We start from the raw sequence: 57,671 nt of genomic DNA on the forward strand, positions 1-57,671 counted from the left end.
CTGGCCACCGCCGGTCCCGCCGGCCGGGCCGGTGGTCGAGGTCGGGGCGCCGGCGGTGCAGTCAGCCGGGTTGGCAGGCACCGTCGGGAGCGGAGCGTCACCTTCCTCGGCGTCGATCCGCCACGGGTAGTGGTTCTCCGGCGGGCCGTAAACGGAGATCTCCAGCGGGTTCTCGTACTTGATCTTCCAGCCCTTCGGCGGCAAGAGGAACAGGTGGTACTGCGGCCCGGGTGCGACGTCGCGGAACTCGAAGTGGCCCTTGGCATCGGTGGTCCGCTCGCCGGTGACCGGGCAGTGCTGGTCGGACACCAGCACGACCTTCACCCCGGCGAGGCCCTGCTTCACCTGGCCCTGGTCGTCGAAAACGCCGATGGAGCCCTCGACGACGGCTTTGGCGCCCGGGACAGCCGCCTGGGCGTAGCCTTCCACGTGGTTTTCGGAGTCGACCTCGCGGTAGCCGAAGTCGCAGGAGGCCACGACGATTCCGCGGTTGAAGGCGGCCTGCGGGACGGCCTCGGACACATCGATCACCCGGGTCTCACCGGCGGCTATCGTCACCCCGCCTCCGGCGAGGTCCCCCCAGCCCGGGGCCCGGCCACTCAGGATGTAGGGGTCGCCGATGCGGTTGCAGCCGGCCACGATGCCGGTGAGCGGGATCTTGCCGGAGTTCGACAACGTCACGGCCACGTGGGCGAGTTCGCCGACCTTGTAGCTGTCCTGGGTGAACTTCATCGACGCCTTGAGCGCGCCGTTCAGCGGCGGTGCGCCGCGGAGATCCAGCTTCGTTCCCTCGCCGATGTGGACGGTGCGGAACGGGAAGAGCCAGCCGTCGACCACCTCGCCGCCGAGGTAGTAGTCCGCGGCCGGGACCTTGAAGGTGAGATTGCCGTTCTCGTCGCTCGTCGCGGTGTACGTGACGTCGCCGTGGACGTACCGCAGGGTGAGCTTGATCCCGGCCAGCTCCTCGCCGCTGTCGCGGGCGCCATTACCGTTCTTGTCGCCGTACACGACACCCGTCGCCTCGCCGGGTGCCGGGGTGACCTTCGCCGAGTCTCCGAAATCGGAGCTGACGCTGGAGCCGGTCTTGTCGAACAAGATGCCCCGGATGGTCACGGTGTCCTGCCGGAGGTCCCGGACGTTCCCGACGCCCGTCTGCTCGAAGGACTGTCCCGGCTCGAGCCTGATTCCCTGCCCGGTACTCAGGTCGCCCCAGGTCCCGTAAAGCACCGCCAGGTCGGTCGGCTTGTCGGTGAACTGGTAGGCCTCGACGCCTTCCGCGGTGACTTCGCCGGTGTTCGTCAGCTTGATCGTGAAGTGGACGTCGTCGCTGGACGCGTAGGCGTCCTTGTCGAGGTCGATCGAGACGGTGATCCGGGCGCGCTCGGCCCGCGGCTGCGCCGCCGCGGGCTTGCTCTCCGGCTGGGTGGAGCTCGGCGCGGGCGGCGGTGCCTCCGAACTGGCCGGCGCCTCCGAAGTGGACGGCGCAGTCGACGTCGGTGCCGGGGACTCCGGCGTCGGGTCTTCCGCGGCCGCCGGGCCGGCGAACACGCTGGTCAGCACGGCCGCGGCCGTCAGCGCGACGAAACCGCGCGCGACGGATCTCGCGCTTCTGGATATGTTCACGAACAGTCACCCCTGATTACCCATTGGAAACGCGCAAAGCCCCCGAACCGCGTGAACCGGCTCACTCTAGCCGCATCCGGGGCGGGTGAATACCCGATCAGGTGACAAAAGGAGGAAGGCCCCCGCCGGAAACCCGGCGAGGGCCTTTCCCGTCAAAAACCTCGTCAGCGGAAGTCGCGGCCGAAGTCGTAGTCGTCCAGCGGAACCGCGGCACCGGTACCCGTACCGAACACGTCCGGGGTGTAGTAGCCGTCGTCGTAGGACGGGATCGCGTACGCCGCGACCCGGGCCTCCTCGGTCGGCTGCACCTGGATGTTGCGGTACCGGTTGATGCCCGTACCGGCCGGGATCAGCTTACCGATGATCACGTTCTCCTTGAGGCCCACGAGCTTGTCCGAGCGGCCGTTGATGGCCGCGTCGGTCAGGACTCGCGTGGTCTCCTGGAACGACGCCGCCGACAGCCACGAGTCCGTGGTGAGCGACGCCTTCGTGATGCCCATCAGCACCGGACGGCCCGAAGCCGGCTCGCCGCCTTCGGACACCGTCGAACGGTTCCGCGCCTCGAACTTCGTCCGCTCGGGCAGCTCGCCCGGCAGGAAGTCCGTGCCACCCGAATCGATGACCGTCACCCGGCGCAGCATCTGCCGGACGATGACCTCGATGTGCTTGTCGTGGATCGACACACCCTGCGCCCGGTACACCTTCTGGACCTCGTCCACCAGGTGGATCTGCGCCTCGCGCGGCCCCATCACCCGCAGCACCTCGTGCGGGTCCGGGGTGCCCTCGAGCAGCTGCTGACCGACGTGGACGTGGTCACCGTCGCCCAGCGGGCCGTTCGGGGTGTTCGCAAGCCGCTGACGCTTGGACAGCTTGTCGAAGACGATCTCTTCGCCGCCGTCGTCCGGGATCAGCGTGATCTTCCAGAACCGCTCGCTCTCCTCGATGCGCACGCGGCCATCGACGTCGGCGATCGGCGCCTTGCCCTTCGGCACCCGAGCCTCGAAGAGCTCCTGCACACGGGGCAGACCGGTCGTGATGTCGTCACCGGCGACACCACCCTGGTGGAACGTACGCATCGTCAGCTGCGTACCCGGCTCACCGATCGACTGGGCCGCGACGATACCCACGGCCTCGCCGACGTCGACGAGCAGACCGGTCGCCATCGAGCGGCCGTAGCAGGTCGCGCAGATGCCGACGACCGACTCGCAGGTCAGCACCGAGCGGACCTTGACCTTCGAGATGCCGCTGGAGATCAGCTTGTCGATGGCCGGGTCGCCGATGTCGTCGGCGGCGTTCAGCACGACGTTGCCCTTGGCGTCCACCGCGTCCGTCGCGAGGTTCCGCGCGTACACGCTGGTCTCGACGTGCTGGTCGCGCAGCACCTTGCCGTCGCCGATGTCCTCGCCGATCGGCATCATGATGCCGCGGGTGGTGCCGCAGTCGGTCTCGCGGACGATGACGTCCTGCGAGACGTCCACCAGACGCCGGGTCAGGTAACCCGAGTCGGCGGTACGGAGCGCCGTGTCCGCCAGGCCCTTCCGGGCACCGTGCGTCGCGATGAAGTACTCCGCCACCGACAGGCCTTCACGGAAGTTGGCCTTGATCGGACGCGGGATGTACTCACCCTTCGGGTTCGACACCAGGCCACGCATACCGGCCAGCGACCGGACCTGCGTCATGTTGCCCGCCGCGCCCGACTTCACGATCACCGCGATCGGGTTGTCGTCCGGCAGCGCCGTCTCCATGATCTTGTGGACCTCTTCGGTGGCCTGCGTCCACACCTTGACGAGCTCGTTGTTCCGCTCGGCGTGCGACAGCTGACCACGCTGGTAGCGCTTCTCCACCTGGGAGGCCTTGCCCTCGTACTCGTCGAGGATGGCCTTCTTGCCCACCGGGGTGAGCACGTCCGAGATGGCGACGGTGACGCCCGACCGGGTCGCCCAGTAGAAACCGGCGTCCTTCAGCCGGTCCAGGGTCTGCGCGACCTGGGTCATCGAGTACCGCTCGGCGAGGTCGTTCACGATCGCGGCCTGCCGCTTCTTCGGCATCGGCTCGTTGATGAACGGGTAGTCCGCCGGCAGCAGCTCGTTGAACAGCACGCGGCCCAGGGTCGTCTCGGCCAGCCACGCCTTGCCCGGCTCCCAGCCCTTTTCCGCGAGCCGAGCCTCGTCGGCCTTGGCCGGCTGACGGTCGGTGATGCGGATCTTGACCGGGGCGTGCAGGCTCAGCGCCTTGCGGTCGTAGGCCATGATCGCCTCGGCCGTCGACGAGTACGCGTTGCCCGCGCCCTCGGCCGTCTCGGTGAGGCGGGTCAGGTGGAACAGGCCCGTGACCATGTCCAGTCGCGGCATGGCGAGCGGACGGCCCGACGCCGGCGACAGGATGTTGTTCGCCGACAGCATCAGGATCCGGGCCTCGGCCTGCGCCTCGGCCGACAGCGGCAGGTGCACCGCCATCTGGTCACCGTCGAAGTCCGCGTTGAACGCTTCGCAGACCAGCGGGTGCAGCTGGATGGCCTTGCCCTCGACCAGCTGCGGCTCGAAGGCCTGGATGCCGAGGCGGTGCAGCGTCGGCGCGCGGTTCAGCATCACCGGGTGGCCGGTGATGACCTCTTCCAGCACGTCCCACACCTGCGGCCGCGAGCGCTCCACCATCCGCTTGGCGGACTTGATGTTCTGCGCGTGGTTCAGGTCGACCAGCCGCTTCATGACGAACGGCTTGAACAGCTCGAGCGCCATGTCCTTCGGCAGGCCGCACTGGTGCAGCTTCAGCTGCGGACCGACGATGATGACCGAACGGCCCGAGTAGTCGACGCGCTTGCCGAGCAGGTTCTGGCGGAACCGGCCCTGCTTGCCCTTGAGCAGGTCGGACAGCGACTTCAGCGGCCGGTTGCCCGGGCCGGTGACCGGACGCCCGCGACGGCCGTTGTCGAACAGCGCGTCGACGGCCTCCTGCAGCATCCGCTTCTCGTTGTTGACGATGATCTCGGGCGCACCGAGGTCGATGAGGCGCTTCAACCGGTTGTTGCGGTTGATGACCCGGCGGTACAGGTCGTTCAGGTCGGAGGTCGCGAAGCGGCCACCGTCCAGCTGCACCATCGGGCGCAGGTCCGGCGGGATCACCGGGACGGCGTCGAGCACCATGCCGCGCGGGTCGTTGCCGGTGGACTGGAAGGCCGCGACGACCTTGAGCCGCTTCAGCGCGCGGAGCTTCTTCTGCCCCTTGCCGTTGCGGATGGTGTCGCGCAGGTTGTCGGCCTCCGCGGCGACGTCGAACTCCGCGGCCAGCTTCTGGATGGCCTCCGCGCCCATGCCACCGGTGAAGTACTCGCCGTAGCGGTCGACGAGCTCGCGGTAGAGCAGCTCGTCGGCGATCAGCTGGCGGGTGTCGAGCTTCGTGAAGGTCGTCCAGACCTCCTCGAGGCGGTCCAGCTCGCGGCCGGCGCGGTCGCGCAGCTGGCGCATCTCGCGCTCGCCGCCCTCCTTGACCTTGCGGCGGACGTCGGACTTGGCGCCCTCCGCCTCCAGCGCGGCCAGGTCGGCTTCGAGCTTCTGCGCGCGGGCCTCGATGTCGGCGTCACGCTTGGTCTCGAGGTTCTTGCGCTCGACGCCGATCTCGTTCTCGAGGGTCGGCAGGTCGTTGTGGCGCAGCTCCGTGTTCACGCCGGTGATGACGTAAGCAGCGAAGTAGATGATCTTCTCGAGGTCCTTCGGCGCCAGGTCCAGCAGGTAGCCCAGGCGGGACGGAACACCCTTGAAGTACCAGATGTGGGTGACCGGGGCGGCCAGCTCGATGTGGCCCATCCGCTCACGGCGCACCTTGGCGCGGGTCACCTCGACGCCGCAGCGCTCACAGATGATGCCCTTGAAGCGGACGCGCTTGTACTTGCCGCAGTAGCACTCCCAGTCCCGGGTCGGACCGAAGATCTTCTCGCAGAAGAGGCCGTCCTTCTCGGGCTTGAGCGTCCGGTAGTTGATGGTCTCCGGCTTCTTGACCTCGCCGAAGGACCACTGACGGATGTCGTCAGCAGTGGCGAGACCAATGCGGAGCTCATCGAAAAAGTTGACGTCCAGCACGTCTAGATCCCCTTGGGGTTGTTTCGGCTAGAGAGGGGGTGGCGGGCGAGGCGGGGCCCACGGGAGGAAGGCCCCGCCTCAGCTCGCGATCAGTGCACGACGTCGTCCACCGAGGGCGACTCGTTGCGGGACAGGTTGATGCCGAGGTTCGCCGCGGCGCGCTCGAGGTCCTCGTCGTCGGAGTCGCGCATCTCGATCGCCGCACCGTCGCTGGAGAGCACCTCGACGTTGAGGCACAGCGACTGGAGCTCCTTGAGGAGCACCTTGAACGACTCCGGGATGCCCGGCTCGGGGATGTTCTCGCCCTTGACGATGGCCTCGTACACCTTGACGCGGCCGACCACGTCGTCCGACTTGATCGTCAGCAGCTCCTGCAGCGTGTAGGCGGCGCCGTACGCCTGCATCGCCCAGCACTCCATCTCACCGAAGCGCTGGCCACCGAACTGCGCCTTACCACCCAGCGGCTGCTGCGTGATCATCGAGTACGGGCCGGTGGAGCGGGCGTGGATCTTGTCGTCGACCAGGTGGTGCAGCTTCAGGATGTACATGTAGCCGACGGCGACCGGGTACGGGTACGGCTCGCCGGAGCGGCCGTCCAGCAGCGTGGCCTTGCCGTTCTCCTTGACCATGCGCTCACCGTCGCGGTTCGGCTTGGTCGCGCTGAGCAGCCCGGTGAGCTCCTCTTCCTTCGCGCCGTCGAACACCGGGGTGGCGGTGTTCGTGCCGGGCTCGACGTCGCGGAGCTCGGCCGACAGGTTCTTCGCCCAGTCGGGGTCGCCCTCGATCGTCCAGCCCTGCGAAGCCAGCCAGCCCAGGTGCAGCTCGAGGATCTGGCCGATGTTCATCCGTCGCGGGACACCGTGCGTGTTCAGGATGATGTCGACCGGGGTGCCGTCCTCCATGAACGGCATGTCCTCGACCGGCAGGATCTTGCCGATGACACCCTTGTTCCCGTGCCGGCCGGCGAGCTTGTCGCCCGGCTGGATCTTGCGCTTCTGGGCCACGTAGACGCGGACCAGCTCGTTGACGCCCGGGGGCAGCTCGTCGTCGTCCTCGCGCGAGAACACGCGGATGCCGATGACCTTGCCGGTCTCGCCGTGCGGCACCTTCAGCGAGGTGTCGCGGACTTCGCGGGCCTTCTCGCCGAAGATCGCGCGGAGCAGGCGCTCCTCCGGGGTCAGCTCGGTCTCGCCCTTCGGCGTGACCTTGCCGACCAGGATGTCGCCGTCGCGGACCTCGGCACCGATCCGGATGATGCCGCGCTCGTCGAGGTCAGCGAGGACCTCTTCGGAGACGTTCGGGATGTCCCGGGTGATCTCCTCGGCGCCCAGCTTCGTGTCGCGGGCGTCGATCTCGTGCTCCTCGATGTGGATCGACGTCAAGACGTCGTCCTGCACCAGGCGCTCGGAGAGGATGATCGCGTCCTCGTAGTTGTGGCCCTCCCACGGCATGACCGCGACCAGCAGGTTCTTGCCGAGCGCCACCTCACCGTTTTCGGTGGACGGGCCGTCGGCGATGACCTGGCCGGCTTCGACCCGGTCGCCCTCGTTGACGATCGGGCGGTGGTTGAAGCAGGTGCCGTGGTTCGAGCGGCGGAACTTGTAGAGGCTGTAGGCCTTCCGCGTCCCGTCGTCGTGCATGACCGTGATCAGGTCGGCGGACAGCTCCTCCACCACGCCCGACTGCTCGGCGACCAGCATGTCGCCGGAGTCGATCGCGGCGCGCAACTCCACGCCGGTGCCGACGTACGGCGCCTGGCTGCGCAGCAGCGGCACGGCCTGACGCTGCATGTTCGCGCCCATCAGCGCGCGGTTCGCGTCGTCGTGCTCGAGGAACGGGATCATCGCCGTCGCGATCGAGACCATCTGCCGCGGCGAGACGTCCATGTAGTCGACGTCGAGCGGGTCGATCAGCTCGACCTCGCCGCCCTTCCGGCGGACCAGGACGCGGTCCTCGACGAAGGTGCCGTCGTCGGAGATCGGCGCGTTGGCCTGGGCCTTGACGAACCGGTCTTCTTCGTCCGCGGTCAGGTAGTCGACCTGGTCGGTGACCCGGCCCTCGACGACCTTGCGGTACGGCGTCTCGATGAAGCCGAACGGGTTGACCCGCGCGTAGGAGCAGAGCGAGCCGATCAGGCCGATGTTCGGGCCTTCCGGCGTCTCGATCGGGCACATCCGGCCGTAGTGCGACGGGTGGACGTCCCGGACCTCCATGCCGGCGCGCTCACGCGACAGACCACCCGGGCCCAGCGCGTTGAGGCGGCGCTTGTGGGTCAGGCCGTCGATCGGGTTCGTCTGCTGCATGAACTGCGACAGCTGCGAGGTGCCGAAGAACTCCTTGATCGCCGCACCGATCGGGCGGATGTTGATCAGGGTCTGCGGGGTGATCGCCTCGACGTCCTGCGTGGTCATGCGCTCGCGGACGACGCGCTCGGTGCGCGACAGGCCGACCCGGATCTGGTTCTGGATCAGCTCGCCGACTGTCCGGATGCGACGGTTGCCGAAGTGGTCGATGTCGTCGGTCTCGACCGGGATCTCGGTGTTGTTCGCGGCCGTCATCTTGTCCTCGCCGGCGTGCAGCCGGACCAGGTACTCGATGATCGTGACGATGTCCTCTTCGGTCAGCGTCCCGTTGTCGATCGGCGTCGACAGGCCCAGCTTCTTGTTGACCTTGTACCGGCCGACCTTGGCCAGGTCGTAGCGCTTCGCCTTGAAGAACAGGTTCTCCAGCAGGGTCTGCGCGCTCTCCTTCGTGGGCGGTTCGCCCGGGCGCAGCTTGCGGTAGATGTCGAGCAGCGCCTCGTCGGTGCCGGCCGTGTGGTCCTTCTCGAGGGTGGCGAGCAGCGTCTCCGAGAAGGAGAAGCGCTCGCGGATCGCTTCGGTGGTCCAGCCGAGCGCCTTCAGCAGCACGGTGACGGGCTGGCGGCGCTTGCGGTCGATGCGGACGCCGACGGTGTCGCGCTTGTCGACGTCGAACTCCAGCCAGGCACCGCGGCTCGGGATGACGCGGACGCTGAAGACGTCCTTGTCACTCGTCTTGTCGATGTCCTTGGAGTAGTAGACGCCCGGCGAGCGGACCAGCTGGGACACCACGACACGCTCGGTGCCGTTGATGACGAAGGTGCCCTTGTCGGTCATCACCGGGAAGTCGCCGAGGAAGACCGTCTGGCTCTTGATCTCGCCCGTGTTGTTGTTGACGAACTCCGCCGTGACGAACAGCGGGGCCGCGTACGTCATGTCCTTGTCCTTGCACTCTTCGATCGAGGCCTTGACCTCGTCGAAGCGCGGGGCGGAGAAGGACAGGGACATCGAACCGGAGAAGTCTTCGATCGGGGAGATCTCGTTGAGAACCTCTTCGAGGCCGCCGACCGGGTTCTCGTCACCTTCCTCGACACGGCGCTGGAACCACGCTTCGTCCCCGGTGAACCACTGGAACGACTGGATCTGGACGTCGAGCAGGTTGGGGGTGTTGAGGGGTTCGCGAATCTTTGCGAAGGAAACCCGCTTGGGCGCGCCGGGGATTCCCGTGGCCTCCGAGCGAGATTCAGCCGAGTTGGTCGCAGCAGTGGCCTGGTTCGCGGGAGAGACTGCCAAGATGCGTCCTTCCGGGGACAATGAGCGGTGACGGCCGCCGATAGCAACAGCTACGAGCGACTGTCAAGGGTGCCGTGTGCCCACTATCCTAACTACCGGCTCCGGGCAGCCTGAAAGAGGGCAGCGCAAAGAAGCAGTCTAGCCCGAACGTCACGGCTTGTCCAGGGGGCACTCCCGATGGGGCCCAGCCTGCTTCGCAACGTCTTCAGGTATGCCTCCGGGCGACCCGGTGGGTCCCTCCCGCAAGGGCCCCGGTTTCGCCGTCGGGAGTAAGCGTGACCCCACCGGCGCTTCCAGTCAAGATGCCACACGGGGGTCCCGCCGGTTGGCGCAGCGTGGAAGTAGTTCAGCGGAGCGTGAGCGGCCGAATATCATTCCAGCTACCGACCGGTAACGCCACCTTGAGGGTCTCTACCTGGGGTTTCCCGGCTGACGCGAGGGTAGGGCAAGGGCAGCCGATCGGGATCGGGGCCGGGCGCGCCGGGAGTGGAATTCGGACTTCGGGGGCGACGGAGAGCGCTTGCGGACGGCGGTCGGCGGCCTCGGGCGGCCTGGGGATACAGCGGTGACCGGGGTGCCGGGCGGCGCACGGCCGGGGGTGCCGGGCGGCGCACGGCCGGGGGTGCCGGGTGGCGCACGGCCGGGGGTGCCGGGTGCCGGGTGGCGCATGGCGGGGCGGAGCACGGCCGGGCGGCGCACGGCGGGGGTGCCGGGGTGGCGCATGGCGGAGCACGGCCGGTCGGCGCATGGCGGGGGTGCCGGGGTGGCGCATGGCGGAGCACGGCCGGGCGGCACATGGCGGGGGGCGCCGGCGGCGCACGGCCGGGGGGGCGCACGGCGGGAGTGCCGGGCGGCGCACGGCGGGGGCGCCGGCCCGCAGGGCGCGGCGGGGGCGGCTCGCGCACGGCGAAGGCCGGGGTCACGGAAGTCGGGGCCCGCCGTGCTGCAGCGTCTTGAATGACTCATTCAAGACCTCCGGCGCCAGGAATGAGTCATTCAAGACCTTTGCCGCACCGGGGCAGGCCGCACCGGGGCAGGCCGCACCGCCGCACCGCCGCACCGCCGCACCGCCGCACCGCCGCACCGCCGCACCGCCGCACCGCCGCACCGCCGCACCGAGACAGCGGGCACCGCCGCGCAGGGGGCGGGCCGCGCCGCCACCCGGCCGCACCGCGTACCGCCGCAAGCCGCAGCCCGCAGCGGACCCTCGGGGCCGCGCCGCCCTCCACTGCGGCGTGACCACGCTTCGCGTCCGCCCGGCTACTCGCAATCCCGGCACGGCACCCAACCGCCCGGGATCACCAGTTCCGGCGACCCGTCCCTACGAAAACACCTTCCAGGCCGCCGCCAGCTCGACCCGGGAGGTGATGTGCATCTTCTGGAACACCTTCTTCAGGTGGAACGCCACCGTGTGCCGGGAGATGAACAGCTGCCGGCCCACCTCGTTGTTGGTGTGGCCCTGGCTCACCAGCTCGGCGACCGCGAACTCGGTGTTCGTCAGCCCGTGCACGGTCGCGCCCTCACGCTCGACGACGCGGGTCGTGCCGCGGCGGACCCCGTGCTCGCGGAGCTTGTTCACCACCCGGGCCGAGTCGCGGGTGGCACCCACCGCCGTGTACGCGTCCAGCGCGGACTCGAGGAAGCGGACCGTGCACTCGCGCTCGGAGTACCGCTTCGCCAGCAGGTCGCCCAGGTCCTCCAGGGCCGACGCCCGGCACCACCGGTCGGGGTGGATGTCGGCCGCCTCGTGGAGCTTGGCCGAGTCCTGCGTCGACAGCCCCGCCGCGTGCAGGGCCGATCCGCGGATCACGCTGAACTCCGGCTGCTCGGCACCCGCCGCCGCAGCCGCCGTCACCACGATCTCCGCCAGTTCGTGCGCGCCCAGCTTGCCGCAGACGCGGACCAGCCACGGCGCCGCCGCCGGCTCCGACACCAGCAGCTGCCGGAGCACCAGCGGGTTCGTCACGATGCCGGCGATGAGGCTCGCCGCGCTCTCCACGCCGCTGCGGGCCTCGACGGCCTGCGCGGCCACCCACGCCCCCGGCGCCTGCCCGAAGTAGCCCAGCAGGGCTTCGTCGGCCAGCTTGTCCACGAAGTGCCGGCACGCCCGCATGTCCGCCCGGCGCAACGCGCCGAGCGCCAGCACGACGTAGCTGGGAGGCCGCAGGGACCGGTCGCCGCACCCTTCGGCGATCCGCAACCCCGCGCTCACCTCGTCCATGGCTTCGTCGACGCTGCCCATCGCGAACAGCAGGTTTCCGCGGACGTTGTGCGACACGGCGGTCATGCGCTCGGAAGCGGAGCCCTCCCGGCTGTTTTCGACCGCGTCCAGCACCCGGCGGCCCACTTCGAGTTCCCGGGCCTTGACGAGGAGACCGACGTACCAGAATTGAGCCATTTCGTAGAGCTCACGGGATTCCCGGCGGTTGCCCGCCGCAGCCGCCTTTGCGCACTGCAACCCGGTGTCGAGCCGCCCGTTGAACCACGAGTACGCCGAACGGCGAAGGAACCCGGCAGTGTCACACGCCTCCTGCATGAAATCGTCACCAAATCCGGTGAATGGATTTTCCGGTAGTCGCAATGTAGGTACGTCGAGCATCTTTCGGCTATCCCCCAGGTATAGACGAAACGAATTCTATTTACGGTACGCCACTATTCGGCGGATTCACGCAACACCGAGCCCGGCCATTGTTGATCACAACGCCCTGAACAGGGGCGTCCGACAGAACCCGGTGACCCGGTCAGGACATGGCACCACACCGCCCGCGCAAAAAAGCGCACGTCACAAGAACCTCCCCAGGCAGGCTTGTGAAAGATTAACAGCTTGCGGCACTCACGATAGCTTCGGCAGAAGGCTGCGTCATCGCCCCTGTGACTCAGGTCACACCCCTACAAAATGTGAGGGGAAGACACTTTTTCCCTGGTAGGGCAATGATTTAACACGGTTCTGACGCGCAAATCAGCCAGCTAGCCTAACGAGCATTCTGTTAGCGCTCAACTAACTACCCTGAGCCCACGATGCGGACACGACAATGACGGCGAGTCGAACCGGCCGGCAGGCACGGGCGTCCATCACCCGGTTGGCTGCGACCCGATCGGGTGCGCCCCGACCGGACGTACCAGTGACGCAGACTATTCGGACAATACGGATTTAACTCACTCGGCCGATAAATGCAGCAGCGCCTGCGCCGCCAGCCGGTACCCGAAGGCGCCCAAGCCGACGACCACCCCGCTGGCCAGGGGGGCGATGACCGATTCGTGCCGGAACTGCTCGCGCGCCCACACGTTGCTGAGGTGCACTTCGATCCAGGGCGGCGCGTAGCTGGCCAGCGCGTCGCGCAGGCTCCAGCCGGCGATCATCAGGGCGCCGGGGTTGACGATGGCGCCGACCGTGGTCTCGCGGTGCTCGTGGACCGCGCCGACCAGCTCGCCCTCGCCGTCACGCTGGACCGACACCACTTCCCAGCCCCGGCCGGCCACCTCGCCGGCGACCGCCTTCTCGATGTCGGCGAGGGTGTCGGTGCCGTAGACCTCCGGCTCGCGATAGCCCAACGCACCCAGGTTGGGACCGTTCAACAGGAGGACAACACCCATCGGGACACACCTCGCTCACCCGGCAACCATTTCGGCCTGCCCATGGTCTGCACCACACGCGGCCGGCACCACCCCTACGTTGATAGTCGGACGCAGTGCTATCAGACCGAGGGATGCCCGGCCCGGCGCGGCGCTCCTACGCTCCGAAGCGACCAGTCAAGCCGCGGGATCGGCACCAGTCCCCCACCGATCGCCGTCCGGCCCGCGCGATTCGAATGGAGCCGGCGCCGAAGTGACGACCAACGCGACCGAGAACCCGCCCAGCAACGCAGCGTTGCGGTCACCCCTCCCCCAGGAGTTCGTCCAGCGTGACGACCCGTTCACCGTGCCCCCCGCCTTGCTGGCGGTGTCCGCGCGCGGCCCGATCGCCAAGGCGGAGCTGGCCTCGGGCGATCCGTTCTGGCTGGTGTCCGGGTACGAGGAGGCCCGCGCGGTGCTGACGGACCCGCGGTTCTCCTCCGACCGGTTCCAGTACCACCCCAGGTTCAAGGAGCTGCCCGCCGAGTTCCGGGAGCGGCTGCGGGACGACAAGGCGCGCGCCGGGTCGTTCATCAACATGGACCCCCCGGAGCACACCCGGTACCGCAAGCTGCTCACCGGGCAGTTCACCGTCCGCCGCATCCGCGACCTCGGCGCCCAGATCGAAAAGATCATCGGCGGGCTGCTGGACGCCATGCTGGCCAACGGCACCAGCGCCGACCTGATGACCGAGTTCGCGTTCCCGGCCCCCTCGCTGGTGATCTGCGAGCTGCTCGGCGTGCCCTACGACGACCGGGCGGAGTTCCAGGAGCGCGCGGCGGCCCTGCTGCAGCTGGACGCCCCGGTCCAGCAGGCGGTGGAGAACGCGGACGCCCTCCGGGTGTTCATGCAGCGGCTGATCACGGACAAGCGCGCGCACCCCGCCGACGACCTCATCTCCGGCCTGATCCACCACGCCGGGGCCGACCCGGCGCTCACCGACGACGAGCTCATCAACATCGCCAACCTGTTGCTCATCGCCGGCTACGACACCACCGCGAGCATGTTCGGGCTGGGCATGTTCGTGCTGCTGCAGCGCCCCGAGCAGCTCGCCGCGGTGCGCGACGACCCGGCCCGGATCGGCGACGTCGTCGAGGAGCTGCTGCGCTTCCTGTCCGTCATCAACCCGGGACTCTTCCGGTTCGCCAAGGAGGACCTGGAGCTCGGCGGCGAGCACATCCCGGCCGGCTCGACCGTGGTGGTCTCCGTGGTGGCCACCAACCGGGACGAGCGGCAGTGGGCCGCCCCGGAGACGCTGGACGTGACGCGCGCCCGCGGCCCGCACCTGGCCTTCGGCCACGGCGTCCACCAGTGCCTCGGGCAGCAGCTGGCCCGGGTGGAGATGCAGGTCGGCTACGCCGAGCTGCTGCGCCGCCTGCCCAACGTCCGCCTCGCGGTGCCGCCCGCGGAAGTCCCGCTGCGCAACGACATGCTCACCTACGGCGTGCACTCGCTGCCGATCACCTGGGACGCCCCCTAGTCACCCCTATCCCGCGCTGAACCCGCCCCGCAAGCGCCCCAAGGCGGCCTTGGTTGCGTCTGACGCACCGAAGGCCGCCTTGGTTGCGTCTGACGCACCGAAGGCCACATTGGGGCGCTTGGGGCATGACGGAAACCGGCTCCACGCCGGACCGCCTGGGGGTGCGGTACGGCGTGGAGCCGGTCGGTTCCGCTCTCGTCAGCCGACGAAGCGGGCGATCGAATCCGCCAGCGATTCGGCGTCCACGCCGAACAGCCGGTCGTGTTCCTCGGCCGTGCCGTAGACCCGGGCCTCGCGGTCGCGCCACGTTCCGAACGAGCGCAGGCGGTGCGGCACGTCCGCCAGCGCTTCGGTCACCTCGAACGCCGACGTCCCGCGCAGGTACGGCTCGACCAGCACCACGTTCGGGGCCGCCGCGTCGACCGCCGCGCGCAGGCCCGCGTGGTCGAACGGGCGGATCGTCGACGCGTACAGCACCGTCACGTCCGCCGTGGCCGTCGCGGCCAGGACCTGGTCCAGCACCGGGCCGACCGCGACCACCACACCCTTGCGGCCCCGGCGCAGCACCGTGAACTCGTCCGACACCGGTACCGATTCGCTGTTCGCGCGTTCGGACAGCCGGACGTAGACCCGGTTGTCGCCCGCGATGGCCTTGCTCAGCAGCGGCGCGACCTCGTCCTCGTGGCCCGGGACGTGGATCGTCCAGCCGGGCAGGGTGTCCAGCAGGGCCACGTCGCCCGGCGCCTGGTGGGTGCGGCCCCACGACGGGTCGTCGTAGGACGCGCCCACGCTGACCAGCACCGCGCCGACGTCCTGGTGGCCGAGGCCGATCTTGAGCTGCTCGAACGGCCGCTCGACCAGGAACGGCGCGTACGTGTGCACCACCGGCCGCTGACCGGCCAGCGCGAAGCCGCCGGCGATGTCGATCATCGCCTGCTCGCGGATGCCGAAGTTGAGGACGCGGTCCGGGTACTCCTTCTTCACGTCCCAGAAGAACCACGACGAGATGTCCGCGGTCAGCATGACCACCCGCGGGTCCGTGGCGAGGGACTCGATCACCGTCTCGGCGAAGACCGTCCGCATCTGCTTCCTGGTCACCTGGGCGGTCATGCGCCTGCCCCTTCCTCGATCGGGAGGATCTCCGCGACGACGGCGCGCGGCCGCCCGTCGGTCTCCCCGGTCAGCGCCTTCTCCAGCGCGTCGTGGTCGCGGCCGTCGACCGTGGTCGCGGCCCAGCCCTCCAGCTCGAAGCGCGCGGCGATGCCGCCCGGCCAGCCGAGGCTGGCCGTCTTGTTGTCGATGACGATCGCGGTGAGGCGGTCGAGCCCGAGCCGGCCGGCGATCGACATCGTCTCGTGGTTGCTGCCCTCGTCGAACTCGCCGTCGCCCATCAGGACGAACACGCGCGCGTCGCGGCCCTGGGCACGCAGCCCGAGCGCGGTGCCGACGCCGAGCGGGAGCCCGTGGCCGAGGGAACCGCTGCTGATCTCCACGCCGGGCGCCAGGTTGCGGTCCGGGTGCATGCCCAGCGGCGAATCCCACTGCCGCCAGGTGTCCAGCGTTTCCGGCTCGATGAAGCCCTTCGCGGCGAGCACCGCGTAGTAGGCCATCGGGCCGTGGCCCTTGGAGAGGTAGAACCGGTCGCGGTCGGGGTCGTCGATGTTCGACGGCGACACGTTGAGCACGCGTTCGTAGAGCACCCAGATCGCGTGCAACGTCGACGCCGCGGCCCAGCCGTGCTTCTCGTCCCCCGTCATCCGGCCGAACAGGCCGCGGAGGTTCTCTTCGGTCATCTGCATGGTTTCGGGCTTCCTCACTCGGGCTTGCGCGCGGTCAAGAGGACGTAGCCCAGCGACGGCTCGGCGCTGAAGGCGCGGAACCGGCCGAGCGTCACCTCGAACTGCGCGGCCTCGATGTGCTGCAACGCCTGCTCCCGCAGCGCCTCGAACCGCTCCGCCGCCTTGGCCCACGACGGCCGGGTGTACTCGCTGACGTCCTCGGCGGATTCGGGCTCGAGGCCGGCTTCGCGCAGGTGGGCCTGGTACTCGTCGAGCGAGACCACCGACACCACGCCCTTGCCGACCTCGGCGACGCGCTCGCGGTCGGCTTCCAGCCCGGCAGGGCCGGGGACGAGCAGGAAGTCGCCGAGCGCCAGGCGCCCGCCCGGCCGCAGCACGCGGGCCGCCTGGCGGATCACGTGCCAGCGGTCCGGCATGTGGTGCAGCGATTCCAGCGCCCAGACGAGGTCGAACGACCCGTCCTCGTACGGCAGCTCCATCGCGTCGGCGTACTCGAAGACGACCCGGTCGTCCACGTCGGCCTTGTACGCGCGGTCGTTCGCGCGTTCCACCTGCTTCTCGCTGATCGAGATGCCGGTGACCATGACGTCGTTCGCCACGGCCATCCGGATCGCCGGCTCGCCGTTGCCGCAGCCGATGTCGAGCAGCCGGTCGCCCGCCCGCAGGGGCAGCATCCCGGCCAGCCGGTCGGTCAGCCGCGTGGTGGCCTCTTCGAGCGTCACGGATGGGTCGTCCCAGTACCCGTGGTGCAGATTTTCGCCCCAGAGCTGGTCGAGCAGGTCCGCGAAAGCGTCGTAGCCCTGGCCAATCTCGTTCGGAGTCGGCTTCGTCACCAGTACCCCTAAGCATCGTTTCGCGTGACCGCGTGTCGATCAACGCCTGGCCTGCAAGGTCTTTCGGAGAGTAGGTCAGGCCGGCCCGGCCGGGCATCCCTCGTTCTGATAGCGCCGGGGCCGCACCAAACCGTCCACAAGGGACACTCGGCCCAGCACTGTCAGGTTGGGGGATGCTCAACCGGGCGTCCTTCCCTACCGTCCGAATCCGGGCCCGCCGCACGCGAGCGGGACCACCCGCGTCGGCACCAGGAAGGGATGGCCATGACCGCCACCGCCAAGCCTTCGGCCAAGCCGGTCGACCTCTTCTCACCGGAAGTGGTCGCCGACCCGTTCGGCTGGTACGCGCGGTTGCGCGAAGAGCCGTTGCCCCACACCGGGACGCTGAACCTCGGCACCATGATGGGCGGCCCGGACATGTGGCTGGCCACCCGCTACGAGGACGTCCTCACGGTCCTCACCGACCCGCGCTTCCTCACCAACCCGCCGGAAGACTCGCCGCTGGCCGACATCCGCGACGGCGTCTTCAAGGCGATGAACTTCCCCGAAGACCTCATCCCCTGGATGGCGAACAAGCTAAACACCGCCGACGGCGAAGACCACACGCGACTGCGCAAGCTGGTCTCCTACGCGCTGACCGGGCGCCGCGTCAACGCGCTGCGGCCCCGCGTCGAGAAGATCACCGAGGACCTGCTCGACCGGATGGCGGAGCTGGGTGCGGACGGGTCGCCGGTCGACCTCGTCGAGGAGTTCTGCTTCCCGCTGCCGGTCACGGTCATCTGCGAGCTGGTCGGCATCGACGAGCCGGACCGCGCGGCCTGGCACGCCTGGGGCAACGCGATGGCGACCATGGACGCGCCGAACATCCCGCCCGCCCTGCGCAACTGCATCGCCCTCTCGCGCGAGCTGATGGCGCGCCGGCGCGTCGAGCCGAAGGACGACCTGGTCACCGCGCTCGTGCAGGCCCAGGCGGAGGACCCGAGCCGGGTGTCCGACGACGAAATCGTCGGCATCCTGTTCAGCCTCGTCACCGCCGGGCACCAGACGACGACCTACCTGATCGGGAACTCGGTGCTCTTCCTGCTCGAGCAGGCCGACCAGCTGGCCCGGCTGAAGGCCGAGCCGGCGCTGTGGGCGCAGGCCGTGCGCGAGCTGCAGCGCCTGGGCCCGCTCCAGTTCACGCAGGCGCGCTTCCCGTCGGAGGACGTCGAACTGGGCGGCGTCACGATCCCGCGGGGGACGCCGGTCGCGCCGCTGCTGCTGGCCGCCAACACCGACCCGCGCAAGTTCCCCGAGCCGGACAAGCTGATCGTCGACCGGCTGTCCGTCGCCAACGAGCTGCACCTGTCCTTCGGCAAGGGCATCCACCGCTGCCTGGGCCAGCACCTCGCCTACCAGGAGGCCGAGGTGGCGCTGCACGGGCTGTTCACCCGGTTCCCGGACCTGGCCCTCGCCGTGCCGCGCGAGGAGATCCCGTGGATCCTGCGGCCGGCGTTCACCCGGACCAAGACGCTCCCCCTGAAGCTCGTTTAGGCCACCGCGAAAGGCAGTCCCCGTGCACCGACCAGACGCCGAGAAGTGGTTGCGCCGTTTCGTGCGGGCCCCGGACGCGCGAGCGCGGCTCGTGTGCCTGCCCCACGCCGGCGGCTCGGCCAGCTTCTTCTTCCCGCTCGCCAGGGCCCTCGCGCCCGCGGTCGAGGTACTGGCGGTCCAGTACCCGGGCCGCCAGGACCGGCGCCACGAGCCGCCCGTCGACAGCATCGGCGGGCTGACCAACCGGCTCCTCGAAGTGCTGCGCTCGGTCGACGACCGGCCGCTGGCCCTGTTCGGGCACAGCATGGGCGCGATCATCGGTTACGAGGTGGCGTTGCGGATGCCCGACGCCGGGCTGTCCGCGCCGGTCCACCTGTTCGCGTCCGGGCGGCGGGCGCCGTCGCGCTACCGCGACGACGACTTCCGCGGGGTGTCGGACGACCGGCTCGTCGCCGAGCTCCGGAAGCTCGGCGGTTCCGACGCGGCCATGCTCGCCGACCCCGAACTGCTGGCCATGGTCCTGCCCGCGATCCGCAGCGACTACCGCGCGGTCGAGACCTACCGGCACGAACCCGGACGGCGGCTGGACTGCCCGGTCACGGCGTTCACCGGCGACCGCGATCCGCGGGTGTCGGTCGAGGAGGCCCGCGCCTGGGCCGAGCACACCACCGGGCCGGCCGATCTGCAGGTGCTGCCAGGTGGGCACTTCTTCCTGGTCGAGCAGGCCGCCCCGATGATCGCGACCATGACGGAAAAGCTGGCCGGCGCCGCGCTGACCGGCTCCACGGGAGGGAACTCGTGACGCGAGCCGCTGTCCGGCGGGCGCTGGCGCCCAGCGAAAGCATCCACGCCGCCCGGGAGGCCTACATCGGGTACACCGTGCGCGCCGAGGGCCGGCTCGATCCCGAGGCGCTGACCACGGCGTTCGAGGCGATCTGCCTCGCCTATCCGCAGCTCTCCGCCCGGGTGGAGTTCACCGGCAAGGGCGCGGTGCTCACCGAGTCGGACGCCCGGCCGGAAATCCGGTTCGCCGAAGGTGACCCGTCCCGCCCCCTATCCGGCCTGGACCTCGACCAGAGCCGCTCATTGAGCGCGCTCAACGTCATCCGCGACGGCGACGAAGCCAGTGTCTGCCTCGCGATCCAGCACAGCGTCGCCGACGCCCACCACGCCACCGCAATCCTCTCGGCGCTGTGGTCCCGCTACACCGACGTCGTCGAGGGCGTGCCGCTCGAACCGGTCCGGCACCCGTACCCGCGGTCGCTGGAGGACCTGCTGGCCGAACGCGGCATCCACGCGAGCGGCCCGGCGACACCACTGGCCCCGCCGCCACCGGCGAACCGGCCGGATCCGGTCGTCCGCCACGTCGTCCAGCACCGGCTGACCGAGGCCGAGACGACGGCGCTGGCGAACCTCGGCCACCGCGAGAAGGTGACGATCAACGGCCTGGTGTCGGGCGCGGTCCTGCTCGCCGAAGCCGAGATCCGCGACCTGCCGCTGACCGACCTCGTCTACCGGTATTCGGTGAACCTGCGCAGCAGGCTGACGCCCCCGGTCGGCGCGACCGAGGGCACGAACGTGCTCGGCGGGGTCGGCTTCAAAGTGACGGACGGGATCGCGCACGACGCCGTCGCGATCGGCCGGGCGATCGGCGAGCAACTGCGGGCCGGCCTGGCCGACGGTTCCGTACAGCGCAGCATCCTGGACATGTTCAGCAAGCCTGCCGCCGCGAAGCCGTGGGACCCGAAGCTCGCGCTGGCCGTGGTCAGCATCATGAACTGGGGCGTGGCCCCGCCGATGCGCACCCCGGACGGCCTGCGGCTGACCAACCTGCACTCGGCGTCCCGGATGCGGGAGACCATCGCGCTCGGCGGCTACGTGCTCAGCACGTTCGGCGGCCGGGTCGGCATCGACCTGGGCTGGCCCGAGGGTGATCCGTCGCTGCCACAGCGCGTCGGCTGCCTGCGCGAACAGCTGGCCCGCCTGACTCGTGAGCGGTGAGGTTCCCGTGACGGACACGGACGTCGTCATCGTCGGAAACGGCCCGATCGGCGCCACCCTGTCGGTGCTGCTGGCCCAGCGCGGCTGGCGGGTGACGGTGCTCGAACGCCGGCCCCGGCCGTACCGGCTGCCGCGGGCGACCAGCTTCGACGGCGAGACCGCCCGGCTGCTGGCCGCCACCGGCATCGGCCCGGAGCTGGGGCGGATCACCGCACCGGCCAACGGCTACCAGTGGCAGACCGCCGACGGGCAGCCGCTGCTGGACATCGCCTTCACCACGGACGGCCGGTACGGCTGGCCGGACGCCAACACCATGCACCAGCCGTCCCTCGAAGAGCTGATCGCGGCCCGGGCCGGGGAACTTCCGGGCATCACGGTGCTGCGCGGGCACGAAGTCGTGGCCATCGCCGACGACTCCCTCGTCCAGGTGACCGCCGTCGACTCCGACGAGGTGACACGGACGCTTTCCGCGCGGTGGGTGGTGGGCTGCGACGGCGCCAACAGCTTCGTGCGCGAGCACCTCGACGTGCCGGTGACCGACCTCGGCTTCTCCTACGAGTGGCTGCTCTGCGACGTCCAGCTGCACGAGCCGCGCGAGTTCGTGCCGACCAACGTGCAGATCTGCGACCCCGCGCGGCCCACGACGCTGGTGGGCAGCGGGCCCGGCCGCCGTCGCTGGGAGTTCATGCGCCTGCCGGGCGAAAACGCGGCCGAGCTGAACAAGGACGAGACGGCGTGGCGGCTGATGGCGCCCTACGGCGTCACCCCCGAGACCGCCACCCTGCTGCGCAGCACCACCTACATCTTCCAGGCCCGGTGGGCCGACCGGTGGCGGGTGGGGCACGTCCTGCTCGCCGGTGACGCGGCGCACCTGATGCCGCCGTTCGCCGGGCAGGGCATGTGCTCCGGCATCCGCGACGTCACCAACCTGGCGTGGAAGCTGGACCTCACCCTCCGCAACCTGGCTTCGGAGTCCCTTGTGGACAGTTATGGGGACGAGCGCCGCGAGCAGGCCCGGGAGGCGATCCTGGCGTCGGTCCAGCTGGGCCGGGTGATCTGCGTGACGGACCCGGCGGCCGCCGCCGAGCGGGACGCCACCGTGCTGGCCAACCGGCGCGGCAAACCGTTGGGCCGGCCGGAACCGGCGAAACCGCTCACCGGTGGGCTGCTCCACGAAAGCCCGGGCGCGGGCGTGGTCGTGCCGCAGGGCCGGGTGCGGGTGGGCGGCACCACCGGGCTGTTCGACGGCGTCGTCGGCCGCGGTTTCGTGCTGCTGACCACCGAGCCGGGCGGCTCGGCCTTCCTCGCTTCGCTGGGGACGCACGTCGTCCGGCTGTCCGAGGGCGTGGACGTCGACGACGTCTACCGCCCGTTCCTGGCGCGCTATGGCGCGACTTCGGTGCTCGTCCGCCCGGACTACCACGTCTTCGGCACCGCCGGCCCCGGCGGCCTCGACGCCCTCGCGGGCGCCCTCCGCAACCGCCTGCGCGCCGCCGTGGTCACCGGGATGTCGTGAGTGGTAATTCGGGTTAGAACCCGAATTACCACTCACGACCAGCCGCGGCAGACTTCAGAAGCTGCGGAGGCCGGCCATCAGGCTGCGCAGTTCGACCGTCAGGTAGTTGCTGTGCGACAGCAGGGACATCAGCTGGCTCAGCGTCGTCCAGAGGAAGCGGTCGTCGGGCTCGGGAGCGAAGTCGTCCTCGACCTCGATCACCAGGTAGCGGTTCTGCGCGTGGTAGAACCGGCCGCCTTCCTCCGAATGCACGACGTCCAGGCGCACGCGGCCGGGGGAGGCGGCGAGCGCGTAGTCGAGGTAGGGCGGGCGGTACTCCGCCGGCGCGTCGGCGTAGTTGCCGGGCTGGCAGTGCACGGTGGCGGTCAGCTCGGCGATGTTGAGCGTGCCCGCGTCGCTGCGGGCCTGCACCAGCGCGTGCAGCGTGCCGCCGATCCGCTTGACCAGCAACGCCAGCAGGCCGGACTGCCGGGGCGCCACCAGTGGCTGGGTCCAGGAGCTGACCTCGCGGTTGCTGGCCTCCACGGAGACCGCGACGACGTCGAAGTACTTGCCGTCGCGGTGATCGATGACGTCGTGGCCGAGCCGCCAGCCGTCCTCGGCGATCTCCTTGAGCGGCACCCGGCGCTGCACCAGCTCCTGGCGGGCGCGCACCTCGGTGAGCCAGCTGAGGACGCGCCCCGGTTCGTGCACGGGCCGGCCGCGGCCGGACAGCGAGCGGTGGACCGCCTCGACGAACGAGCCGTCGCCGTCGGTCCGGTCGTCCGGCCGCGCCAGTGCGTGCGGGACGCACGAGAGGACCGTCCGGGAGTCCATGTTGACCATGTGGTCCAGCCGCAGCAGCCGCCGGATCTGGTCGAGGGTGAGCCAGCAGAAGTCCTCGTCCAGCGGGACGTCGTCGTCGGTCTCGACGACGATGTTGCGGTTGCGCTTGTGCAGGAACCACGAACCCTGCTCGGACTGCAGCCCGTCGAACAGGACGCGGCCGCGGGAGCCGGCCCGGAAGTACTCCATGTACTTGGTGGCCGCGCCGCCGTGGACCTTCATGTAGTTGCTGCGGGTGGCCTGCACGGTCGGCGACATCTGCAGGCCGTTGATGTTGCCCGGCTCCATCTTCGCCTGCAGCAGGCAGTGCGGGACGCCGTCGAACCGCTTGACGAGGATGCCCAGCACGCCGATCTCCGGCTGCACGATGATCGGCTGGGCCCACTCGCTCACCCAGGGCCGGTCGGTCCGCACGCGCAGGCCCTCGACCGAGAAGAACCGCCCGCTGGCGTGCACCAGGTTGCCGGTGTCCGGCTCGAAATCCCAGCCGGACAGGTCCGCGAACGGGATCCGGTCCACCCGGAAGCTGTTCGCGCGGGCCCGCGCGTTGAACCAGGAGTGGAAATCCGCCATGGACATGACCGCGTCGTCGGACCGGCCGTCCCGGGCCGTGTCCTCGTGTATCGCGCTGTGGACCACGTCACTCCCATCCTCGGCGTCCGGCGAGCGTAGGACGGCCATCCCCCGGCGGGCATCCCCCGACCTGATAGGACGGTCGATCGCTATCAGGACGAGGGATGCCCGGATCCGCGCGGCCGTCCTAGCGTGAAGACTCCGACGATGCCCGAACCGCGCGAAGGAGATCCGGTGGCCCCACTGCGCATCGGGATCATGGGCTGCGCGAGCATCGCCCTCCGGAAGCTCCTCCCGGCCATGGCCGCCTTGCCCCGCACGGAGATCGCCGCCATCGCCAGCCGCGACGCCGGCAAGGCCGCTGACGCCGCGCGCGGCTACGGTTGCCGGGCGGTCGAGGGCTATTCCGCGCTGCTGGACCTCGACGACGTCGAAGCCGTCTACCTCCCGCTGCCGAACGCCGCGCACGCCGGGTGGATCGAGCGGGCGCTCGCCGCCGGCAAGCACGTGCTCGCCGAGAAACCCTTGACCACCAGCGTGGTGCAGACCCGTGCGCTGATCGAAGCCGCGCGGACGGCCGGGCTCGTGCTGATGGAGAACGTCATGTTCCTCCAGCACAGCCAGCACGTGGCGGTCCGGAAACTGCTGGCCGACGGCGCGATCGGCGAGCTGCGCGCGTTCCACGCCGCGTTCGCCGTGCCGGCCCGCCCGCCCGGCGACATCCGCCACCGCGCCGACCTCGGCGGCGGCGCCCTGCTGGACACCGGTGTCTACCCGCTGCGCGCGGCGATGTCCTTCCTGGGCAGCGAAATCGACGTCATCGCGGCGGTGCTCACCCGGCGCCACGGCCAGCCGGTCGAGTCGGCCGGGCACGCGCTGCTGTGCACCCGCGACGGCGTCAGCGCGTCCGCGTCCTTCGGGATCGACCACGGCTACCGGTCCGGCTACGAGCTCTGGGGCAGCGAGGGGCGGATCGTCCTCGAGCACGCCTTCACCCCGCCCGCCGACCACGTCCCGGTGCTCCGGGTGGAACAGCGCTCGGAGATCGACGAGCTCCGGCTGCCGCCCGACGACCAGGTGGCGAACACCCTGGCCGCGTTCGCGGCCGCCGTCCGTTCGGGACGGCTCCCCGACAACGACGACGTGCTACGGCAAGCCGTGCTCGTCGACGACATCCGCACCAAGGCGAGGCTTTACGTCGAGCACGCCACCGAGCCGGTGGGCTGAGGCCAGGAGGAACAGATCGTGACGATGACCGTGCAGAAAGCGCCGTCCCAGCTGCTGGCGGCCCGGCTGCAGATCCCCCCGATCCCCTACAGCCACGCCGCCGGGTCGTGGGTGTACGCCTCCGACGGCACGCGCTACCTCGACGGCGCCAGCGGGATCGTCAACGTGAACATCGGCCACGCCCACCCCACGGTGGTCGAGGCCCTGCGGGACCAGGTCGGGATCTGCACCTACGCCAGCCCCGGCACGTTCGCGCCCGACCTGATGGAGCAGCTGGCCGCGGCCACCGCGCGGGCGGTGCACCGGCCGGACGACCGGGTCATGTTCACCCCCACCGGCACGCACGCGACGGAGTCCGCCATCGCGCTGGCCAGGCTGGTGCAGCGCGCCCGCGGCGAAGAGGGCCGGCACAAGATCCTGACCTCGACGCTGGGCTACCACGGCAACAGCGCGTTCGTGCTCGCGTTGTCCGGCCACCGGTCGCGGCGGCCGCACGAGGACGACAGCTTCGGCCTCGCCCCCGCGTTCAACCCGCCCTACCCCGGCCAGCACCTCGACTGCCCGTTCCCCGCCTGCCGCGTCGAGTGCGTGCGGGCGGTGCGTGACGCGATCGTCGCGGCCGGCCCGGAAACCGTCGCCGCGGTGCTGATGGAACCGGTCAACGGCACCACCGGCGGCGGGTACGTGCCACCGGCCGGGTACCTGAAGGCGCTGCGCGAGGTCTGCGACGAGTTCGGCGTCCTGGTCATCCACGACGAGGTCCTCACCGGGCTGGGCCGCACCGGCCTCCCCCTGGCCTCGCACCACACGCCGGGCTCGGCGGCGGACATCGTCACGCTGTCGAAGGGCCTCGGCGCCGGGTACGTGCCACTGGCGGCCACGATGCTCTCGCCGAACCTGGCCGAGGACATCCTGACGAGCGGCAAGTGGCTGCCGCTGATGGGCACGATGTCGGCGACGCCCCTGCAGGGCCGGGCCGGGCTGGCGGTGCTGTCGGTCCTGGAGGACCTCGGCGCCCTCGACCGCGACGAGGTCCGCGGCGCGGCCCTCGGCAAGCTCGTGGCCGACGCGGTCCGCGGCCGGTCGGTGGTGACCGACGTCCGCGGGCTCGGCTACTTCTACGGCATCGAGCTGGCCGCCGGGACCCTCGGCGACGTCATGCGGATCACCCGCGGCAAGGGGCTGCTGCTGTACCCGTACGTCGGATTCCGCCCGGACCGCACGGGTGAAGGTTTGCTGGTGGCCCCGCCGCTGAACGCGACCGACGGCGATCTGGACTTCCTCGGCGAAACCCTCCGCACGGCCCTCACCCAGCTCAGCTGACACCAAGGTTCGTGAAGGCCACCTTGAGGAAGTTGAACTTCCTCAAGGTGGCCTTCACGAACTTGCGGCGGATCAGGAAGCAGCGGCCGCCTCGGTCAGCCGGACGCGGGCGTCGCGGAGGGCGAGGCACTCGTCGTAGCGGGGCAGCAGGCCCAGCTCGCCGGCCTCCCGCAGCGTCGGCGCGGCCGCGTCACGCTCGGACAGGATCGGCTCGCCCGGCAGGTTCAGCGGGAGGCCGATCTCGGGGTCGAGGGGCTGCACGGTGAGCACCTCGGCCGGCCGGTAGAGGTCGGACAGCAGGTACTGGACGCACGTGTCGTCCTCGAGGGACACGAAGGCGTGGCCGAGACCCTCCTCCACGTACACCGCGGTGCCGCCGTGGGAGTTGAGCACGATCATGTCCCACTGGCCGAACGTCGGGGAGCCCGTCCGCACGTCGACGACGAAGTCCAGCAGCGAACCGCGCAGGCACGTCACGAACTTCGCCAGGCCGGGCGGCGTCAGCGCACCGTGCACGCCGCGGACGACGTTGCGGCACGACGTCGAGACGTTGGTCTGCAGGAACCGCGGCCGGTAGCCGAGTGCCTCGGTCAGCACGTCTTCGCGGTAGACCTCGAAGAAGTCGCCGCGCCCGTCACCGAAGGACTTGGACGAAACGAGGTGCGCGCCGTCGATGCCGAGCGGCCGTACGGTCATGCTCCGGGTCGTGACGCTGCCCATGTCCTCTTAGGACGCTTCCCGGACGAGCTGCTCGATGCGCAGCGCGACCTCGTTCGGCGACGGCAGGGCGGCGATCTCGCCGGCGAGCCCGCGCGCGGCCGCGGCGTAGGACGGGTCGGCGACCAGCTCGCCACAGGTCTTCGCGATGACCTCGCTCGTGGCCTCCTCCGGCGAAAGCACCGCCGCGGCGCCGGTTTCGGCGAGCCGGCGGGCCATGTCGCAGGCGCGGTACTGGTTGGGGTCGGGGATGAGCACCTGGGGCACGCCGTGGGCCAGCCCCGTCATCATGGTGCTGCCGCCGGTCTGGTGCACCAGGACGTCACACGTCGGCGCGACGACATCCAGCGGGATCCAGCCCACCCGGACGTTCTTCAGCCGCTCGCGCAGTTCCGGCAGGGCGTCCTCGGTGACGGCGACGACGACTTCGGCGTCCAGCGTGGCGATCTGCTCGACGATGCCCTGCAGGAAGTCGTACTGGTGGTAGCTCGCGACCCCGGTGCCGACGGTGACGCCGATCCGGGTGCCGGCGCCCTTCGTGTACATCCACGGTTCCACGACGGCCTGCGAGTTGCCCGGGATCCACCGCATCAGCTGCGCCGAAGCGGCTTCCGCCGGCAGCAGGCTCGGCGGCGCGATCTCGATCGTCATGGCGGGCTCGGGCAGGCCGTCCAGGCCCAGCTCCGTCAGCTGGTCGCGCAGCTGTTCCACGGCGCCGGAGTCCATCAGCTCCGGGCTGTGGATGTCCCAGGCGTGGCGCACGTACGGCACGCCCAGGTGGGCGGCCAGCAGCGGGCCGGCATACGAGGTGACGCCGCTGATGATGACGTCCGGGCGCCAGTCCTCGCTGAACGCCAGCAGGGCGTCGAGGGTCACGTACTCCATGTGCGCGTACCAGCGACCCGCCATGATTTCGCGTTCCCGGGGGTCCGCCGGCACGTGCGTCAGGCCGCTTTCGGCGATGATCTGCCGCGGGGACACCCCTTCGGCGGTGGTGCGCACGGCGGACAGCCCGACGCCGGCGATCGTGTCGAGCATTTCGTCGACCGACGCGGTCGTCATGACCTGGTGCCCGGCGTTGCGCAGCGCGTTCGCGAGCGGGACGTGGCTGAACACGGTCGACGGGGCGACCCCGGCAAGATTGAGAACCTTCACAAGATCTTCCTCCCAGGGCCGGCACGTGGTCGGCTCCAGCTTGCCGATGACACCGCGGCAGGCCATCACCAACGCGGGTAGTCTCCGCCGCCCGCCGGGCACGGCCCTACCACGTTGGGGGATGTCGCTCGATCCCGGCGCTTCTAGCGTGACTTGAGCGTTAGGTCCGCGACAACCCGCACTCGTCCGTAGGGAATCGATACGACATGGTCGACTCAGCCCGATCGGACCTGCTGGCGCAGGTCCGCGACTACCACGACGCCCAGTCCTCCGGGCCGGCGCCGTTCATCCCGGGGCAGACGCCGATCCTGTCGTCCGGAGCGGTGCTGGACGCCGCCGACCGCGAAGCCCTGGTGGCCGCCGCGCTCGACCTGCGCATCGCCTCCGGCACCATCGCGACGAAGTTCGAGTCGTCGTTCGCCCGCAAGCTCAAGCGGCGCAAGGCGGTGCTGACGAACTCCGGCTCGTCGGCGAACCTGCTGGCGCTGAGCACCCTGACGTCGCCGACGCTGGGCGACGAGCAGCTCAAGCCGGGCGACGAGGTCGTCACGGTCGCGGCCGGCTTCCCGACCACGGTGAACCCCATCCTGCAGAACGGCATGATCCCGGTGTTCGTCGACATCGAGCTCGGCACCTACAACACGACGGCCGAGCGGGTCGAGGCGGCGATCTCCCCGCGCACCCGCGCCATCATGATCGCGCACACGCTGGGAAATCCTTTCCCCGTCGCGGAAATCGCCGAGATCGCGAAGCGCCACGACTGCCACCTCATCGAGGACAACTGCGACGCCGTCGGCTCCACCTACAACGGGCAGCTCACCGGCACGTTCGGCCGGTTCTCGACGGTGTCCTTCTACCCCGCCCACCACCTGACCATGGGTGAGGGCGGCATGCTGCTGTCGTCGGACATCAAGCTGGCCAAGCTGGCGAAGTCGTTCCGCGACTGGGGCCGCGACTGCTGGTGCGAGCCCGGCGAGGACGACCGTTGCCTGAAGCGGTTCGAACTGCACCTCGGCACGCTGCCGGAGGCCTACGACCACAAGTACGTCTTCTCCGAGGTCGGCTACAACCTCAAGAGCACCGACATCCACGCCGCGCTCGGGCTGAGCCAGCTGGCGAAGCTGCCGGACTTCATCGACGCCCGCAAGCGCAACTGGCGCCAGCTGCGCGAAGGCCTCGACGGCCTGCCCGGGCTGATCCTGCCGGAGGCGACGCCGGGCAGTGACCCGAGCTGGTTCGGGTTCATCATCACGGTCAAGCCCGACGCGGGCTTCGACGTCCCGGAGGCCGTCGAGTACCTCGAGGCGCGCAACATCCGCACCCGCCGGCTGTTCGCGGGCAACCTGACCCGCCACCCCGCCTACATCGGCAAGCCGCAGCGCATCGCCGGCCCGCTGACCAACAGCGACATCGTCACCGAGCGGACGTTCTGGATCGGCGTCTACCCGGGGATCACCACGGAGATGATCGAGTACGTGATCGGCACGCTCAAGGAGTTCGTCGCCACGCACTGACCCGGATCCAACAGGAAAGGAAGAACCCATGACCACCACTGCCGAGACTTCGGCCGAACCGGTCGACCTGTTCTCCCCGGAAGTGGTCGCCGACCCGTGGGGAGCGCACGCCGCGGTCCGCGAGGCACCGACGCTGCAGATCGGCGGCTTCATGGGCGGGCCGCCGATGTACCTGGCCGCCCGCTACGAAGACGTGCGCCAGGTCCTGATGGACCAGCGGTTCCAGTGCAACCCGCTGGCCGACTCCCCCGCCGAGGACATCCGCAACGGCGTCTTCCGGCACCTGGACATGCCGGAGGAGCTGATCCCCTGGCTGAAGAACCTCATCAACGCCTCCGACGGCGAGGAGCACGCCCGGCTGCGCAAGCTGGTCTCCTACGCGCTCACCGCGCACCGCGTCGGCAAGTTCCGCCCGCGCGTCGAGGCACTCACCGCGGAGCTGCTCGACAAGCTGGAAGCGGCCGGCGGCGACGGCACGCCGGTCGACCTCGTCGACGCGTACTGCTACCCGCTGCCGGTCACGGTGATCTGCGAGCTGGTCGGCGTCGACGCGGAGGACCGCCCGCAGTGGCGCGCGTGGAGTGACGCGATGGCCACCCTGGACGGCAAGCGGCTGCCCGAGGAGGTCCGAAAGACGCTCATCGCCGCGCGCGCGATGATCGAGCGTCGGCGTGCCGAGCCGAAGGACGACATGGTCACCGCGCTCGTCGAGGCGCAGGCGAAGAACCCCGGCATCGCCACCGACGACGAACTGGTCGGCATCCTGTTCAGCCTGGTCACCGCCGGGCACCAGACGACGACCTACCTGATCGGGAACTCGGTGCTGGCGCTGCACGAGCACCCGGACGAGCTCGCGCGGCTGAAGGCGGACCCGACGCTGTGGCCGCAGGCGGTGCGCGAGCTGCAGCGCCTGGGCCCGATCCAGTTCGGGCAGCCGCGGTTCGCGACGGAGGACATCGAGGTCGGCGGCACGGTGATCCCGCGCGGGATGCCGATCGTGCCGCTGATCATGGCCGCCAACAGCGACCCGCGAAAGTTCCCGGAGCCGGAGAAGCTGCAGATCGACCGGCTCGCCGTCGGCAGCGAGAGCCACCTCGGCTTCGGCAAGGGCATCCACCGCTGTCTCGGCCAGCACGTCGCCTACCTGGAGGCGGAAGTGGCGCTGCGCGGGCTGTACACCCGGTTCCCGGACATGACGCTGGCGGTGCCGCGCAAGGAGATCCCGTGGATCCTGCGGCCCGGCTTCACCCGCACCAAGGACCTCCCGGTGCGGCTCGTCGCGCCGAAGTCCTGAACGGGGAAGCCATGCGTTCGCCGAATGTGACCAAAGTGTGCACGTTGTCCGACCTCGACGACCGGAAGCCGTTCGCCGTCAAGGTGGGTGACGTCCCCGTCGTGCTGGTGCGCGACGGCGACGAGGTGCACGCGCTGCGGGACGAGTGCTCGCACGCTTTCCAGCGCCTGTCGGAGGGCGAGGTGACCGACAAGGGCATCGAGTGCTGGATGCACGGTGCGTGCTTCGACCTGCGGACCGGCCAACCGTCCGTCCCGCCCGGCACCGAACCGGTGGACGTCTACCGGGTCCACGTCGAGGGTGACGACGTCTTCGTGGACGCCGGCACCGCCGTCAACTGAGCCAACCCTGAAGGGCCGGCGAGCTTTGCTCGCCGGCCCTTCAGACTGGGTTTTCGGCCATCTCCGGCGTTCGTCCCGAGCGCCCCAATGTGGCCTTCGGTGCGTCAGACGCAACCAAGGCGGCCTTCGGTGCGTCAGACGCAACCAAGGCCGCCTTGGGGCGCTCGGGGCTAGTTCGCGGTGCCCTTCAGGCGGACCGGCAGGCGCTTGAGCCGCCACGAGCCGGGCATGTTGCCGCGGTCCAGTTCCTCCGGCGGGCCGGTCAGCTCCATGTCGGGGAAGCGGTTGATCAGGCCGGTGAACGCCACCTCGAACTCCTGCTTGGCCAGGTGCGCGCCCAGGCAGTAGTGCAGGCCGGCGCCGAAGCCGACGTGCAGTTCGCGCTGCCCGTCGGTCTGGCGGCGGATGTCCAGCCGCATGGGGTCCTCGAAGTGCCGCGGGTCGTAGTTGGCCGCGACCAGCATGCCCATCGTCTTCTCGCCCTGCTTGATCTTCGCGCCGGCGATCTCGACGTCCTCGACCGCGTGCCGGAACTGCGTGCTGTGCAGCGCACCGCACCAGCGCAGCAGCTCGTGGACCGCCCCCGGCATCAGCCCGGGTTCGGCGCGCAGCGCGGCCAGCTGGTCGGGGTGGGTGAGCAGGGCGATCATGCCGTTGCCGATCGTCTGCGCGGTGTTCTCGGTGCCGGCCAGCACCAGCGTCAGCACCATCGTGATCAGCTCGGTCTCGGTGAGCCCGCCGCCGTCGTCGTCGTGCGCGTTGATCAGCCCGGTCAGCAGGTCGTCGGCGGGCTCGGCGCGGCGCAGCGCGACCAGTTCGGTGATCTGGTCGACCATGCCGCGCATCGGCTCGTTCTGGGCGCCCGGGACGAGCGAGAACGCGTCCTTGCCCCACTGCCGCCACTGGGGCCAGTAGCGCTCGGGAATGCCGATCAGCTGGCAGATGACGTTGATCGGCAGCTTGTAGGTGAAGTACTCGAGGAGGTCGACGACGCCGATGCCGTCCTCGTCGTCCACCGCCGCCTGGCGTTCCAGGTCGTCCAGCAGCCGGGCGGTGATCTCCTCCACCCGGGGCCGCAGGTCGATGACGCGCCGCGCGGTGAAGGCCCGCGAGACCAGCCGGCGCAACCGGACGTGGTCCTCGCCGTCGGCGTCGAGCAGGCTGCTGGTGAAGATCTTGATGTACTTCTCTTCGAGCCCGAGCGCCTCGACCAGCTCCTGGTGGACCTTCTCGACGTCCGCGCCGGGCACGCTGCCCGGGTTGTTCGCGAACCGCTTGTCCGCCAGCATTTCCTTGACGTCGTCGTAGCGGGTGAACAGCCACAGCGGAGTGGTCGAGCCGGGCCACAGGGCACGGACGACGCGGCCCTCCTCGCGCAGCCGCGAGTACCCCCCGAACGGATCTCGGAGCAGCTCCGGATCATTCATGTCGAGGGGGCAGGTCCCGCTGCCGGTGTCCACGGGGCAGGTCTCGCTGCTGGTATCCATGTTTCCCCTCCCGAGGGGCGATCATGAGAAGAAGTCCAGCCAAGATTTGCCCAGACGGGGCTGCGGAACCATTACCCACGTGAGTAGTTCGACGGTCCTTTCGCCTGGTAGAGCCCCTAAATCGCGATCACCGGCGAGGTTTTGCGTGAGATGTCCGGAGTGTCCTTTTTGGAAAGGAGTCGGCCGCGGACCCTGCCTCTTGCGAGACACGATCCGCGGCCGATTCGAAGTCGGGCCCCCAGTCGGTGGTTCAGGCCACCGGCTGTTCTCAGAACCTCTTGGTCACTGCCCGGCCGGAGCCTGCGCGGCCCACAGGACGTCGCCCTCGATGTGGGACAGGCGCCAGCCGTCCGCCGTTTTGGCGGCTTCGTAGCGCATGAGCGAGTTGACCGTCGTCGTGGGCTGGGGGCCCAGCTTGCCCTGCGGCGTCTTGCTGCTGCCGATGAGCTGGTCCACGAACGCCCGCACGGTGGCCTTGTCACCGTTCACGTCGACGAGGACGTTGGTCACGACGTGCTGGGCGCGGTCCTCCTGCTTGGCCGCTTCCGCCGTCTGGGCGATCACCTTGTCGCGCCCGGTGGTGGTACCGAAGGGGGTCTTGACGACGACACCCTCGGCGAGCACCGTGTTCAGCTTGTCGAACTGCCGGTCCTCCATCGTGGCGTAGAACCGGTAGATCTGCTGGGTGATCTCACCGCGGTCGTCGACCTTGGGGGCGTCCGCGCCGGACGCGCTGCCGGCACCGCAACCCGCGGTGACGAGGGCGGCGAAGAGCACCGCCAGCAGCCCGCCCACGCGGAGGGACCCGTTCCTGGTCCGACCGACTCTGCCTGCATTCATTGTCTTGCTGTCTCCTGCCTTGGTGCGGTTTTCTTGTGTGGTGGGAAAAATTCGCGGTTCACTCACGCTTTGCAGGCGGTCAGCAGGACGTACCCCACCGCCGGCTCGTCGTCGAACTGGCGGAACCGCGAAAGCGTGGTTTCGAACTGCTGCAACCCGATGTGCCGCAGAGCCTCCTCCCGCAACGCCTCGAACCGCTCCGCCGCCTTGCCCCACGACGGCCGGGTGCGGTCGCTGACGTCCTCGACCACCTCCGGCTCCAGCCCGGCCTCCCGGAGCCGGGACCGGTACTCGTCGAGTTCGACCAGCTTCAGCGCACCCATCTCGACCAGGTCCACACTGGAGGCGTCGGCCGTTTTCCCGACGGCGCTCCGGAGGATGAAGTCGCCGATGGCGATCCGGCCGCCCGGCCGCAGCACCCGGGCCGCCTGCCGCACCACGTGCCACCGGTCCGGCATGTGGTGCAACGATTCCAGCGCCCAGACGACGTCGAAGGACTCGTCCGGGAACGGCAGCTCCATCGCGTCGGCGAGCTCGAAGGACAGCCGCCCGGCCAGCCCGGCGGCGGCTGCGCGGGTGTTCGCGCGCTCGATCTGCCCGGCGGCGATCGAGATCCCGACGCCGGTGATGTCGTGGGCCGCGGCCAGGCGGATGGCGGGTTCGCCGATGCCGCAACCGATGTCGAGCAGCCGGTCGCCCGGCTCGACGGTCAGCAGCCCGGCCAGCTTGTCGGTCAGCCGGGTGGTGGCGTCTTCCAGGGTCATGTCGCCGGCGGGGTCGTCCCAGTACCCGTGGTGCAGGTTGTCGCCCCACAGCTGGTCGAGCAGATCCGCGAAACTGTCGTAGGCCTCGCCGACCTTGAACGGCGTCGGGTTCGTCGTCACCGGTTGCTCCTCGGCAGAAGTTCGTTCGGGCAGGGCGCGCTCAACCGGGGAACCCGGTCAGCAGCGGGAGTTTGTCGATCCCGGTCATGATCGGGATGGTCTTGAACACCGGCCGGTCCTGCGGATCGGTGCGCAGCCGCGGGAACCGGTCCAGCAGGGTGTTCAACGCGATGCGGCCTTCGAGCCGTGCCAGCGGCGCGCCCATGCAGAAGTGGACCCCACGCCCGAAGGAGAGGTGGCTGGGATCGCGGGCCGGGTCGAAGGTGTCCGGGTCGGGGAACGCGGTCTCGTCCCGGTTGGCCGCCGCCAGCCAGACCATCAGCAGCTCGTCGGCGGGAATCCGCTGCCCGCTCAGTTCGACTTCTTCGTTGGTGAGCCGGGAAACGGCGGCGAACGGCGGGAGCAGCCGCAGGGACTCCTCGATCACCGGCGGCACGAGCGTCCGGTCGGCGCGCACCCGGTCCTGCCACTCCGGGTAGGTGTCCAGGCAGAGCACCGCGTTGCCCAGCAGCATGGTCGTGGTGATGTGCCCGGTGAGCAGCAGCACGAAGCCGAAGTTCACCACTTCGGCGTCGCTGAGGCGCTCCCCGTCGACCTCGGCTTCGACGAGCTTGGAGAGCAGGTCGGTGCCGGGGTTCGAGCGGCGCCGCGCGACGTGCTCGGCGATGTAGCGGAGGACTTCCTCGGCGCCGTCCATGACGACCTTCTCGTCCCCGTCCGCCTGGATGAAAATCTCTTCGCGGCCGCGGAACATCATGTCCACCCACTGCTTGAACAGCGGATGGTCCTCGGCGGGCACCCCGAGCAGCTCGGCGATGACGATCACCGGCAGCGGGTAGGCCAGCTGCTCGACCAGTTCGAACCGGTCGCGCTCGCCGACGTCGGCGAGCAGTTCCTTCGTCAGCTCGGTGATCCTCGGTTCGAGCCCCGCCACCACCTTCGGGGTGAAGACCCGGCTCACGATCTTGCGCAGCTTGGCGTGCGGCACGCCGTCCATGCGCAGCAGGTTGCCCTCGTTGACCCGGTCGTCGATCGGGATCTTGCGCTGGACCGCGGAGGAGAAGGTCGCCGGCTCGTTGAGGATCCGCAGCGCGTCGGCGTGGCCGTAGACGTTCCACACCTTGGTGGCCGGGTCGAAGGTGACCGGCGCGGCCGGCGTTCCCCCGTGCAGCCAGAACAGCGACTGCGGGGCTCCCCAGGTGTCGGCAACAGCGACCATGACGTTCCCTTCGGTGGTGGCCGCGGGACGCGACCGGCCGGTGACGGCACCCCAGCCTGCCTGCCCGTCCGGGGCCGGGACATCCTCAGTCCTGGTGGAATCGGTGCGCCGCACGACGCCCGTCAGCCCGCGCCGGCCGGGCGGAGCAGCGGCAGGACGATCGTGTCGAGGATTTCCTCGAGGGCCGCGACGGGCACGGTCTTGAGCGTGGTGAGCAGTTCCAGCTGCAGCAAGGTGAACGGCAGCGCCCGGACCCGGGCGGAGAGCGTGGACAGGTCGACCTCGCCCCGGGCCGCGGCGCGCTCGTACACGACGTCGAGCGCGTGCGGCCGGTCGTGCCCGATGACCTCGCGCAGGGCGGCCGGGTCGGTGCCGGTCTCCTCGAAGTACCCGGCGAGGTGGACGCTCATCATGGTGACGAACTCGGCCCGGGTCCGGCTGATCTCCGACATCAGGGCCAGCAGGTCGCCGCGCAGGGAGCCGGTGTCCTCGGGTGCGCGGACGCGGTTGCGCTGCAGGGCGTGGACGATCGTCGCGCGCAGCAGCTCGGACCGGTCGCTCCAGCGGCGGTACAGCACCGGACGGCTGGTCCCGGCGCGCGCGGCGACGGCGTCCATCGTGAACCGGGCGTAGCCGCCCTCTTCCAGCTCTCGCCAGGACGCGTCCAGCAGCGCCTGCTCCAGGACCGCGCCCCGCCGCCGCTCAGCCGCCATCCCGTCCTCCCTCAAGAAACACTTGCGCATCTTATTCATGCGACCCTACGATGAGGCAAATAAGAAACACAGACGTATCTTAGGAGGTGTCCGTGTCCTCGTCCAGCGAGTCCGTTCCTCCCGCGCCCGCCGGCCCCGACCGCGTCGATCCCGCGGTGTGGCGGCTGGCGTTCACGATCATCGTCGGCGCGCTGGCGGCGATGTTCGACACCACGATCGTCAGCGTTGCCATCAACGACCTGGCCCGCGAGCTGCACACCCCGATCGCCACGATCCAGTGGGTGAGCACCGGCTACCTGCTGGCCATGTTCGCCACCATCCCGATCGTCCGGTGGGCGCAGTCCGCGCTCGGCGGGAAGCGGCTGTGGCTCGGCTCGCTCGGGCTCTTCCTGGCCGGCTCGCTGCTCTGCGCGGTGGCGTGGGACGCCACCAGCCTCATCGTGTTCCGGGCCGTCCAGGGCGTCAGCGGCGGCCTGATGATGCCGCTGATGATGACCCTGATCATGCAGGCCGCCAAGGGCCGCCACACCGGCCGCGTGATGGCGACCATCTCCCTGCCCATCGCGCTCGGCCCCATCCTCGGGCCGGTGCTGGGCGGCCTCCTGCTGGCCGCCGGCGACTGGCGGCTGCTGTTCCTGGTCAACATCCCGTTCTGCGTCGTCGGCCTCTGGCTCGCGTGGCGGAACCTGCCCGACGACCGGTCCGGCGGCGACCGGGGCCGGCTCGACGTCGTCGGCCTGCTCCTGCTGTCACCGGGTGCCGCGGCCGTCGTCTTCGGCCTGTCCCGGACCGGTGCCGCCGGCTTCGGCAGCGCCGAGGTGCTGGTCCCGCTCCTGACCGGGCTCGTACTGGTCGCCGGCTTCGTCGCCTGGGCCCTGCCGCGGGGCACCGGGGCGCTGGTGAACGTCCGGCTGTTCGGCCACCGTTCGGTCGCCTCGTCGTCGGTGCTGTACTTCCTGAGCGGCGCGACGCTGTACGGCGCGATGCTGCTGCTCCCGCTGTTCTGGCAGCAGGCCCGGGGCGTGGACGCGCTCGGCGCGGGGCTGCTGCTCATCCCGCAGGGCGTCGGCACCCTGCTGTCCCGGTGGGTCGCCGGCCGCTACACCGACAAGATCGGTCCCCGGACGGTCGCGCTCGTCGGGTTCAGCGCCGTGGTCCTGACCACCGTGCCGTTCGCGTTCGTCACCGCCGGCACCCCCGACCTGCTGCTGATGGCCTTCCTGCTGGTGCGCGGCCTCGGCATGGGTGTCGCCACCATCCCGCTCGGCAGCTCCGCCTACGTCGGGCTCGACCACGCCCAGATCCCCAACGCGACCATCCTCGTCCTCATCGTCCAGCAGATCGGCGGCTCGCTGGGGATCGCGGTCCTCGCCATGATCCTCCAGCACGCCACGGCCGGCGCGAAGACCCCGGACGCGCTCATCCACGCCTACGGCACCACCTTCTGGTGGTCGATCGGCTTCACCGCGCTGGCGGTGCCGCTGTGCCTGTTCCTCCCGGGCCGCCCCAAGCCCGTGCCCGCCCCCGGCAAAACGGAAGCCGGGGTGGCCGCCGAAGCCTGAGCTGTCAGCCTCCCCCCTCGTTGACGGCTCAGTCGAGAGGCCTCTTCAGTCCGGCCGGCCGGACTGAAGAGGCCCTCGCCTTTTGCGGGAAAGTCCTATCAGGATGGGGGATCCTCGGCCGGGCGCGAATTTCTATCGTTCTCCGGCGGAGTCGTTCCGGTGACGCGGCTCCTTCCCCGAGGAGAAGCCCCTGATGACCGAACCCGTTGCCTTCCCGCAAAACCGGACCTGCCCCTACCGGCCGGCGCCCGGCTACCAGGCGCTGGCCGAACGGCGGCCGCTGTCGCGGATCACCCTCTACGACGGCCGGGAAGCCTGGGCCGTCACCGGCTATGCGCTAACCCGGCGGCTTCTTGCCGATCCGCGGATTTCCAGCGACCACAGCGATCCCTCGTGGCCAGTGGCCAACGCGGCCGCCGCGGCGGCGCGGAACTTCGGCGCGGACCAGAAGAAGGTCATCGGCCGGCTCACCGCGCTCGTCGGCGTCGACGACCCCGAGCACCGCGCCCGGCGGGCGGTCGCCGAGGCGGGCTTCACGCCGGGGCTGATCGACGCCCTGCGGCCGAAGCTCCAAGCAGTCGTCGACCGGCAGGTGGCCGAGATGGTCGCCCACGGTGCGCCCGCGGACCTGGTCACGGCGTTCGCGTCGCCCGCGGCGCTGTTCTCGCTGTACGAGGCGCTGGGCATTCCGCGCGAAGACCAGGAGTACTTCAAGCAGCAGACCGGGCAGCTGTTCGGCCCGGCCGCGGTGACGGCCTACGACGAACTCGTGGCGTACCTGACCAAGCTGGCCGGACAGCACCCGACCGACAGCCTGCTCGACGCCTACCTCGCCGTCGTCGGGGACCGCGGTACCGCGGAGGTCCTCCAGCTGGTGCTGATCATGCTGGTGAGCGGCCACCACACGACGTCGAGCTCGATCGCGATCGGCGCGAGCGCGCTGCTCCAGCACCCCGAGCGGCTCGCCGAGCTGCGCGCCGACCCGTCGCTGCTGCCCGCGGCGGTCGACGAGCTGAGCCGGCTCGTGGCGGTCACCGACGGCATCCAGCGGGTCGCCGCGGCCGACATCGAGGTCGACGGAACGACGATCGCCGAGGGCGACGGCGTGTTCTTCGTGCTGTCCCTGATCAACCGGGACGAGAAGCACTACCGGCAGCCGGAAGTCCTGGACTGGCACCGCCCCGACCCCGGCGACCACCTGGGCTACGGGGCCGGTCCCCATGAGTGCGTGGGCATGGACCTGGCGCGCGCCATCATGGAGATCGCCTTCGGCACGCTGCTCGAGCGGCTGCCCGGCCTGCGCCTCGCCGACCCGGCGGGCGAAATCCCGGTCCAGCCGGGGGAGTCCTTCACCGGGCTGGTCGAGCTGCCCGTCACCTGGTAGCTCGCGCGGTCAGGCTGCCGCGGCTTGTCGTGAGTGGTAATTCGGGTTAGAACCCGAATTACCACTCACGAGGGCTACCAGGTGACCGGCAGGCTGAACACGCCGGTGATCGTCGAGGTCACCTTGAACGGCACCGCTTCGACGTCGACGGCCAGCCGCAGCGTCGGCATCCGGCGGAACAGGGTGCCGAACACGATCTCCAGCTCCACCCGGGCCAGGTTCTGGCCGAGGCATTGGTGGATCCCGTGGCCGAACGTGATGTGGTGGCGGTCGCCGCGGTGGGCGTCGAACGTGTCCGCGTCGGCGAAGCGGGCTTCGTCGCGGTTGCTGGAACCCAGCGCCAGCACCACTCCATCGCCCGCCTTGATCGTCACGCCGCCGATTTCGATGTCCGCCTTGGCCACCCGGACCATCACGTCGAAGATCGGGTAGTAGCGCAGGATCTCTTCGACGGTCGAGACGATCAGCGCCGGGTCGGCCCGCAGCCCGTCGATGACCTCCGGACGCTGCAGCAGGCCGATGGTGCCGAGGGCGATCGCGTTGATGGTGGTCTCGTGGCCGCCGATGAGCAGGTTCTGCGCCATGCCGACCAGCAGGTCGTGGGTGTACACCCCGGTCCCCCGGTTGCGGACGATCAGCCGGCCGAGCACGTCGTCGCTCGGCGCCAGCTCCTTTTCCGTGACCAGTTCGTCCAGGAACTTGTTCAGGTCCTCGGCCGCCGCCAGCTGCTGTTCCGGGGTGCTGCCCGGCAGTTGCAGGACCAGCGTGCGGTCCTGGAAGAACTCCCGGCTGTCCAGCGGGACGCCGAGCAGCTCGCAGATCATCCGGGACGGCACCTGCGTCGCCAGGTCGTGGACCAGATCGGCCGGCGGGCCCGCGGCGAGCATCGCGTCGATCCGCTCGTCCACGATCTGCTGGATGACCGGCCGCAGCGTGTTGATCCGGCGGAGGGTGAACTCGTTGGCCAGCATCTGCCGGGGCGCGGTGTGCTCCGGCAGGTCCAGCGCGAGCAGCGACTTGGCCTGGGCGCTGAACCCCTTGCGCAGCACCTGCTGCACCGGCCGGCGCAGCGGGAAGTTGGGGTGGCTGCGGTCGGCGCTCATCCGTTCGTCGACCAGCAGCGCCCGGACGTCGGCGTGTCTGGTGACCAGCCAGGCTTCTTGCTCGGTCGGCAGCGAGACCTTGATGATCGGGTCCTCGGCGCGCAGCCGGCGGTACTCGGCGGCCGGTTCCGGCGGCGCGAGGCGTTCCAGCGGGAAGGCCACCGGGCAGCGGGCGTCGACGGTCGTTTCAGTCATCTGTTCTCCATTGTGTGACGTTCTCCCTCTCGCCGGATCCGCCGGCGATCAGGCGGGCGAGTGCCACCGCGCCGCGCAGGGAGGACAGGCCGCCCAGCGCGGCCGGTGCCAGCGGCAGCGGGGACAGACCGGGGCGGACCAGTGCGTCGAGGTGCCCGGCGACGAGCCCGGTGAGTTCGGGGATCCCGGCCGCGAAGCCGCCACCGAGCAGCGCGCGCTCCGGGTGGACGAGCTCCTGGACACTCGTCACCGCGGCCGCCACGGCCCGGGCCGTCACGTCGAGCGCCTCGAGCGCCCACGGCTCTTCGCCGCGCACCGCCTCGCGCAGGTCGTCGAACGTGACGTCGGCTCCGCGCAGCGAGCCCGCGCGCCGGAGGGTCGCCGGGCCCGAGGCGAGCGCCTGGAGGCAGCCGCGGCGGCCGCAGACACACCGCGCTCCGCCCAGCTCGACGAGCACGTGCCCGATCTCGAACGAACCGCGGCCGAGTCCGGGGCACGGCACGCCACCGAGGACCAGACCGCCGCCGACGCCGGTGCCGATCCCGATGTATAGCAGGTTCCCGCAGCCCGACGCCCGGGCCTCGGCGAGCGCACCGAGGTCGCCGTCGTCCGCCCAGGCGACGGCCGCTTCGGGGAACAGCTCGTGCAGCGCCGTTTTCAGGTCGGCTCCGGTCCATTCCGGACGGCTGGGCCAGGCGACGACCCGGCCGTCCGGGCCGACTGTGCCGGGCATCGCGACGCCGACCGCGACCGGCGGGGTGCCGAGCCGGTCGCGCAGCCCGGCCACGTGGGCGGCCAGCTGCGCGAGGTCGTCCTCGACGCGGTGCCGGGGGCCCCAGCCGAACGACGTCTCCTCGAGGCACGCGGTGCCGGTTTCGACGCGGAAGGCGACCTTGGTGCCGCCGACGTCGATGCCGAGGTGGTACGGAGTTTTCATGGGGTCAGCGGGCGGGCACCGACGGGCAGAGCGCGAGCAGGTCGGCCGGCTGCCGCAGCACGACGTCGGGACCCGCGGCGAGCAGCTCGCCGATGTCGTCCGGGGGCGCCCACAGCGCCGCGGCCGAAGCGACGCCGGCGCCGCGCGCGCTGGCCAGGTCGGTGGGCGCGTCGCCGATCATGATGGCCCGCTCGGGCGGGACGTCCAGCAGGTTCAGCGCGTGCCGCACGATGTCGGGCGCCGGCTTGGGCCGGGCGACCTCGTCGGAGCCGATGACGTGCTCGAAGAACGGGAGCAGGCCGAGGTTGTCCAGCAGGGACCGCGCCCGCGGCCCGCTCTTGCCGGTGGCGATGGCCAGCCGCAGGCCGCGCGCCCGCAGCGTCAGCAGCAGCTCGGTGACGCCGTCGAAGACCTGGACCTCGCTCGCGAGGCGGTAGCTCTCGCGGACGAAGGGTTCCTCCATTTCCAGGGGGAGGTCCATGATCCGCATGATGTCCGGGAAGTAGCGGCCGAGGTGGCGCCGGTACTCCTCGAAGGGTGCGGGCCCGTCACCGACGACTTCGGCGTAGGCGATGGCGAAGGCCTCGCTCATCACCGCGAAGCTGTCGACGACGACGCCGTCGAGGTCGAAGATGACCGCGTGCCGGACCGGGACCGAGGGATCGGCCCCGGTGTCCGGCCGGTCGACGATCGGGAATGTCATGGAGCGCCCTCTCTACTGGTACGCCGGGATCGCGCGCGCCGAGCCCGCGGAGGCGTAGAAGTTCTCGATCATCGAGACGATCGGCCGCGCTTCGGCGACGGCCCGGCCGCGGTTGCCGGGATCGGCCAGCATCACGACGAGGTCGTCCACCTGGCGCGTGTATTCGACGCCGATGCGCTCGGGCGGCACCGGAAGCTGGGTCGTGGCGCCCTCGCGGGTCACCGTCAGCACGGGTTCGGGCTCCCGGTTGGGGCTGAAACCGAAGGTGCACCGCAGATCCGCGGTGCCGGCGCTGCCCTCGACGTGGATCACCGAGACGTCCCGCGCCTGGTGCGAGGCCCAGCTCGCCCGCAGCGAGACCGAGACGCCGTCGTCGCGGACCAGGAAGCCGCGCGCGGTGTCCTCGACGTCGGCGGGGTCGGCGCCGAGCTGGTCCTGCCGCCACGCCGCGCGCCAGGCGCCGGCGTTGACGAAGTCGTCCGAAGTCACGCCGATCACCTGGGTGAAGGCGGCCGGGCCGAGCAGGGACGCGAGGGTGTCGAGCAGGTGCCAGCCGAGGTCGTACAGCGCTCCCCCGCCGGCCTTTTCGCGCTGGGTGAACCAGCCGCCGGCGCGTGGGACGCCCCGCGCCCGGATCCAGCCCATCGCGACGTGCCGGATGTCGCCGAGCTCCGGCACGACCTCCCGCAGCGCCCCGACGTCACCGCGGTAGCGGGCGGCGCTGCCGGCCAGCAGCATGCCGCCGCTGCGTTCGGCCGCCGCGAGGACGTCGATCTCGGCCGAGGTCAGGCAGACCGGCTTCTCGAGGAAGACGGAGATCCCGGTGGCGAGCAGCGCGCCCGCCACCTCGGTGTGCAGGTAGTTGGGCACCGCGACGACGGCGAGGTCGACGTCGCGCGCGGTCAGCGCGGACACCGCGGCGTGCGTGGGGATGCCGGTCGCCTTCGTGAACGCCTGCCGGGACGCCGGGTCGGCGTCGACGGCGGCGACCACCTCGATGTCGGCGTGCTCGCGCAGCAGGGGCAGCCACAGTTCCCGCCCCGCCCAGCCGAGCCCGACCACCGCGGCCCGGACGTTCATGCGCACACCTCGCTGACGCTCGGCGCGGCCTGAGCGGCAAGCGCTGTGTTGAATGATTCACTCGCAGGCTCGTTCATGCCCGGGCCACTTCGGCGGCGATGATCTCGGCGGTCGCGTGCAGCTCCGGCTCGCCGGCCAGCAGCACCCGGTGGTGCAGCCAGACGCAGTCGCGGCTGATCGCGTCGGTGTTCGGGCAGCGCCGCGCGATCGCGTCCACGGTCTCGTCGGGAGCGCCGAGCTCCCAGAAGGCGTCGGTGCGGTAGATCGCACGGAACGCCGCGAAGGCGGGAAGGCCGGCCTCGACGAGCCGGTCGACCAGTGCGTTGCGGCGTTCCTCGGTGAGCCCGGGGATGCGGAACATGGCCATGTAGTGGGAGTTGCGGTCGGCGCGGACGTCGCCGCCCTGGGGCACGACGCCGTCGATCGCGCCGAGCAGCCGGGACAGCAGCGTCCAGCGCTCGTCGCGCACGGCGATCTGCTCGTCGAGGCGGGCCAGCTGCGCGCGCAGCACGGACGCGGAGAATTCGTTGAGCCGCATGTTGGAGCCGGCGATCTTGTGCATGTACCGGCGGTCCTCGCGGGGACGGCCGCAGCTGTGCCGGAGGAACGCCGTCTCGTACTTTTCGGTTTCGCCCTCGGGGAACACGACGGCGCCGCCTTCGCCCGCCGTCATCAGCTTGCCGTTCTGGAAGCTGAAGGTGGCGATGCTGTCCAGCTCGCCGACGCGCTTGCCCTGCCAGCGCGCGCCGTGCGCGTGCGCGGCGTCCTGCAGCAGCGCCACTCCGGTGTCGGCGGAAAGCTTCGCCAGCGCGTCCATGTCGGCCATCAGCCCGGCCATGTGCACCGGCATGATCACCTTGGTGCGCGGGGTGACGGCGGCCGCGACCGCCTCCGGGTCGAGGTTGTAGGTGGCCGCGTCGACGTCGACCGGGACGGTGACCGCGCCGAGCCGCTGGGCCGCCTGGGACGAGGAGATGAAGGTGAAGGCGGGCACGATGACCTCGGTGCCCGGGCCGACGCCCATCACCTGCAGGGCGAGTTCCAGCGCGTGCGTTCCGTTCGTGACCGCCAGCGCGTGCGCGGCGCCGTGGTGGGCGGCGAACTCGCGCTCGAAGGAGTTCACCTCGTCCCCGCCCATGCGCCACCACTGACCCTGTTCGAGCGCGCGGACCAGACCGTCCCGCTCGGCGTCGTCGTACTGCGGCCACGCGGGGAATTCCGGTGCCTTTCGCGCGTTCATGGTTCTCCGAATCTCCGCTGGGGTTCGAATGGCGGAAAAAGCCCGTGCCATGTCCGGAATGCTGCGAAATATCAGCGTCACCACCAGGCTAGATCCGGCTCCGACACCCTCACATCCCCCGGCTTGGTAGTGCCGATCTTCAACCCAGGCCGAAGAAAGCGCGGTAGGAGTCCAGTTGCCCGGCGAGCATGTGGATTCCGTAATGGACGTCGTGCCCGAGAGCCGCCGCTTCGCGGAGAAGGCGGGTTTCGCGGGGTTTCATGATGATGTCGGCGACCACGCAGCCCGGGGCCAGCTCGGCCGGCCGGAACGGCAGCGGGTCGTCCGGACGCAGCCCGAGCGGCGTCGCGTTCACGACGATCTCGGCGCCCGCGGTGTCCGGTTCGGCCGATACCGAGGTGCGGCCGGGCCAGTGTGCGTCCAACCGGGCTTGCAGCGCCGTCAGTTTCGCCTTGTCCGGGTCGCACACCGCGAGGCGGTCGGCGCCCGCCGCCAGCAGCGCGGCCGCGATGGCGCTGCCCGCGCCGCCGGCGCCGACGAGGGCCACCGGCCGGGCCTTCGGGTCGTGCCCGGCTTCGACGAGCCCGGCCACGAAGCCGGTGCCGTCGAAGTTCTCGGCGTACCACCGGCCGTCGGCTTCCCGCCGCAAGGCGTTGGCGCTGCCGGTGATTTCCACCATCGGGCTACACCGGTCGGCCAGCCCGGCCACGGCCGCCTTGTGCGGCACGGTGACGAAGATGCCGTCGAGGTTGGCGACGGCCCGCAGCCCGGCGACGATCCGTTCGAGGTCCGGCGCCGGCGCGTGCACCGGGACGAGCACCGCGTCGATGTCCAGCTCCGCGAAGAGCGGGTTCAGCAGCCCGGGCGACTGGACCTGGATGACCGGATCGCCCAGCACGACGTACAGGCGGGTGGTGCCGCTGATGGTCATCTCGGCCTCTCCCCAAGCGCCCCAATGTGGCCTTGGTTGCGTCAGACGCACCGAAGGCGGCCTTGGGTGCGTCTGACGCAACCAAGGCCACATTGGGGCGCTCGTGGCTAGCGCAGCATTTTTGCGACCGCGTAAGCGAGTTCGACCGATTGGTCGGCGTTGAACCGCGGGTCGCAGGCGGTCAGGTAGCGGTCGGGCAGGTCGGCCTCGGCGACGCCCGCGGCACCACCGAGGCACTCCGTGACGTCGTCGCCGGTCACCTCGACGTGGATGCCGCCGGGGTGGGTGCCGAGCTGCCGGTGCACGGCGAAGAAGCCGGCCAGCTCGTCGACGACGTGGCCGAAGTGCCGGGTCTTGTAGCCGTTGCCCGAGGTCCGGGTGTTGCCGTGCATCGGGTCGCACTGCCAGATCACCTCGTGCCCGGAGGCGGCGACCTTCTCCACGATCGGCGGGAGGAGCTCGCGGACGTGGGCGTGCCCCATCCGGCTGACCAGCGTCAGCCGGCCCGGTGTGCGGTGCGGGTCGAGCCGCCGCACGTATTCGACGACCTCCTCCGGCGTGCAGCTCGGCCCCAGCTTCAGGCCGATCGGGTTGGCCAGCAGTTCCGCGAACGCGATGTGGGCGCCGTCGAGCTGCCGGGTGCGTTCCCCGATCCACAGGAAGTGCGCCAGCCCGCTGGACAGCCGCGGCTCCGGGCCGCCGGGATCCGGCCACAGGACGGCCCGCTCGTAGTCGAGCAGCAGCAGCTCGTGGCTGACGTAGATCTCGCTCGGCCGCGGTGGCCGGGCACCATCCGGGAAAAGTCCGCCGGGGGCAGCGCGGCGGGCTCCGGCCAGTACCAGGGGTTCTTCGATGCCCTCGGCGCAGAGCTTGCGGACGAGGTCCATCGCGCTGGCCGCGTGGGCGTAGGCCATCAGCATCCGGTGCGGGTCGGGCGTCCGGGCGGCGACCGTGCACTCCGGGGAGTTCACGATGTCGCCCCGGTACACCGGCAGGCCCAGCGCGTCGACGGTGTTGGACCGCGGCTTGGCGAACTGCCCGGCCATCCGGGCGATCTTGACCACCGGCAGGCCGGCCGCCTCGGCCAGCACTTCGCCCATCCGCTCCAGCAGTCCCAGGTTGGCCCGCAGGTGCGGCTCGGTGTTGCCGGCGAACGTCTCCGCGCAGTCCCCGCCCTGCAGCAGGAACGCCTCGCCGCGGGCGACCGACGCGAGCCGCGCGCTCAGCCGCGCCGTCTCCTCGGGCGCCACGATCGGCTCGGCGTTGTGCAGCAGCTCGACTACCGCCTCCGCCCGGCCGGCGTCCGGCCAGCGGGGCTGCTGCGCGGCCGGGCGGGCCAGCGCCGCACGCAGCCGGCCGGCCAGCACCGATGGGGCACTTTCACGTGAAAGTGCCCACCTCCGGTTCATGTCGCACCGGCCAGGTTTTCCAGGCGGTCGCGGGGCATCCCGGCCAGGACGTCCGTGACCACCTCCGGCGGCACGTCGTTCACCAGCTCCGCGCCCCGCGGCCCGGTCAGCACGAAGGCCAGCCCGGTGATCGCCTTCTTGTCCCGGTACATCTGGCGGACGAGCACGTCCGGGTCGACGTCCTCGGGCAGCGCGGCCGGCAGGCCGTAGTGGCGGACGACGTCGAGGTGTTCGTCCACTCCGGACTGGCCGATCCGGCCCAGCGCGCCCGCGAGGCGGCCCGCGAAGACCGTGCCGATGGCCACCGCCTCGCCGTGGCGCAGGCCGAAATCCGTCGCGATCTCCAGCGCGTGCCCGAGGGTGTGGCCGTAGTTGAGCAGGTGCCGCAACCCGGTGTCGCGCTCGTCCTGCGCGACGATGCCCGCCTTCAGGGTGACACTGGCGGCGATCTGCTCCGGCAGCGAGCGCCCCCGCAGGTCCGGCGCGCCGATGAAGTGGCAGCGGGCGATCTCGCCGAGGCCGTTCAGCAGCTCCCGCCGCGGCAGGGTGGTCAGGTAGTCCGTGTCGCACAGCACCGCGCTGGGCTGCCAGTACGCGCCGGCGAGGTTCTTGCCCGCCGGCAGGTTCACCGCGGTCTTCCCGCCGACGCTGGCGTCCACCTGGGCGAGCAGGGACGTGGGCAGGTGGACCACGGCGACGCCCCGGTGGTACAGCGCGGCCGCGAGCCCGACGACGTCCGTGGTCGTGCCGCCGCCGCAGGAGACGACGACGTCGGACCGGGTGAGCCCGAACCGTGCGAACTCACCGCACAGTTCTTCCACTGTGGACAGTCGCTTGGCCTGTTCGCCGTCGCGGGCCGGCAGCAGCAGCGTCTCGACGCCGGTGCCGGGCACCCAGTCGGCCGGACGCGCCGAGACAACCACCGCCCGCTTGGCGCCGAGCCGCCGGACGACCTCGGGCAGCGCCGTCCGCACCCCCGGGCCGACGAGCACGTCGTAGGAGCGTTCTTCCAGGCGTACCGGAATCGTCGTCGTCACGGCGACGGCTCCCGCGGCTCCGGCAGCATCCGGTAGGGCAGGTCGGCGATCCGCGACACCGGCTCGCTGCCGTGGTGGAGGTACTCGCCGCCGTAGAAGAAGTTCAGGTAGGGGATGTAGTGCTGCTTGTACGCGGTCCTGCAGAAGCCGGCGAACTTCGCCAGCAGGCCCTCTTTTTCCGTCATCGTCGTGCCTTTCGCCAGTTCAGCCGAGGTCGCCGGACAGCACGCGGGCCACCAGCGTCCGGAGCTCGTCGTCGTCGGTGATCGTGCGCACCTGCTCGCGGCCGTTCTCGACCGTCAGGTACCGGCGCTGCCGCAGGAAGACCTGGCCGTTCGCGAACGCCCGGCCGCACAGGGTTTCCTGGGTGTCGGTGCGGGTCGTGTCCCCCACCAGGGCCCGGAAGTTGTCCTCCAGTTCCTTCCAGTCGCTCCACTCGCGGGGCTGCGTCGTGAAGGTGTAGACGACGCTCCAGCGGGTGACCGCGCCCCGGCGTTGCAGGGCGTAGCCGGATTCCTGCTCCACCAGCCGGAACTGGCTGCCGTACTGGGTCTGCACCGTGGGCGACACCGCCAGGGGCTCGAGGTAGGTGGGGCCGGGGTAGCCGACGTCCACGAGCCAGTCGCGGCCGTCCAGGGTGACCAGGTTGAACATGTGCTCGACGTCGGTGGCGAAGGTCTCCCGGCCTTCGGCGGTGCTGCCGGCCAGCGGCGTGACGTCGTAGCCCAGTTCGGTCAGGAGCCGGTGGAACAGCCGGTTCAGGTGGTAGCAGGCGCCGCCTTTCCCTTCGGCGATGCTGGTCACGAAGACGTCGTCCTCGTCGAGGTCGACGACGTTCACCGCGTCCCGGAGTTCGTAGGCGAGGCTGTTGTACGGAATCGCCATCAGGTGGCTCTTCTGCAGCTTCTGCAGCGTCTCGAGGTCCACGCCGGTTTCCCCGCCGCAGCCGATCCGCTGGAGATAGGTCTCCACGTCGAACACGTTCATCACCTCGTTCAGAGCAGTTCGTTCAGGTACGCGGCGAGCAGGGCCGGCGTCGGGTGGTCGAAGACGACGCTGGGCGCGATCTTCCGTTCGGTGCGGGCGCGCAGCCGGTTGCGGAGCTCGATCGCGGTGAGCGAGTCGAAGCCGATCTCGAACAGCCCCTGGTCCGGGTCGACCTGGTGGGCGGCGCGGTAGCCCAGCACCGCGGCCACCTGGGTGCGCACCAGTTCCAGGAGGACCTTCGCCCGCTCGGCCGGTTCGAGCTCGGCGAGCCGGCCGGCCCAGTTCTCCTCCACAGTGGACGCGGCACGGGCCTGCTGGCGGCCCGCCCGGACCAGGCCGCGCAGCAGGTGCGGGACTTCGGCGCCGCCCGCCGCTTCGGTGCGCAGGCCGCGCAGGTCGAGCTGGGCGGGCACCAGCTGCGCCGCCCCCGACCCGATGGCGGCGTCGAAGAGGTCCATGCCGTCCGCGGGTTTCATGGCGACCAGGCCGCCGCGCCGGGTCATCCGGGCCCGGCCGGCTTCGTCGGTCCCGGCGGCCATGCCGCCGGTGGTCTGGTCCCACAGCCCCCAGGCCAGCGACTGGCCCGGCAGGCCGGCCGCGCGCCGGTGGGCCATCAGCCCGTCCAGGTACGCGTTCGCCGCGGCGTAGCTGCCGCTGCCGGCGCCCATGAACACGGCGGAAACCGAGGAGTAGACGACGAAGGCGTCGAGGTCCAGGTCGCGGGTCAGCTCGTCGAGGTGCCGGGCGGCGTCGACCTTGGGTGCGAAGACTTCGGCGAGCCGGTCCGGCGTCACCGTCCCGATCACCCCGGCGTCCGAGACGCCCGCCGTGTGGATCACGGCGGCCGGCCGGTGCTCGGCCAGCAACGCGGCCACCTGGTCCCGGTCGGCGACGTCGCAGGCGGCGACCGAAACGTCGGCACCCAGTGCGGTGAGGTCGGTGACCAGGTCCTTCGCGCCTTCGGCGTCGAGACCCCGGCGACTGGCGAGCACCAGCTGCCGCACACCATGCCGCTCGACGAGATGCCGGGCGGCCAGGCCCCCGAGCGACCCGGTCCCGCCGGTGATCAGCACCGGGCCGCGGTTCGTGAAGGCCACCTTGAGGGAGTTAGAGTTCGTGAAGGTGGCCTTCACGAAGTCTGCTGCTGCGCGGGTGAGGCGCGGGACGTGGAGAGCGTGGCCGCGGACCGCGAGCTGGGGTTCGCCGTCGGCCAGTACCGAAGCCAGTAGCGGCGGGACGTCGGCTTCGGGCTCGACGTCCAGCAGGACGATCCGGTCCGGGTTCTCCGCCTGCGCGGCCCGGACCAGGCCCCACACCGCGGCCGCGGCGGGGTCGGTCACCGCGCCGTCGCCGGCGGGCACCGCGCCGCGGGTGACGATCGCGAGCTTCGTCGCCTCCAGTCCGCCGCCGGCCAGCCAGCACTGGACGACGTCCAGTACCCGGACGGTGAGCGCCAGCACCTCGCCCTCGACGGCTTCCATGACGGCCACCGCCGGGGCCTCGGCCGCGCCGGTCAGGACGTCGTCGGCGAGCGTCGCCACCTCTTCCGCAGTGGCGACCGGGAGCCACGACGACACCGGCCCTGAAGTGTCCACTGTGGATAGTGGCAGCCAGTCCACCCGGAACAGCGAACCGGCGCCCGCCGCCGTCGTCAGCTGGTCGTTCGACACCGGGCGGCCGACCAGGGAGTCCAGCGTCACGACCAAGCCGCCGGTTTCGTCCACGGCTTCGAGCGAGAGGCTGTCCCCCTCGGGCTTGGCGACCCGGACCCGCAGCGTCGAGGCGCCGGCCGCGTGCAACCGCAGGCCGTTCCAGGCGAACGGCAGCCGCACTTCGTTGCCGTAGGACTCGGTGTCCGCCGCGGCACTGACCATCGTGGCGTGCAGAGCCGCGTCCAGCAGCGCGGGGTGGATGCCGAACGCACCGGCGTCCGCTTCCTCTGGCAGGGCGATCTCGGCGAAGGTTTCCTCGCCGCGCCGCCACACCGCGCGCACGGCGCGGAACGTGGGCCCGTAGCCGTAGCCGACGTCCGCGAGCACGTCGTAGGCGCCGGTGATGTCCACGGCCTTCGCATCGGGCGGCGGCCAGGCGGCGAAGTCGAACCCGGCGCTCCCCCGCGGCCGGCCGCCCGGGACCAGCACACCGGTGGCGTGCCGGATCCACGAGTCCGCGTCCTCCCGCAGGGAGTACACATCCACCGTGCGCGAGCCGTCCGCGCCGGGGCCGCCGATGGCGACCTGCACGCGGACCCCGCCGCGGCGGGGTACCACGAGCGGCGCCTCGATCACCAGCTCGTCGAGCACCGGGCAGCCGGCTTCGTCGCCGGCCCGCACGGCCAGTTCCACCAGGCCGGTGCCGGGGACGATCACGACGTCCCGGACCGCGTGGTCGGCCAGCCAGGGGTGCGTCCGCAGCGACAGCCGCGAGGTGAAGACGAGGCCGTCGGACTGCGGCAGCTCGACGACCGCGCCCAGCAGCGGGTGGTCGGCCCCGGCCAGTCCCAGTGAGACGGCGTCGGACGCGGTGTCCGCGGCACGGAGCCAGTAGTGCTCATGGTCGAAGGCGTACGTCGGCAGGTCCACCCGGGCGGGCGGCGCCAGGGTGGCCCAGTCGATTTCGACGCCGCGGACGAACAGCTCGGCCATCGACGTCAGCAGCCGCCGCAGGCCACCGTCGTCCCGCCGCAGGGAACCGGTGACGATCTCGTCGGTGAGCTCGGTGATCGGCTGGACCAGCACGGGGTGGGCGCTGATCTCGACGAACACGCCGTGCCCCTGCGCCAGCAGCGCTTCGACGGCCGGGCCGAACCGGACCTGGCCGCGCAGGTTCCGGTACCAGTAACCGCCGTCGACGACCCCGTCGCCGGTGATCCACTCGCCGGTGAGGGTGGAGAGGAACGGCACCAGCGGCGCCCGGGCGTCGATCCCGGAGAGGGTTTCGGCCAGGGTCTCCTCGATGTCCTCGACGTGCCGGGTGTGCGAGGCGTAGTCCACCGCGATCTGCCGGACGCGGACACCTTGGCCGGTCAGTGTTTCGAGGGCTTCGGCGAGGGCTTCGGCGTCTCCGGCGACCACCACCGAGGACGGGCTGTTGACCGCGGCGACCTCGACCCGGTCGGCCCACGGCGCCAACCGCGTGACGGCGTCTTCTTCGCTCAGCGCGACCGAGGCCATGCCGCCGCGGCCGGAGAGTTTCGCGGCGATGGCTTGGCTGCGCAGCGCGACCACCTTCGCCGCGTCTTCGAGCGACAGCGCACCCGACACGCACGCGGCGGCGATCTCGCCCTGGGAGTGGGCGACCACCGCGTCGGGCACGACCCCGGCCGCCGACCACACCGCGGCCAGGCCGACCATCATCGCGAAACTCGCGGGCTGGAGTACGTCCACCCGGTAGAGCAGCCCGGGACCTTCGCCGCGCAGGACGTCATGCAGGGACCAGTCGACCCAGGGTTCGAGCGCGGCCGCGCACTCGGCGATCCGCTCGGCGAACACCGGCGAGGTGTCGAGGAGCTCCCGGCCCATGCCCGCCCACTGCGTCCCCTGGCCGGGGAAGACCCAGACGAGCTTGCCCGGCAGGCCGGACGCGGGTACCCGGCCGGTGACCAGGCCCGGTGCGTCCTCGCCGCGGGCCAGCGCCGCCAGTCCGCTGCGGGCCTCCTCGGCGGACTCCGCCACCACGACCGCGCGCTCGCCGAACCGCGCGCGGCCCGGCAGGGCACCGGCGACGTCGGAAAGGGGCTGGTCGTCGAGGAACGCGTCGAGCCGGCGCGCCTGACCGGCCAGGGAACCGGCGCTGCGGGCCGTCACGACCAGCGGCACCACCGACGGTCGTGAGTGGGAATTAGGGTTAGAACCCTCATTACCACTCACGACAAGCTGCGGCAGACCCGGATCCGGCGCTTCCTCCAGGATCAGGTGGGCGTTGGTCCCGCTGATCCCGAACGAGGACACCCCGGCCCGGCGGGGACGGCCGGTGCGCGGCCACTCACGCGCCTCGGTCAGCAACGAGACCGCACCCGCGGACCAGTCGACCTGGCTGGTGGGCCGGTCGACGTGCAGGGTGGGCGGCATGACGCCGTGCCGCAGCGCCTGCACCATCTTGATCACGCCCGCGACACCCGCGGCCGACTGCGTGTGCCCGAAGTTCGACTTCACCGAACCCAGCCACAACGGCGTCTCCGGGTCGCGGTCCTTGCCGTAGGTGGCCAGCAGGGCCTGCGCCTCGATCGGATCGCCCAGCGCCGTTCCGGTGCCGTGGCCTTCCACGATGTCCACATCGGACGGTGCGAGGCCGGCGCCGGCCAGTGCCCGGCGGATCACCCGCTGCTGCGACGGCCCGTTGGGCGCGGTCAGGCCGTTGGACGCGCCGTCGGAGTTGACCGCGCTGCCGCGCAGCACGGCCAGGACGCGGTGCCCGCGCTCGCGCGCCACCGACAGGCGCTCCAGCACGACGACCCCGACGCCCTCGGCCCAGCCGGTACCGTCCGCGCCGTCCGCGTAGGCCTTGCACCGGCCGTCGCCGGCCAGGCCACGTTGCTTCGAGAACTCCACGAACGTGCCGGGCGTCCCCATCACCGTGACGCCGCCGGCCAGGGCCATCGAGCACTCGCCCTGCCGCAGGGCCTGCCCGGCCAGGTGCATCGCGACCAGCGACGACGAGCACGCGGTGTCGATCGTGACCGCCGGGCCCTCGAACCCGAACACGTAGGACACCCGGCCCGAGACGACGCTCGAGGCGCCCGCGGTGCTCGCGTAGCCCTCCAGTTCGGCCGGATCCGCGCCCATCCCGTAGCCCTGGTTGGACACTCCGGCGAACACGCCGACGTCGGCGCCCTTCAGCGAACCCGGGTCGACGCCGGCGCCTTCGAGGGCTTCCCAGGACGCCTCCAGCAGCAGCCGCTGCTGCGGGTCCATGGCGAGGGCCTCACGCGGCGAGATCCCGAAGAAGCCCGCGTCGAACAGGCCGGCGCCTTCGAGGAACCCGCCCTGGCTGGTGTAGGTCGTGCCGGAGCTGTCGGGGTCGTCGTCGAACAGGTTGTCCAGGTCCCAGCCCCGGTCTTCGGGGAAGGGGGACAGTCCTTCGAGGCCCTCGCGCACCAGGCGCCACAGGCCTTCGGGGTCGGTGACCCCGCCCGGCAGGCGGCACGCCATGCCGACGATGGCGATCGGCTCGCCGGCGTCCGCGGGTGCCGCCACCTCCGCCGAAGTGGTCGCCATCGGATCGCCGAGTTCGGCACGCAGGTAGCGGGCCAGCGCGACCGGCGTCGGGTAGTCGAAGACCAGCGTGGCGGGCAGCTTGAGCCCGGTCGCCTCGCGCAGCCGGTTCCGCAGTTCCACCGAGGTCAGCGAGTCGAACCCGGTGTCCTTGAACGCGGTCTCCGCGCGGACGGCCTCCGGCCCGGCGTGCCCGAGCACCAGCGCGACCTGCGCGCGGACGACGTCGAGCAGCAGCGCCTCCTGCTCCGCCGGAGCGAGCCCGGCGAGCCGCCCGGCCGGCCCCTTGTCCACAGTGGACGCCGGACGGGCCTGCTGCCGGCCCGCACGGACCAGGCCGCGCAGCAGGTGCGGCACCGTCGCGCCGGCCCGGGTCTTGCGCAGGTCCAGCTTGACCGGGACGACGAGCCCGTCCGGCGCTGCGTCGAACAGGTCCATGCCCTCGGCGGGCGAGATGGCCTGGACACCGCCACGGTTCGCGCGCGCCTGGTCGGCGCCGCCGAGGTGCGCGGTCATGCCGTCGGCCTGCTCCCACAGGCCCCAGGCCAGCGACGTGCCGGGCAGGCCGGCGGCCCGGCGGTTCGCGACCACGGCGTCCAGGTAGGCGTTGGCGGCGGCGTAGTTGCCCTGCCCGGCCGAGCCGAAGACCCCGGACGCTGAGGAGAACACGACGAAGGCGTCGAGGGCCGGCTCGCGGGTGAGCTCGTCGAGGTGGCGGACCGCGTCGACCTTCGGCGCGAACACCTTGGCCAGCCGCTCCCGCGTCAATGACTCGAAGACGCCGTCGTCGAGGACACCGGCGGTGTGCACGACGGCGGCCGGCCGGTGCTCGGAAAGCACAGCCGCCACCTGGTCCCGGTCGGAGAGGTCACACGCCAACACGGAGATTTCGGCGCCCTGGGCGGTGAGGTCCGCGGTCAGCTCGGCCATGCCGTCGGCGGCCGGACCGCGTCGGCTGACGAGCACCAGCCGCCGGACTCCGTGCCGGGCCACCAGGTGGCGGGCGGTGAGCACGCCCAGCGAACCGGCGCCGGAGATCAGGACCGTCCCGCCGGTCACGGCCGGTGCCTGCGCGGCCTCGGCGCGCGCCAGCCGCGGAACGGTCAGCGTGGTGCCCCGGACGGCGACCTGCGGTTCACCGCTGGCCAGCACCGGGCCCAGCGGGACGTCGCCGTCGGTGTCCAGCAGGATGATCCGGTCCGGGTTTTCCGCCTGCGCGGCCCGGATCAGGCCCCACACCGCGGCACCGGCGGGGTCGCGTACGACGCCGTCGCCGTCGGGCACCGCACCGCGGGTCACCACGACCAGGCGGGCGTCGTCGGCCGCGCCGGTGAGCCAGGTCTGCACGGCTTCGAGAACCCGGCCGGTCAGTTCCAGGGGGTCCTCACCGGTGGCTTCGAGCACCTCGACGTGGTCCACGGGCGCGTCCCCGGCCGGGGAGATCTCGGTCCACTCCAGGCGGAAGAGCGCGTCGCGGTGCGCCGCCGCGTCCAGCTGTTCGGTCGATACCGGGCGGGAGACCAGCGAATCCGCCGTCACGACGAGCCCGCCTGCCTCGTCCGCGGCCTCGACCGACAGGGCGTCCGGACCACTCGGGGCGAGCCGGACGCGCAGCGCGGACGCCCCGGCGGCGTGCAGCACCAGGCCGTTCCAGGCGAACGGCAGCACCGGCCGCCCGGGCTCTTCCGTCGTGGTGGCACCGGCCATGCCCGCGTGGAGAGCGGCGTCCAGCAGCCCGGGGTGGATGCCGAACCGGGCCGCGTCGGCGCGGTCGTCCTCTCCCAGCGACACCTCGGCGAAGATCTCGTCGCCGCGCCGCCACACCGCCCGCAGGCCGCGGAACGACGGCCCGTAGGCGTATCCGCGCTCGACGAGGCCGTCGTAGAAGTCGTCGACGTCGACGCGCTCGACGCCCGGCGGCGGCCAGGCGGTGAAGTCGAACGGCTTCGGCGCGGCCGCGGAGGCGGCCAGGAACCCGGTTGCGTGCCGGGTCCACACCTCCGCGCCGGCGTCCTCGCGCAGGGAGTACACCTCGACCGTGCGCGAGCCGGTCTCCCCCGGCGCGCCCACGACGACCTGGATCCGGACCCCGCCGTGCTCGGGTACGACCAGCGGGGCCTCGATGACGAGTTCCTCGAGGACCGGGCAGCCGGCCTCGTCCCCGGCCCGGACGGCCAGCTCGACGAGCCCGGTGCCCGCGACGAGCACCACCCCGCCGATGACGTGGTCGGCCAGCCAGGGGTGCGACTTCAGCGACAGCCGCGCGGTGCAGACCAGCCCGTCCGACTGCGGCAGCCGCACGACGGCGCCGAGCAGCGGGTGGTCGGCCGCGACCTGCCCGAGCGAAGCCGCGTCCGTGGCCTGCGCGGCGGGGTGGAGCCAGTAGTGCTGCTGATCGAAGGCGTACTTGGGCAGGTCGATCCACCCGCTCGCCGGCGGCAGCAGGGCGGACCAGCCGACGGTGACCCCGCGGACGAACAGCTCGGCGACCGCGGCGATCAGCGCGGTGTCTTCCGGGCGGTCGTCCCGCAGCGCGGCGACGCAGGTGACCTCGGCCGACTCCTCGACGAGCGCCGTCAGGGCCGCGCCCGGCCCCAGCTCCACGAACAGCGTGGCGCCGGACTCCGCCGCGGCCGCGACGCCCTCGGCGAACCGCACCGGCCGCCGCACGTGCTCGGCCCAGTAGCCCGGCTCGGTGAGTTCGCCGGGCCCGGCGAGCCGGCCGGTCACGTTGGAGACGACCGGGATCTCCGGCTCGCGCCAGGTCACGCCGGCCAGCTCGGCGGCGAACTCGGCCAGCATCGGCTCCATCCGCGCGGAGTGGAACGCGTGCGAAACCTTGAGCTGCTTGGTCTTGTGCCCGCGCTCGCGCATCCGGGCGGCGGCCGCGAGGACCGCGTCTTCGTCGCCGGACAGGACGACCGCCGAGGGGCCGTTGACGGCGGCCAGTTCCACGCCGTCACCGAGCAGTTCGGCGACTTCGGCTTCGGACGCGGCGACGGCGACCATCGCCCCGCCCGGGTCCAGCGCCTGCATGAGCCGGCCCCGCGCCGCGACGATCCGGGCCGCGTCCGGCAGCGAGAACACGCCCGCGGCATACGCGGCGGTGATCTCGCCGATGGAGTGGCCGAGCACCACGTCCGGCCGGACGCCCCAGGACTCCGCGAGCCGGAACAGCGCGCTCTCCACCGCGAACAGCCCGGCCTGGGTGAAGACGGTCTGGTTCAGCAGCCCGGTTTCGGCGGGCACCTCGCCCAGCACGACGTCCCGCACGCGGTGGCCGGCCCGGCCGGCCAGGCAGCCGTCCAGCTGTGCGCAGGCCTCGTCGAACGCCGTCGCGAACACGGGGTACCGGTCGTACAGCTCGCGGCCCATCCCGAGCCGCTGCGAACCCTGGCCGGGGAAGACGTAGGCGACCTTGCCCGGCCGCACCGACCCGGTCACCACGCCCGCGGCGCGGTCCCCGCGGGCCAGCGCCCGCAGCCCGGCCACCGCCTCCTCGTCCGTGCCCGCGACCACGACCGCGCGGTCGCCGAGCAGCGCCCGGCTCGACAGCAGCGCACTCGCCACGCGGGCCCTCGGCACGCCGGACTCCAGAACGTCGGCGAGACGCCCGGCCTGCGCGGCCAAGGACGCCGGACTCCCCGCCGAGACGACCACCGGCACCACCGACGGTCGTGAGTGGGAAGTAGGGTTAGAACCCGATTTTTCA

Annotated in this window: 39 protein-coding genes (2 of these 39 only partly in view); 12 read left to right on the forward strand and 27 right to left on the reverse strand. The window is 71.0% G+C overall.

Going from position 1 to position 57,671, the window contains the following annotated elements; translation table 11 throughout:
* The 5 genes from ACLJQF_RS04445 to ACLJQF_RS04465 all read right to left on the reverse strand — a co-directional run.
* Positions 1–1,623, reverse strand: the 5' portion of a protein-coding gene (locus tag ACLJQF_RS04445) for a hypothetical protein (protein ID WP_410606914.1). Its footprint begins 123 nt before the window's first position; the window shows 1,623 of its 1,746 coding nt (coding positions 1–1,623); it begins with the start codon at positions 1,621–1,623; its stop codon lies off the left edge, out of view.
* 164 nt (positions 1,624–1,787) lie between these two features.
* Positions 1,788–5,699, reverse strand: coding sequence for a DNA-directed RNA polymerase subunit beta' (locus ACLJQF_RS04450; protein ID WP_410606915.1), 3,912 nt, complete (start codon positions 5,697–5,699; stop codon positions 1,788–1,790).
* An 89-nt stretch (positions 5,700–5,788) separates the two neighbouring features.
* Positions 5,789–9,292: a DNA-directed RNA polymerase subunit beta gene (locus tag ACLJQF_RS04455; RefSeq protein ID WP_410606916.1), complete on the reverse strand. Its 3,504-nt coding sequence runs from the start codon at positions 9,290–9,292 to the stop codon at positions 5,789–5,791.
* 1,321 nt (positions 9,293–10,613) lie between these two features.
* Complete coding sequence (locus ACLJQF_RS04460; RefSeq protein WP_410606917.1) at positions 10,614–11,828, reverse strand: response regulator transcription factor; 1,215 nt, start codon at positions 11,826–11,828, stop codon at positions 10,614–10,616.
* A 620-nt stretch (positions 11,829–12,448) separates the two neighbouring features.
* Positions 12,449–12,886 (reverse strand): type II 3-dehydroquinate dehydratase, encoded by a 438-nt coding sequence (locus tag ACLJQF_RS04465; protein ID WP_410606918.1) that lies wholly within the window; start codon positions 12,884–12,886, stop codon positions 12,449–12,451.
* A gap of 232 nt (positions 12,887–13,118) precedes the next feature.
* On the opposite strand from ACLJQF_RS04465, the gene ACLJQF_RS04470 reads away from it, so the two are divergent.
* Positions 13,119–14,384 (forward strand): cytochrome P450, encoded by a 1,266-nt coding sequence (locus tag ACLJQF_RS04470; RefSeq protein WP_410606919.1) that lies wholly within the window; start codon positions 13,119–13,121, stop codon positions 14,382–14,384.
* Between the two features lie 198 nt (positions 14,385–14,582).
* On the opposite strand, the gene ACLJQF_RS04475 is transcribed toward ACLJQF_RS04470, so the two are convergent.
* From ACLJQF_RS04475 to ACLJQF_RS04485, 3 genes are read right to left on the reverse strand one after another with little or no spacing between them, the layout of a single operon-like run.
* Positions 14,583–15,494 carry a transketolase family protein gene (locus ACLJQF_RS04475; RefSeq protein WP_410606920.1) on the reverse strand — a complete coding sequence of 304 codons (912 nt, stop codon included), beginning with the start codon at positions 15,492–15,494 and terminating at the stop codon, positions 14,583–14,585.
* Positions 15,491–16,183, reverse strand: a complete 693-nt coding sequence (locus ACLJQF_RS04480) for a thiamine pyrophosphate-dependent enzyme (RefSeq protein ID WP_410606921.1) — start codon at positions 16,181–16,183, stop codon at positions 15,491–15,493. Before ACLJQF_RS04480 ends, ACLJQF_RS04475 begins: the two co-directional genes overlap by 4 nt.
* 14 nt (positions 16,184–16,197) lie before the next feature.
* Positions 16,198–17,016, reverse strand: a complete 819-nt coding sequence (locus tag ACLJQF_RS04485; protein WP_410606922.1) for a 27-O-demethylrifamycin SV methyltransferase — start codon at positions 17,014–17,016, stop codon at positions 16,198–16,200.
* 258 nt (positions 17,017–17,274) lie between these two features.
* On the opposite strand from ACLJQF_RS04485, the gene ACLJQF_RS04490 reads away from it, so the two are divergent.
* Genes ACLJQF_RS04490 through ACLJQF_RS04505 form a run of 4 tightly spaced genes read left to right on the forward strand, consistent with a single transcriptional unit; the run spans position 17,275 to position 22,066 of the window.
* Positions 17,275–18,549 (forward strand): cytochrome P450 family protein, encoded by a 1,275-nt coding sequence (locus tag ACLJQF_RS04490; RefSeq protein ID WP_410606923.1) that lies wholly within the window; start codon positions 17,275–17,277, stop codon positions 18,547–18,549.
* Between the two features lie 49 nt (positions 18,550–18,598).
* Entirely contained in the window at positions 18,599–19,351 is a 753-nt protein-coding gene (locus tag ACLJQF_RS04495) for a thioesterase II family protein (protein ID WP_410607445.1), read from the forward strand.
* A complete protein-coding gene (locus tag ACLJQF_RS04500) occupies positions 19,348–20,550 on the forward strand; it encodes a phthiocerol/phthiodiolone dimycocerosyl transferase family protein (RefSeq protein WP_410606924.1) in 1,203 nt (400 codons plus the stop codon). Before ACLJQF_RS04495 ends, ACLJQF_RS04500 begins: the two co-directional genes overlap by 4 nt.
* Positions 20,551–20,557: 7 nt before the next feature.
* Entirely contained in the window at positions 20,558–22,066 is a 1,509-nt protein-coding gene (locus ACLJQF_RS04505) for a bifunctional 3-(3-hydroxy-phenyl)propionate/3-hydroxycinnamic acid hydroxylase (protein WP_410606925.1), read from the forward strand.
* A gap of 54 nt (positions 22,067–22,120) precedes the next feature.
* Here the strand turns inward: ACLJQF_RS04505 and ACLJQF_RS04510 are convergent, their stop codons facing one another.
* Positions 22,121–23,530: an NDP-hexose 2,3-dehydratase family protein gene (locus tag ACLJQF_RS04510; protein WP_410606926.1), complete on the reverse strand. Its 1,410-nt coding sequence runs from the start codon at positions 23,528–23,530 to the stop codon at positions 22,121–22,123.
* A 168-nt stretch (positions 23,531–23,698) separates the two neighbouring features.
* Between ACLJQF_RS04510 and ACLJQF_RS04515 the strand changes: the two genes are divergently transcribed.
* Together ACLJQF_RS04515 and ACLJQF_RS04520 are read left to right on the forward strand one after the other, a co-directional pair.
* On the forward strand, positions 23,699–24,691 hold the full coding sequence (locus ACLJQF_RS04515) for a Gfo/Idh/MocA family protein (protein WP_410606927.1): 993 nt from the start codon (positions 23,699–23,701) through the stop codon (positions 24,689–24,691).
* 24 nt (positions 24,692–24,715) lie between these two features.
* Complete coding sequence (locus ACLJQF_RS04520) at positions 24,716–26,014, forward strand: aspartate aminotransferase family protein (RefSeq protein WP_410607446.1); 1,299 nt, start codon at positions 24,716–24,718, stop codon at positions 26,012–26,014.
* A 72-nt stretch (positions 26,015–26,086) separates the two neighbouring features.
* Here ACLJQF_RS04520 and ACLJQF_RS04525 read toward each other — a convergent pair whose 3' ends face one another.
* Positions 26,087–26,710 (reverse strand): dTDP-4-dehydrorhamnose 3,5-epimerase family protein, encoded by a 624-nt coding sequence (locus ACLJQF_RS04525; protein ID WP_410606928.1) that lies wholly within the window; start codon positions 26,708–26,710, stop codon positions 26,087–26,089.
* 30 nt (positions 26,711–26,740) lie between these two features.
* Complete coding sequence (locus ACLJQF_RS04530; RefSeq protein ID WP_410606929.1) at positions 26,741–27,886, reverse strand: glycosyltransferase; 1,146 nt, start codon at positions 27,884–27,886, stop codon at positions 26,741–26,743.
* A gap of 206 nt (positions 27,887–28,092) precedes the next feature.
* Between ACLJQF_RS04530 and rfbH the strand changes: the two genes are divergently transcribed.
* From rfbH to ACLJQF_RS04545, 3 genes are read left to right on the forward strand one after another with little or no spacing between them, the layout of a single operon-like run.
* Positions 28,093–29,400: a lipopolysaccharide biosynthesis protein RfbH gene (rfbH, locus tag ACLJQF_RS04535; protein WP_410606930.1), complete on the forward strand. Its 1,308-nt coding sequence runs from the start codon at positions 28,093–28,095 to the stop codon at positions 29,398–29,400.
* 28 nt (positions 29,401–29,428) lie between these two features.
* Entirely contained in the window at positions 29,429–30,694 is a 1,266-nt protein-coding gene (locus tag ACLJQF_RS04540) for a cytochrome P450 family protein (protein ID WP_410606931.1), read from the forward strand.
* Between the two features lie 11 nt (positions 30,695–30,705).
* The gene (locus ACLJQF_RS04545) at positions 30,706–31,035 is read left to right on the forward strand and encodes a non-heme iron oxygenase ferredoxin subunit (RefSeq protein ID WP_410606932.1); all 330 of its coding nucleotides are present in this window, start codon (positions 30,706–30,708) and stop codon (positions 31,033–31,035) included.
* A gap of 170 nt (positions 31,036–31,205) precedes the next feature.
* Here the strand turns inward: ACLJQF_RS04545 and ACLJQF_RS04550 are convergent, their stop codons facing one another.
* The 5 genes from ACLJQF_RS04550 to ACLJQF_RS04570 form a co-directional block, all read right to left on the reverse strand.
* Positions 31,206–32,522, reverse strand: coding sequence for a cytochrome P450 family protein (locus ACLJQF_RS04550; RefSeq protein WP_410606933.1), 1,317 nt, complete (start codon positions 32,520–32,522; stop codon positions 31,206–31,208).
* Positions 32,523–32,804: 282 nt separating this feature from the next.
* Positions 32,805–33,317 carry a nuclear transport factor 2 family protein gene (locus ACLJQF_RS04555; RefSeq protein ID WP_410606934.1) on the reverse strand — a complete coding sequence of 171 codons (513 nt, stop codon included), beginning with the start codon at positions 33,315–33,317 and terminating at the stop codon, positions 32,805–32,807.
* Positions 33,318–33,424: 107 nt separating this feature from the next.
* The gene (locus ACLJQF_RS04560) at positions 33,425–34,246 is read right to left on the reverse strand and encodes an SAM-dependent methyltransferase (RefSeq protein ID WP_410606935.1); all 822 of its coding nucleotides are present in this window, start codon (positions 34,244–34,246) and stop codon (positions 33,425–33,427) included.
* 40 nt (positions 34,247–34,286) lie between these two features.
* Positions 34,287–35,465, reverse strand: a complete 1,179-nt coding sequence (locus tag ACLJQF_RS04565; RefSeq protein WP_410606936.1) for a cytochrome P450 — start codon at positions 35,463–35,465, stop codon at positions 34,287–34,289.
* Positions 35,466–35,587: 122 nt separating this feature from the next.
* Entirely contained in the window at positions 35,588–36,178 is a 591-nt protein-coding gene (locus tag ACLJQF_RS04570; protein WP_410606937.1) for a TetR/AcrR family transcriptional regulator, read from the reverse strand.
* Positions 36,179–36,270: 92 nt separating this feature from the next.
* Between ACLJQF_RS04570 and ACLJQF_RS04575 the strand changes: the two genes are divergently transcribed.
* The gene (locus ACLJQF_RS04575; protein ID WP_410606938.1) at positions 36,271–37,740 is read left to right on the forward strand and encodes an MDR family MFS transporter; all 1,470 of its coding nucleotides are present in this window, start codon (positions 36,271–36,273) and stop codon (positions 37,738–37,740) included.
* Positions 37,741–37,933: 193 nt separating this feature from the next.
* Positions 37,934–39,124: a cytochrome P450 gene (locus ACLJQF_RS04580; RefSeq protein WP_410606939.1), complete on the forward strand. Its 1,191-nt coding sequence runs from the start codon at positions 37,934–37,936 to the stop codon at positions 39,122–39,124.
* 74 nt (positions 39,125–39,198) lie between these two features.
* Here the strand turns inward: ACLJQF_RS04580 and ACLJQF_RS04585 are convergent, their stop codons facing one another.
* The 11 genes from ACLJQF_RS04585 to ACLJQF_RS04635 form a co-directional block, all read right to left on the reverse strand.
* On the reverse strand, positions 39,199–40,422 hold the full coding sequence (locus tag ACLJQF_RS04585; protein WP_410606940.1) for a cytochrome P450: 1,224 nt from the start codon (positions 40,420–40,422) through the stop codon (positions 39,199–39,201).
* Positions 40,415–41,359, reverse strand: a complete 945-nt coding sequence (gene rifN, locus ACLJQF_RS04590) for a kanosamine kinase (protein ID WP_410606941.1) — start codon at positions 41,357–41,359, stop codon at positions 40,415–40,417. Before rifN ends, ACLJQF_RS04585 begins: the two co-directional genes overlap by 8 nt.
* Positions 41,360–41,363: 4 nt before the next feature.
* Positions 41,364–42,062 (reverse strand): HAD-IA family hydrolase, encoded by a 699-nt coding sequence (locus ACLJQF_RS04595; RefSeq protein ID WP_410606942.1) that lies wholly within the window; start codon positions 42,060–42,062, stop codon positions 41,364–41,366.
* A 12-nt stretch (positions 42,063–42,074) separates the two neighbouring features.
* Entirely contained in the window at positions 42,075–43,142 is a 1,068-nt protein-coding gene (locus ACLJQF_RS04600; RefSeq protein ID WP_410606943.1) for a Gfo/Idh/MocA family protein, read from the reverse strand.
* A 73-nt stretch (positions 43,143–43,215) separates the two neighbouring features.
* Complete coding sequence (gene rifK, locus ACLJQF_RS04605; protein ID WP_410606944.1) at positions 43,216–44,382, reverse strand: 3-amino-5-hydroxybenzoate synthase; 1,167 nt, start codon at positions 44,380–44,382, stop codon at positions 43,216–43,218.
* Positions 44,383–44,521: 139 nt separating this feature from the next.
* Complete coding sequence (locus ACLJQF_RS04610; RefSeq protein ID WP_410606945.1) at positions 44,522–45,313, reverse strand: shikimate dehydrogenase family protein; 792 nt, start codon at positions 45,311–45,313, stop codon at positions 44,522–44,524.
* Positions 45,314–45,420: 107 nt separating this feature from the next.
* Complete coding sequence (locus tag ACLJQF_RS04615) at positions 45,421–46,722, reverse strand: 3-deoxy-7-phosphoheptulonate synthase class II (RefSeq protein ID WP_410606946.1); 1,302 nt, start codon at positions 46,720–46,722, stop codon at positions 45,421–45,423.
* Positions 46,719–47,759, reverse strand: coding sequence for a 3-dehydroquinate synthase family protein (locus tag ACLJQF_RS04620; RefSeq protein ID WP_410606947.1), 1,041 nt, complete (start codon positions 47,757–47,759; stop codon positions 46,719–46,721). The genes ACLJQF_RS04615 and ACLJQF_RS04620 overlap by 4 nt, the downstream gene beginning before the upstream one ends.
* Complete coding sequence (locus ACLJQF_RS04625) at positions 47,756–47,944, reverse strand: hypothetical protein (protein WP_410606948.1); 189 nt, start codon at positions 47,942–47,944, stop codon at positions 47,756–47,758. The genes ACLJQF_RS04620 and ACLJQF_RS04625 overlap by 4 nt, the downstream gene beginning before the upstream one ends.
* Before the next feature lie 19 nt (positions 47,945–47,963).
* Positions 47,964–48,746 (reverse strand): arylamine N-acetyltransferase, encoded by a 783-nt coding sequence (locus tag ACLJQF_RS04630; RefSeq protein WP_410606949.1) that lies wholly within the window; start codon positions 48,744–48,746, stop codon positions 47,964–47,966.
* Positions 48,747–48,754: 8 nt separating this feature from the next.
* On the reverse strand, positions 48,755–57,671 hold the 3' portion of the coding sequence (locus ACLJQF_RS04635; RefSeq protein ID WP_410606950.1) for a beta-ketoacyl synthase N-terminal-like domain-containing protein. 1,379 nt of this gene lie beyond the right edge of the window; only the last 8,917 of its 10,296 coding nucleotides appear in the window; the start codon falls outside the window, past its right edge; its stop codon occupies positions 48,755–48,757.

Origin of the sequence: Amycolatopsis sp. lyj-109 (assembly GCF_046548995.1) — a bacterium.
In the GTDB taxonomy this organism is placed as follows: Bacteria; Actinomycetota; Actinomycetes; order Mycobacteriales; family Pseudonocardiaceae; genus Amycolatopsis.

Bases quoted from the DNA above. Each gene is read 5' to 3' on its own strand.
- ACLJQF_RS04580 (WP_410606939.1), top strand. From the start codon at position 37,934: ATGACCGAACCCGTTGCCTTCCCGCAAAACCGGACCTGCCCCTACCGG.
- ACLJQF_RS04615 (WP_410606946.1), bottom strand. From the start codon at position 46,722: ATGAACCGGAGGTGGGCACTTTCACGTGAAAGTGCCCCATCGGTGCTG.
- ACLJQF_RS04565 (WP_410606936.1), bottom strand. From the start codon at position 35,465: ATGGTCGCTGTTGCCGACACCTGGGGAGCCCCGCAGTCGCTGTTCTGG.
- ACLJQF_RS04625 (WP_410606948.1), bottom strand. From the start codon at position 47,944: ATGACGGAAAAAGAGGGCCTGCTGGCGAAGTTCGCCGGCTTCTGCAGG.
- ACLJQF_RS04585 (WP_410606940.1), bottom strand. From the start codon at position 40,422: ATGACTGAAACGACCGTCGACGCCCGCTGCCCGGTGGCCTTCCCGCTG.
- ACLJQF_RS04540 (WP_410606931.1), top strand. From the start codon at position 29,429: ATGACCACCACTGCCGAGACTTCGGCCGAACCGGTCGACCTGTTCTCC.
- ACLJQF_RS04525 (WP_410606928.1), bottom strand. From the start codon at position 26,710: ATGACCGTACGGCCGCTCGGCATCGACGGCGCGCACCTCGTTTCGTCC.
- ACLJQF_RS04595 (WP_410606942.1), bottom strand. From the start codon at position 42,062: ATGACATTCCCGATCGTCGACCGGCCGGACACCGGGGCCGATCCCTCG.
- ACLJQF_RS04610 (WP_410606945.1), bottom strand. From the start codon at position 45,313: ATGACCATCAGCGGCACCACCCGCCTGTACGTCGTGCTGGGCGATCCG.
- ACLJQF_RS04600 (WP_410606943.1), bottom strand. From the start codon at position 43,142: ATGAACGTCCGGGCCGCGGTGGTCGGGCTCGGCTGGGCGGGGCGGGAA.
- ACLJQF_RS04545 (WP_410606932.1), top strand. From the start codon at position 30,706: ATGCGTTCGCCGAATGTGACCAAAGTGTGCACGTTGTCCGACCTCGAC.
- ACLJQF_RS04550 (WP_410606933.1), bottom strand. From the start codon at position 32,522: ATGGATACCAGCAGCGAGACCTGCCCCGTGGACACCGGCAGCGGGACC.
- ACLJQF_RS04480 (WP_410606921.1), bottom strand. From the start codon at position 16,183: ATGCAGATGACCGAAGAGAACCTCCGCGGCCTGTTCGGCCGGATGACG.
- rfbH (WP_410606930.1), top strand. From the start codon at position 28,093: ATGGTCGACTCAGCCCGATCGGACCTGCTGGCGCAGGTCCGCGACTAC.
- ACLJQF_RS04630 (WP_410606949.1), bottom strand. From the start codon at position 48,746: ATGAACGTGTTCGACGTGGAGACCTATCTCCAGCGGATCGGCTGCGGC.
- ACLJQF_RS04475 (WP_410606920.1), bottom strand. From the start codon at position 15,494: ATGACCGCCCAGGTGACCAGGAAGCAGATGCGGACGGTCTTCGCCGAG.
- ACLJQF_RS04460 (WP_410606917.1), bottom strand. From the start codon at position 11,828: ATGCAGGAGGCGTGTGACACTGCCGGGTTCCTTCGCCGTTCGGCGTAC.
- rifN (WP_410606941.1), bottom strand. From the start codon at position 41,359: ATGAAAACTCCGTACCACCTCGGCATCGACGTCGGCGGCACCAAGGTC.
- ACLJQF_RS04490 (WP_410606923.1), top strand. From the start codon at position 17,275: ATGGCCATGACCGCCACCGCCAAGCCTTCGGCCAAGCCGGTCGACCTC.
- ACLJQF_RS04520 (WP_410607446.1), top strand. From the start codon at position 24,716: ATGACCGTGCAGAAAGCGCCGTCCCAGCTGCTGGCGGCCCGGCTGCAG.
- ACLJQF_RS04465 (WP_410606918.1), bottom strand. From the start codon at position 12,886: ATGGGTGTTGTCCTCCTGTTGAACGGTCCCAACCTGGGTGCGTTGGGC.
- ACLJQF_RS04570 (WP_410606937.1), bottom strand. From the start codon at position 36,178: ATGGCGGCTGAGCGGCGGCGGGGCGCGGTCCTGGAGCAGGCGCTGCTG.
- rifK (WP_410606944.1), bottom strand. From the start codon at position 44,382: ATGAACGCGCGAAAGGCACCGGAATTCCCCGCGTGGCCGCAGTACGAC.